47 protein-coding genes and 4 tRNA genes (2 of these 51 running past the window's edge) are annotated in these 57,671 nt (G+C 56.3%); 16 read left to right on the top strand and 35 right to left on the bottom strand.

Annotated elements, in window-relative coordinates; all coding sequences use genetic code 11:
• The 17 genes from fusA to AC13CN_RS07050 all read right to left on the bottom strand — a co-directional run.
• On the bottom strand, nucleotides 1–543 hold the start of the coding sequence (fusA, locus tag AC13CN_RS07130; RefSeq protein WP_062362755.1) for an elongation factor G. 1,581 nt of this gene lie to the left of the window's left edge; the window shows 543 of its 2,124 coding nt (coding positions 1–543); it begins with the start codon at nucleotides 541–543; its stop codon lies beyond the left edge, outside the window.
• Nucleotides 544–709: 166 nt separating this feature from the next.
• The gene (rpsG, locus tag AC13CN_RS07125) at nucleotides 710–1,180 is read right to left on the bottom strand and encodes a 30S ribosomal protein S7 (protein ID WP_016915771.1); all 471 of its coding nucleotides are present in this window, start codon (nucleotides 1,178–1,180) and stop codon (nucleotides 710–712) included.
• Nucleotides 1,181–1,321: 141 nt separating this feature from the next.
• Nucleotides 1,322–1,696 carry a 30S ribosomal protein S12 gene (gene rpsL / locus AC13CN_RS07120; RefSeq protein WP_009098973.1) on the bottom strand — a complete coding sequence of 125 codons (375 nt, stop codon included), beginning with the start codon at nucleotides 1,694–1,696 and terminating at the stop codon, nucleotides 1,322–1,324.
• A 197-nt stretch (nucleotides 1,697–1,893) separates the two neighbouring features.
• Nucleotides 1,894–6,108, bottom strand: coding sequence for a DNA-directed RNA polymerase subunit beta' (gene rpoC / locus AC13CN_RS07115; RefSeq protein ID WP_483053102.1), 4,215 nt, complete (start codon nucleotides 6,106–6,108; stop codon nucleotides 1,894–1,896).
• A gap of 10 nt (nucleotides 6,109–6,118) precedes the next feature.
• Nucleotides 6,119–10,195, bottom strand: a complete 4,077-nt coding sequence (gene rpoB / locus AC13CN_RS07110; RefSeq protein ID WP_253556838.1) for a DNA-directed RNA polymerase subunit beta — start codon at nucleotides 10,193–10,195, stop codon at nucleotides 6,119–6,121.
• Nucleotides 10,196–10,556: 361 nt separating this feature from the next.
• Complete coding sequence (rplL, locus tag AC13CN_RS07105) at nucleotides 10,557–10,928, bottom strand: 50S ribosomal protein L7/L12 (protein WP_054640897.1); 372 nt, start codon at nucleotides 10,926–10,928, stop codon at nucleotides 10,557–10,559.
• 112 nt (nucleotides 10,929–11,040) lie between these two features.
• Nucleotides 11,041–11,547 (bottom strand): 50S ribosomal protein L10, encoded by a 507-nt coding sequence (gene rplJ, locus AC13CN_RS07100; RefSeq protein ID WP_044628843.1) that lies wholly within the window; start codon nucleotides 11,545–11,547, stop codon nucleotides 11,041–11,043.
• 299 nt (nucleotides 11,548–11,846) lie between these two features.
• A complete protein-coding gene (rplA, locus tag AC13CN_RS07095) occupies nucleotides 11,847–12,539 on the bottom strand; it encodes a 50S ribosomal protein L1 (RefSeq protein ID WP_044628844.1) in 693 nt (230 codons plus the stop codon).
• 2 nt (nucleotides 12,540–12,541) lie between these two features.
• Nucleotides 12,542–12,973 carry a 50S ribosomal protein L11 gene (gene rplK / locus AC13CN_RS07090; protein WP_044628845.1) on the bottom strand — a complete coding sequence of 144 codons (432 nt, stop codon included), beginning with the start codon at nucleotides 12,971–12,973 and terminating at the stop codon, nucleotides 12,542–12,544.
• A 122-nt stretch (nucleotides 12,974–13,095) separates the two neighbouring features.
• Complete coding sequence (gene nusG / locus AC13CN_RS07085; protein ID WP_062362764.1) at nucleotides 13,096–13,629, bottom strand: transcription termination/antitermination protein NusG; 534 nt, start codon at nucleotides 13,627–13,629, stop codon at nucleotides 13,096–13,098.
• Between the two features lie 8 nt (nucleotides 13,630–13,637).
• Nucleotides 13,638–14,021: a preprotein translocase subunit SecE gene (secE, locus tag AC13CN_RS07080; RefSeq protein WP_044628847.1), complete on the bottom strand. Its 384-nt coding sequence runs from the start codon at nucleotides 14,019–14,021 to the stop codon at nucleotides 13,638–13,640.
• A gap of 72 nt (nucleotides 14,022–14,093) precedes the next feature.
• Nucleotides 14,094–14,169 (bottom strand) — tRNA-Trp (locus tag AC13CN_RS07075).
• Nucleotides 14,170–14,316: 147 nt separating this feature from the next.
• Nucleotides 14,317–14,391: transfer RNA gene (locus AC13CN_RS07070), tRNA-Thr, on the bottom strand.
• 14 nt (nucleotides 14,392–14,405) lie between these two features.
• Nucleotides 14,406–14,479 (bottom strand) — tRNA-Gly (locus tag AC13CN_RS07065).
• Between the two features lie 106 nt (nucleotides 14,480–14,585).
• Nucleotides 14,586–14,669: transfer RNA gene (locus tag AC13CN_RS07060), tRNA-Tyr, on the bottom strand.
• Nucleotides 14,670–14,796: 127 nt separating this feature from the next.
• Nucleotides 14,797–15,636 (bottom strand): type III pantothenate kinase, encoded by an 840-nt coding sequence (locus tag AC13CN_RS07055; protein ID WP_054644986.1) that lies wholly within the window; start codon nucleotides 15,634–15,636, stop codon nucleotides 14,797–14,799.
• A complete protein-coding gene (locus AC13CN_RS07050) occupies nucleotides 15,633–16,616 on the bottom strand; it encodes a biotin--[acetyl-CoA-carboxylase] ligase (RefSeq protein WP_044628849.1) in 984 nt (327 codons plus the stop codon). The genes AC13CN_RS07055 and AC13CN_RS07050 overlap by 4 nt, the downstream gene beginning before the upstream one ends.
• 163 nt (nucleotides 16,617–16,779) lie before the next feature.
• Between AC13CN_RS07050 and typA the strand changes: the two genes are divergently transcribed.
• Nucleotides 16,780–18,606, top strand: a complete 1,827-nt coding sequence (gene typA, locus AC13CN_RS07045; RefSeq protein ID WP_062362766.1) for a translational GTPase TypA — start codon at nucleotides 16,780–16,782, stop codon at nucleotides 18,604–18,606.
• Nucleotides 18,607–18,622: 16 nt separating this feature from the next.
• Here the strand turns inward: typA and AC13CN_RS07040 are convergent, their stop codons facing one another.
• Together AC13CN_RS07040 and AC13CN_RS07035 are read right to left on the bottom strand one after the other, a co-directional pair.
• On the bottom strand, nucleotides 18,623–18,883 hold the full coding sequence (locus tag AC13CN_RS07040) for a hypothetical protein (RefSeq protein WP_062373733.1): 261 nt from the start codon (nucleotides 18,881–18,883) through the stop codon (nucleotides 18,623–18,625).
• Between the two features lie 147 nt (nucleotides 18,884–19,030).
• Entirely contained in the window at nucleotides 19,031–19,279 is a 249-nt protein-coding gene (locus tag AC13CN_RS07035; protein WP_058579851.1) for a hypothetical protein, read from the bottom strand.
• 66 nt (nucleotides 19,280–19,345) lie between these two features.
• Between AC13CN_RS07035 and AC13CN_RS07030 the strand changes: the two genes are divergently transcribed.
• Together AC13CN_RS07030 and rapA are read left to right on the top strand one after the other, a co-directional pair.
• Nucleotides 19,346–20,149, top strand: coding sequence for a TlpA family protein disulfide reductase (locus tag AC13CN_RS07030; RefSeq protein WP_062363398.1), 804 nt, complete (start codon nucleotides 19,346–19,348; stop codon nucleotides 20,147–20,149).
• Nucleotides 20,150–20,262: 113 nt separating this feature from the next.
• Nucleotides 20,263–23,208, top strand: coding sequence for an RNA polymerase-associated protein RapA (rapA, locus tag AC13CN_RS07025; RefSeq protein WP_062363402.1), 2,946 nt, complete (start codon nucleotides 20,263–20,265; stop codon nucleotides 23,206–23,208).
• Between the two features lie 25 nt (nucleotides 23,209–23,233).
• Here rapA and AC13CN_RS07020 read toward each other — a convergent pair whose 3' ends face one another.
• Nucleotides 23,234–24,136, bottom strand: coding sequence for a TIGR01777 family oxidoreductase (locus tag AC13CN_RS07020; RefSeq protein WP_062363407.1), 903 nt, complete (start codon nucleotides 24,134–24,136; stop codon nucleotides 23,234–23,236).
• Nucleotides 24,137–24,826: 690 nt separating this feature from the next.
• Between AC13CN_RS07020 and AC13CN_RS07015 the strand changes: the two genes are divergently transcribed.
• Together AC13CN_RS07015 and phrB are read left to right on the top strand one after the other, a co-directional pair.
• Entirely contained in the window at nucleotides 24,827–25,747 is a 921-nt protein-coding gene (locus AC13CN_RS07015) for a MerR family transcriptional regulator (protein ID WP_201786213.1), read from the top strand.
• 33 nt (nucleotides 25,748–25,780) lie between these two features.
• Entirely contained in the window at nucleotides 25,781–27,193 is a 1,413-nt protein-coding gene (phrB, locus tag AC13CN_RS07010) for a deoxyribodipyrimidine photo-lyase (RefSeq protein ID WP_044630325.1), read from the top strand.
• Nucleotides 27,194–27,362: 169 nt separating this feature from the next.
• Here the strand turns inward: phrB and AC13CN_RS07005 are convergent, their stop codons facing one another.
• Nucleotides 27,363–29,201, bottom strand: a complete 1,839-nt coding sequence (locus AC13CN_RS07005) for a putative bifunctional diguanylate cyclase/phosphodiesterase (protein ID WP_213262451.1) — start codon at nucleotides 29,199–29,201, stop codon at nucleotides 27,363–27,365.
• 270 nt (nucleotides 29,202–29,471) lie between these two features.
• Between AC13CN_RS07005 and fabA the strand changes: the two genes are divergently transcribed.
• Both fabA and fabB read left to right on the top strand, forming a co-directional pair.
• Nucleotides 29,472–29,987, top strand: a complete 516-nt coding sequence (fabA, locus tag AC13CN_RS07000) for a 3-hydroxyacyl-[acyl-carrier-protein] dehydratase FabA (RefSeq protein WP_054640890.1) — start codon at nucleotides 29,472–29,474, stop codon at nucleotides 29,985–29,987.
• Between the two features lie 12 nt (nucleotides 29,988–29,999).
• Nucleotides 30,000–31,217 (top strand): beta-ketoacyl-ACP synthase I, encoded by a 1,218-nt coding sequence (gene fabB, locus AC13CN_RS06995; protein WP_172515213.1) that lies wholly within the window; start codon nucleotides 30,000–30,002, stop codon nucleotides 31,215–31,217.
• Between the two features lie 61 nt (nucleotides 31,218–31,278).
• On the opposite strand, the gene AC13CN_RS06990 is transcribed toward fabB, so the two are convergent.
• The 4 genes from AC13CN_RS06990 to AC13CN_RS06975 form a co-directional block, all read right to left on the bottom strand.
• Nucleotides 31,279–32,013: a lysophospholipid acyltransferase family protein gene (locus AC13CN_RS06990; protein ID WP_062360475.1), complete on the bottom strand. Its 735-nt coding sequence runs from the start codon at nucleotides 32,011–32,013 to the stop codon at nucleotides 31,279–31,281.
• A complete protein-coding gene (locus tag AC13CN_RS06985; RefSeq protein WP_062360473.1) occupies nucleotides 32,010–32,903 on the bottom strand; it encodes a sugar nucleotide-binding protein in 894 nt (297 codons plus the stop codon). Before AC13CN_RS06985 ends, AC13CN_RS06990 begins: the two co-directional genes overlap by 4 nt.
• A 75-nt stretch (nucleotides 32,904–32,978) precedes the next feature.
• Nucleotides 32,979–33,569 carry a single-stranded DNA-binding protein gene (ssb, locus tag AC13CN_RS06980; protein ID WP_062360470.1) on the bottom strand — a complete coding sequence of 197 codons (591 nt, stop codon included), beginning with the start codon at nucleotides 33,567–33,569 and terminating at the stop codon, nucleotides 32,979–32,981.
• Nucleotides 33,570–33,648: 79 nt separating this feature from the next.
• Nucleotides 33,649–35,028, bottom strand: coding sequence for an MFS transporter (locus AC13CN_RS06975; RefSeq protein WP_228219018.1), 1,380 nt, complete (start codon nucleotides 35,026–35,028; stop codon nucleotides 33,649–33,651).
• A gap of 171 nt (nucleotides 35,029–35,199) precedes the next feature.
• Between AC13CN_RS06975 and uvrA the strand changes: the two genes are divergently transcribed.
• The 6 genes from uvrA (at nucleotide 35,200) to AC13CN_RS06945 (ending at nucleotide 44,286) form a co-directional block, all read left to right on the top strand.
• Nucleotides 35,200–38,049 carry an excinuclease ABC subunit UvrA gene (uvrA, locus tag AC13CN_RS06970; protein ID WP_044630317.1) on the top strand — a complete coding sequence of 950 codons (2,850 nt, stop codon included), beginning with the start codon at nucleotides 35,200–35,202 and terminating at the stop codon, nucleotides 38,047–38,049.
• Nucleotides 38,050–38,291: 242 nt separating this feature from the next.
• The gene (locus tag AC13CN_RS06965; protein WP_044630316.1) at nucleotides 38,292–38,972 is read left to right on the top strand and encodes a heteromeric transposase endonuclease subunit TnsA; all 681 of its coding nucleotides are present in this window, start codon (nucleotides 38,292–38,294) and stop codon (nucleotides 38,970–38,972) included.
• Nucleotides 38,965–40,893: a Mu transposase C-terminal domain-containing protein gene (locus AC13CN_RS06960; RefSeq protein WP_062360467.1), complete on the top strand. Its 1,929-nt coding sequence runs from the start codon at nucleotides 38,965–38,967 to the stop codon at nucleotides 40,891–40,893. The genes AC13CN_RS06965 and AC13CN_RS06960 overlap by 8 nt, the downstream gene beginning before the upstream one ends.
• Nucleotides 40,890–41,774: a TniB family NTP-binding protein gene (locus tag AC13CN_RS06955; RefSeq protein WP_044630314.1), complete on the top strand. Its 885-nt coding sequence runs from the start codon at nucleotides 40,890–40,892 to the stop codon at nucleotides 41,772–41,774. Before AC13CN_RS06960 ends, AC13CN_RS06955 begins: the two co-directional genes overlap by 4 nt.
• Nucleotides 41,774–42,862, top strand: coding sequence for a TniQ family protein (locus tag AC13CN_RS06950; RefSeq protein ID WP_081139052.1), 1,089 nt, complete (start codon nucleotides 41,774–41,776; stop codon nucleotides 42,860–42,862). The genes AC13CN_RS06955 and AC13CN_RS06950 overlap by 1 nt, the downstream gene beginning before the upstream one ends.
• Before the next feature lie 806 nt (nucleotides 42,863–43,668).
• A complete protein-coding gene (locus tag AC13CN_RS06945; protein ID WP_232068200.1) occupies nucleotides 43,669–44,286 on the top strand; it encodes a hypothetical protein in 618 nt (205 codons plus the stop codon).
• 126 nt (nucleotides 44,287–44,412) lie between these two features.
• Here AC13CN_RS06945 and AC13CN_RS06940 read toward each other — a convergent pair whose 3' ends face one another.
• Genes AC13CN_RS06940 through AC13CN_RS06925 form a run of 4 tightly spaced genes read right to left on the bottom strand, consistent with a single transcriptional unit; the run spans nucleotide 44,413 to nucleotide 49,733 of the window.
• Nucleotides 44,413–45,456: a L,D-transpeptidase family protein gene (locus AC13CN_RS06940; RefSeq protein WP_016916424.1), complete on the bottom strand. Its 1,044-nt coding sequence runs from the start codon at nucleotides 45,454–45,456 to the stop codon at nucleotides 44,413–44,415.
• A 53-nt stretch (nucleotides 45,457–45,509) separates the two neighbouring features.
• Nucleotides 45,510–47,042 carry an apolipoprotein N-acyltransferase gene (gene lnt / locus AC13CN_RS06935; RefSeq protein ID WP_022521287.1) on the bottom strand — a complete coding sequence of 511 codons (1,533 nt, stop codon included), beginning with the start codon at nucleotides 47,040–47,042 and terminating at the stop codon, nucleotides 45,510–45,512.
• A gap of 4 nt (nucleotides 47,043–47,046) precedes the next feature.
• The gene (gene lspA, locus AC13CN_RS06930; protein ID WP_022521288.1) at nucleotides 47,047–47,550 is read right to left on the bottom strand and encodes a signal peptidase II; all 504 of its coding nucleotides are present in this window, start codon (nucleotides 47,548–47,550) and stop codon (nucleotides 47,047–47,049) included.
• Entirely contained in the window at nucleotides 47,547–49,733 is a 2,187-nt protein-coding gene (locus AC13CN_RS06925) for a heavy metal translocating P-type ATPase (protein WP_054644987.1), read from the bottom strand. The genes lspA and AC13CN_RS06925 overlap by 4 nt, the downstream gene beginning before the upstream one ends.
• A gap of 86 nt (nucleotides 49,734–49,819) precedes the next feature.
• Here AC13CN_RS06925 and AC13CN_RS06920 point away from each other — a divergent pair, with 86 nt between their 5' ends.
• Entirely contained in the window at nucleotides 49,820–50,278 is a 459-nt protein-coding gene (locus AC13CN_RS06920) for a MerR family transcriptional regulator (RefSeq protein WP_022521290.1), read from the top strand.
• Nucleotides 50,279–50,306: 28 nt separating this feature from the next.
• Here the strand turns inward: AC13CN_RS06920 and AC13CN_RS06915 are convergent, their stop codons facing one another.
• The 4 genes from AC13CN_RS06915 to AC13CN_RS06900 all read right to left on the bottom strand — a co-directional run bounded on the left by AC13CN_RS06915 (nucleotide 50,307) and on the right by AC13CN_RS06900 (nucleotide 53,896).
• The gene (locus AC13CN_RS06915) at nucleotides 50,307–51,089 is read right to left on the bottom strand and encodes a ZIP family metal transporter (RefSeq protein WP_016916429.1); all 783 of its coding nucleotides are present in this window, start codon (nucleotides 51,087–51,089) and stop codon (nucleotides 50,307–50,309) included.
• Between the two features lie 112 nt (nucleotides 51,090–51,201).
• Nucleotides 51,202–52,191, bottom strand: coding sequence for a M23 family metallopeptidase (locus AC13CN_RS06910; RefSeq protein WP_022521291.1), 990 nt, complete (start codon nucleotides 52,189–52,191; stop codon nucleotides 51,202–51,204).
• Nucleotides 52,191–52,868 (bottom strand): DsbA family protein, encoded by a 678-nt coding sequence (locus AC13CN_RS06905; protein WP_022521292.1) that lies wholly within the window; start codon nucleotides 52,866–52,868, stop codon nucleotides 52,191–52,193. Before AC13CN_RS06905 ends, AC13CN_RS06910 begins: the two co-directional genes overlap by 1 nt.
• A gap of 113 nt (nucleotides 52,869–52,981) precedes the next feature.
• Nucleotides 52,982–53,896, bottom strand: a complete 915-nt coding sequence (locus tag AC13CN_RS06900) for a cation diffusion facilitator family transporter (RefSeq protein WP_035556048.1) — start codon at nucleotides 53,894–53,896, stop codon at nucleotides 52,982–52,984.
• A gap of 204 nt (nucleotides 53,897–54,100) precedes the next feature.
• On the opposite strand from AC13CN_RS06900, the gene AC13CN_RS06895 reads away from it, so the two are divergent.
• Nucleotides 54,101–55,021 (top strand): bile acid:sodium symporter family protein, encoded by a 921-nt coding sequence (locus AC13CN_RS06895; RefSeq protein ID WP_027957952.1) that lies wholly within the window; start codon nucleotides 54,101–54,103, stop codon nucleotides 55,019–55,021.
• A gap of 110 nt (nucleotides 55,022–55,131) precedes the next feature.
• Here AC13CN_RS06895 and AC13CN_RS06890 read toward each other — a convergent pair whose 3' ends face one another.
• Nucleotides 55,132–56,901: a hypothetical protein gene (locus AC13CN_RS06890; protein WP_128082404.1), complete on the bottom strand. Its 1,770-nt coding sequence runs from the start codon at nucleotides 56,899–56,901 to the stop codon at nucleotides 55,132–55,134.
• A gap of 74 nt (nucleotides 56,902–56,975) precedes the next feature.
• On the opposite strand from AC13CN_RS06890, the gene AC13CN_RS06885 reads away from it, so the two are divergent.
• Nucleotides 56,976–57,143 carry a hypothetical protein gene (locus tag AC13CN_RS06885; protein ID WP_371858607.1) on the top strand — a complete coding sequence of 56 codons (168 nt, stop codon included), beginning with the start codon at nucleotides 56,976–56,978 and terminating at the stop codon, nucleotides 57,141–57,143.
• A 9-nt stretch (nucleotides 57,144–57,152) separates the two neighbouring features.
• Here the strand turns inward: AC13CN_RS06885 and AC13CN_RS06880 are convergent, their stop codons facing one another.
• A protein-coding gene (locus AC13CN_RS06880; RefSeq protein WP_044629547.1) for a hypothetical protein crosses the window boundary here: on the bottom strand, nucleotides 57,153–57,671 show its 3' portion. 237 nt of this gene lie beyond the right edge of the window; 519 of the gene's 756 nt are visible here — the last part of the coding sequence; its start codon lies beyond the right edge, outside the window; the stop codon is at nucleotides 57,153–57,155.

Here is a 57,671-nt window from a genome sequence, read left to right as displayed (position 1 = left end):
GCCTTTAAAGTCTTCCTCTGTACCCCAGTTAATCTGGATTGGCACAGCGTTAGCACCTAAGCGCTCCTTTAACTGGTCAACAACCATGAAGAAGTCTGCACCGGTACGGTCCATCTTATTGACGAAGACCATACGCGGAACTTCATATTTATTGGCCTGGCGCCATACGGTTTCGGTCTGCGGCTGAACGCCGGAAGAACCGCACAGTACAACCACAGCACCATCAAGAACACGCAAAGAACGCTCAACTTCGACAGTGAAGTCAACGTGCCCAGGGGTGTCGATGATATTAATGCGGTGCTCATCAAACTGGTGATTCATACCTTTCCAGAAGGTAGTAACAGCAGCCGAGGTGATAGTAATACCACGCTCCTGCTCTTGCTCCATCCAGTCAGTAGTCGAAGCACCTTCATGGGTTTCGCCCAGCTTGTGGTTTACGCCAGTGTAAAACAAAACGCGTTCTGTCGTGGTTGTCTTACCTGCATCAACGTGGGCAACAATACCCAAGTTGCGATAGCGATTAAGCGGTGTTTTGCGTGCCACGGTGAAGCTCCCGTTAGTTGGCAATGCTCGTTAATTCAGCAGTGTTCATTTTGCGTATCCCACCGCCGCCACCCCAAAGGTAGCGGCAGTGTGTTGCAGCATGGCGAAAAAACTCTTTAGCGCAGCACAACCAGCAAAATCAAACACAAACTCAGAAACGCCGAGTTTAGAAACGATAGTGAGAGAAGGCCTTGTTGGCTTCTGCCATACGGTGCACATCTTCACGCTTCTTAACAGCCGAGCCTTTGCCTTCAGCGGCATCCAGCATTTCACCTGCCAGACGCTGTACCATCGTTTTTTCACCGCGACGACGCGCAGCGTCTACCAGCCAGCGCATAGCCAGCGCTTGGCGACGTGACGGACGAACTTCAACCGGCACCTGATAAGTAGCACCACCCACGCGGCGCGACTTTACTTCGACCATCGGCTGGATGGTTTCCAGCGCCTTGTCGAAGATTTCCAGCGGCTCTTCTTTACTACGCTCGGCAACCTTGTCCAACGCACCATAGACGATGCGCTCAGCTACGGACTTCTTGCCGCTGACCATCAGGTGGTTCATGAACTTCGCCAGACGCTCACTTCCGAACTTAGGATCCGGCAGGATTTCGCGTTTAGCTACAACTCTTCTTCTAGGCATGATAAGCCCTCAATTAAGGATCCTTCAGGTAAACCCGGAACTCATTGCGCCAATAGCGCCGCCCGACCTTACTCTTATCAGACCGTCATATTCGTATTAAGGTAACAACGCCAGCGTCTTAAGACGCTGCAACAAGACGCCTTAGGACTTCGGACGCTTGGTACCGTACTTAGAACGACCCTGCTTACGGTTCTGTACGCCAGAGGTGTCAAGGGCGCCACGAACGGTGTGATAACGCACACCTGGCAAATCCTTTACACGACCGCCGCGAATCAGAACAACAGAGTGCTCTTGGAGGTTGTGACCTTCACCACCGATGTAAGAAGAGACTTCGAAACCGTTGGTAAGGCGCACACGGCAAACCTTACGCAGGGCCGAGTTCGGCTTCTTGGGGGTGGTGGTGTAAACGCGCGTACAAACGCCGCGCTTTTGCGGGCATGCCTGAAGCGCAGGCACGTCACTCTTGGTGACGGGGCGCTTGCGCGGCTTGCGCACTAGCTGATTAATCGTTGCCATGGTGTTTAGCTGACTCCAATGGTTGCCTTGGCCTATTAACAAATACAAGCAGCGGATGCGGGCGCACCCACCCCACTGTTAAAGGCTGCGCATTCTAAAGGCTGCCCCTGCCTGGCGTCAAGCCCTGGCGGTGGTTTACCGCCAGGTTCCTGCCATTCAGGGTCAGCCGCTCTTGGCTGCTCGTGGCCTGTCCTGGGTTACAGATCGTCGTCTGAATCCAGGGCGGTCAACTGAGCACCCAGCTCCTGCTCAACCTCGGTAGCCGAGGGGTTGAACAGACGCTCTACGTCTTCGCGCTTGCGACGACGCTCTGCGTGGTGAGTCAGACCGGTACCTGCCGGAATCAGACGCCCAACCACCACGTTTTCTTTCAGGCCGCGCAGGTAGTCGCGCTTGCCGGTTACCGCTGCTTCGGTCAGTACGCGGGTCGTTTCCTGGAACGACGCGGCGGAGATGAACGACTCAGTGGCCAAGCTGGCCTTGGTGATACCCAGCAGCAAGCGCTGATACTTGGCCGGGAACTTGCCTTCTTTCTCCAGGCGCTCGTTCTGCTCCAGTACGCGCACCAGTTCCGCCTGGTCGCCGGTAATGAAGTCAGAGTCGCCGGAATCGGTGATCTCCACCTTGCGCAGCATCTGACGCACGATGACTTCGATGTGCTTGTCGTTGATGCCTACGCCCTGTAGACGATAAACGTCCTGTACTTCGGCGGTGATGTACTTGGCCAGCTCCGCGACACCCAGCAGACGCAGGATATCGTGCGGGTTGCTTGGGCCATCGGAGATCACCTCACCCTTCTCGACCGTCTCGCCTTCGAACACGGCGATTTGACGCCATTTCGGGATCAGCGCCTCGAACGGATCGCCAGACTCAGGCGTAATCGTCAAACGACGCTTACCTTTGGTCTCTTTACCGAAGCTCACCACACCGCTGATTTCCGCCAAAATGGCAGGCTCTTTGGGTTTACGCGCTTCGAACAAGTCAGCCACGCGGGGCAGACCACCGGTGATGTCCTTGTTACCCGACGCCTCGACCGGTATACGCGCAACGACCTCACCTACACCGATGGTCGCACCGTCGTCCACCGAGATGATGGAGTTACCCGGCAGCAGGTACTGAACCGGCGTATTGGAACCGGACACGGATACATACTCACCAGCGGCATCTTTCAGCATCACCATCGGGCGCTTGTCACGACCCGCCATTGGGCGTGCGGCCGACTCGATCACTTCGATGGACGACAGACCGGTCATTTCATCGACGCTGCGGTGCATGGTGACACCCTCGTCGAGATCGATGAACTGCGCCTTACCTTCTACTTCCGCAATGATCGGGTGCGTGTGCGGATCCCACTTAGCCACTACCGCACCGGCATCAACCACGTCGCTGTCACGTACGGAGAGTTCAGCACCATAGGGCAGCTTGTAGTACTCACGCTCACGACCGTGATCGTCGGCAACCGCCAAGGCGCTCGAACGAGAGACCACGACCAGCTTGCCGTCGGCACGTTCAACGTGCTTGATGTTATGCAGGCGCACTTTACCGCCGTGCTTGACCTGAACGCTGTCGACCGCAGACGAACGCGATGCTGCACCACCGATGTGGAACGTACGCATGGTCAGCTGAGTACCCGGCTCACCGATCGACTGTGCGGCGATGACACCTACAGACTCACCGATGTTGACCTGGTGGCCACGGGCAAGGTCACGTCCGTAACAGGCGGAACACACGCCGTGAGCCGTATCACAGGTGATGGTGGAGCGTACGACGATTTCGTCCACGCCCATGGTGTCCAGCGAGGCACACCACTTCTCGTCGAGCAGCGTATTACGCGGAATCAGTACTTCTTCGGTACTCGGATCGACAACATCAATGGCCACAACACGACCCAGTACGCGCTGAGACAGCGGTACGATGATGTCGCCACCCTCGATGATCGGGTGCAGCGTCAGGCCGTTTTCGGTGCCACAGTCGGTCTCGGTAATCACCAAGTCCTGAGCAACGTCTACCAGACGACGAGTCAGGTAACCGGAGTTGGCCGTTTTCAGGGCCGTATCCGCCAGACCTTTACGTGCGCCGTGGGTCGAGATGAAGTACTGAAGTACGTTCAGACCTTCACGGAAGTTCGCCACGATCGGCGTTTCAATGATCGAGCCATCCGGCTTGGCCATCAGGCCACGCATACCCGCCAGCTGGCGAATCTGTGCCGCAGAACCACGGGCACCGGAGTCGGCCATGATGAAGACACTGTTGAAGGAGTCCTGCTCGACTTCATTGCCGTCACGATCAACAACCGTCTCTTTCGAGATGCCGACCATCATCGCCTTGGCGACTTTATCATTCGCCTTGGACCAGATATCGATGACCTTGTTGTACTTCTCGCCTGCGGTTACCAGGCCAGAGGAGAACTGGTCTTCGATCTCTTTGACTTCTGCTTCAGCGGCATCAACGATCTCGGTCTTGGCATCGGGGATAACGAAGTCGTTAACACCGATCGAGGCACCGGACCAGGTCGCCAGACGGAAGCCGGTGTACATCAGCTGGTCAGCGAAGATAACCGTGGGCTTGAGGCCCGCACGACGATACACCTCGTTGATCAGGCTGGAGATCGCCTTCTTCTTCATCGGCTGATCGATCAGCGCGAACGGCACGCCTTCCGGCAGGATGCGGAACAGCAGCGCACGTCCAACGGTGGTGTCGTACAGACGACGGTGGAAGCTGCGCTCACCGGTCTCTTCTTCGACATCCACTTCATCCAGACGCACTTTGATACGGGCGTGCAGCGAAACGGACTGGGTGCCGAAAGCACGCTCCACCTCGTTGAGGTCGGAGAACACCATGCCTTCACCCTTGGCGTTGATCTTTTCACGGGTCATGTAGTACAGACCCAGAACAACGTCCTGCGACGGTACGATGATCGGCTCGCCGTTGGCCGGCGACAGCACGTTGTTGGTCGCCATCATCAGCGCACGGGCTTCGAGCTGTGCTTCCAGGGTCAGCGGTACGTGGACCGCCATCTGGTCACCGTCAAAGTCGGCGTTGTAAGCCGCACACACCAGCGGGTGCAGCTGGATCGCCTTACCTTCGATCAGCAGTGGCTCAAACGCCTGGATGCCCAAACGGTGCAGCGTCGGCGCGCGGTTAAGCAGTACCGGGTGTTCGCGGATAACGTCGGCCAGGATGTCCCACACTTCCGGCAGCTCGCGCTCAACCATCTTTTTAGCGGCTTTAATCGTGGATGCATGGCCCAGCGACTGCAGCTTGGAGTAGATGAACGGCTTGAACAGCTCAAGCGCCATTTTCTTCGGCAGACCACACTGGTGCAGACGCAGGGTCGGGCCCACGGTAATGACCGAACGGCCTGAGTAGTCTACGCGCTTACCCAGCAGGTTCTGACGGAAACGACCCTGCTTACCTTTGATCATATCGGCAAGCGATTTCAGCGGGCGCTTGTTAGAGCCGGTAATCGCACGACCACGGCGGCCGTTATCCAGCAGCGCGTCGACCGCTTCCTGGAGCATCCGCTTCTCGTTACGCACGATAATATCCGGTGCGTTAAGATCCAGCAGTCGCTTCAGACGGTTGTTGCGGTTGATCACACGACGGTAAAGGTCGTTAAGATCGGAGGTCGCAAAGCGGCCGCCGTCCAGCGGTACCAACGGACGCAGATCCGGCGGCAGCACGGGCAGCACTTCCATGACCATCCACGCCGGCGCATTGCCGGAGTGGTAGAACGCTTCCAGCAGCTTCAAGCGCTTCGACAGTTTCTTGATCTTGGTTTCAGAGTTGGTCTGCGGAATCTCTTCACGCAGCGTATTGATCTCTTCTTCCAGATCGATATCTTTCAGCAGCTCCTGAACCGCTTCGGCACCCATACGGGCATCGAAATCATCGCCGAACTCTTCTAGCGCTTCGAAGTACTGCTCGTCGTTCAACAGCTGACCACGCTCCAGCGTGGTCATGCCGGGATCGATGACCACAAAGCTTTCGAAGTACAGCACGCGCTCGATATCACGCAGGGTCATATCGAGGAACATGCCGATACGTGACGGCAGGGATTTCAAAAACCAAATGTGAGCCACCGGCGATGCCAGCTCGATGTGACCCATGCGTTCACGGCGCACGGCCGCCTTGGTCACTTCGACACCACACTTCTCACAGATAATGCCGCGGTGCTTCATGCGCTTATATTTGCCGCACAAGCACTCGTAGTCTTTAACCGGGCCGAAAATCTTGGCACAGAACAGACCATCCCGTTCCGGTTTAAAGGTACGGTAGTTGATGGTCTCAGGCTTCTTCACCTCGCCGAAGGACCAGGAGCGAATCATGTCCGGCGACGCCAGGGTAATCTTGATCGCGTCAAACTCATCGGACTGAGATTGCGATTTGAGTACTTTCACCAAATCTTTCATGGGACGGCTCCTAGCTCTCTAACTCGATATCGATGCCCAGCGAGCGGATTTCCTTCACGAGTACGTTGAAGGATTCCGGCATGCCTGCCTGCATGGTGTGGTCGCCATCCACGATGTTCTTGTACATCTTGGTGCGGCCTTCGACGTCGTCCGACTTGACGGTGAGCATCTCTTGCAGCGTGTACGCGGCGCCATAGGCTTCCAGCGCCCACACTTCCATCTCACCAAAGCGCTGACCACCGAACTGCGCCTTACCACCCAGCGGCTGCTGCGTAACAAGCGAGTAAGAACCGGTAGAACGCGCGTGCATCTTATCGTCTACCAGGTGGTTGAGCTTCAGCATGTACATGTAGCCAACGGTCACCGGACGGTCAAACGCATCGCCGGTACGGCCATCGTACAGCGTCATTTGGCCCGACTCCGGAATGTCCGCCAGCTTCAGCAGGTGCTTGATTTCGTGCTCTTTGGCACCGTCGAACACCGGCGTGGCCATCGGCACACCGCCCTTTAGGTTCTTCGCCAGCGCGATGACTTCGTCATCGGTCAGCGAGTCGATATCCTCAACGCGGGTACCGGGCGTGTTATACACCTGACCCAGGAAGTCGCGAATTTCAGCAACCTGCTGACCGCGGGCGTCGCGCAGCATGGCGTCAATCTTGACCCCGAGACCACGTGCCGCCATACCCAGGTGAGTTTCCAGGATCTGACCGACGTTCATACGCGACGGTACGCCCAGCGGGTTCAGCACCACGTCCACCGGCTCGCCCTTCTCGTCGAACGGCATGTCTTCGATGGGCATGATCGCAGAGATAACACCTTTGTTACCGTGACGACCGGCCATCTTGTCACCGGGCTGAATGCGACGCTTGACCGCCATATAGACTTTGACGATTTTCAGCACGCCCGGTGCGAGGTCGTCGCCCTGGGTCAGCTTGCGCTTCTTATCTTCGAAACGCTCGTCCATCTCTTTACGGCGGTTCTCAAGCTGTTCGTCGGCCTGGGCCAGTAGCTCGTTGTAGGCTTCATCCTGCATGCGCAGTTTGAACCACTGCTGACGCGGCAGTTCGTCGAGGTAATCCTCGTCCAGCACGTCGCCTTTCTTCAGGTTCGGGCCACCGTTGACGGCCTGACCTTCCAGCGTACGCTTCAGACGCTCAAAGGTTGCGTCTTCGGCAATACGGTAGGTTTCCTGAAGATCCTTGCGCACTTCGTCCAGCTGCATCTGCTCGATGGAGAGCGCACGGGAGTCTTTCTCAACGCCGTCACGAGTAAACACCTGAACGTCGATAACCGTACCTTTCATGCCGGTCGGGGCACGCAGGGAAGTATCTTTAACGTCAGACGCTTTCTCACCGAAGATGGCACGCAGCAGCTTCTCTTCGGGCGTCAGCTGGGTTTCACCTTTCGGTGTTACCTTACCGACCAGAATGTCACCGGGGCCAACTTCAGCGCCGATGTACACAACGCCCGCCTCGTCCAGTTTACCCAGTGCGGATTCACCGACATTGGGAATATCAGAGGTAATCTCTTCCGGCCCTAACTTGGTGTCGCGAGACACGCAGGTCAGTTCCTGGATGTGGATGGTGGTGAAACGGTCTTCTTGAACCACACGCTCAGAGAGCAGGATGGAGTCCTCGAAGTTGTAGCCGTTCCAGGGCATGAACGCGATACGCATGTTCTGGCCAAGCGCTAGGTCGCCCATGTCGACAGACGGGCCATCGGCCAGAATATCGCCACGGGCAACGTTGTCACCAGGGCGCACGATGGGGCGCTGGTTCATGCAGGTGTTCTGGTTCGAACGGGTGTACTTGGTCAGGTTGTAGATATCCACCCCGGCTTCGCCGCCGATGATTTCATCTTCATTGACCCGTACCACCACACGACGTGCGTCCACCGAGTCGATTACGCCGCCACGACGCGCCACGGCACAGACGCCGGAGTCACGGGCAACGAAACGCTCCATGCCGGTACCGACCAGCGGCTTGTCGGCACGCAGGGTCGGAACGGCCTGACGCTGCATGTTCGCCCCCATCAAGGCGCGGTTGGCATCATCGTGCTCCAGGAACGGGATCAGGGCCGCTGCGACAGATACAACCTGACGCGGAGACACGTCCATCAGCGTCACCTGCTCAGGACGCATAAAGGTGGTCTCACCGCGGTGGCGTACCTGTACCAGGTCATCAATCAGCTTGCCGGACTCGTCAACCGCCGCAGACGCCTGGGCGATAACGAAGTCACCTTCCTCAATCGCTGACAAGTGCACGATATCGTCAGTGACCTGGCAGGCATTCACTTTGCGATACGGTGTTTCCAAGAAGCCGTAGCTATTGGTATGACTGTACGTTGCCAGCGAGTTGATCAGACCGATGTTCGGGCCTTCCGGCGTTTCGATTGGGCACAGGCGGCCGTAGTGCGTGGCGTGAACGTCACGTACTTCGAAGCCTGCACGCTCACGGGTCAGACCACCCGGGCCGAGTGCAGACACACGACGCTTGTGGGTCACCTCAGACAGCGGGTTGTTCTGGTCCATAAACTGAGACAGCTGGCTGGAGCCGAAGAACTCTTTCACCGCTGCCGCAACTGGCTTGGCGTTGATCAGGTCTTGCGGCATCAGGCCTTCGCTTTCCGCCATGGAAAGACGCTCTTTCACCGCACGCTCGACACGCACCAGACCGACGCGGAACTGGTTCTCGGCCATTTCGCCCACGCAGCGAATACGACGGTTACCCAGGTGATCGATATCGTCCACGTCGCCGAAGCCGTTACGGATATTGATCAGCTCACGCAGGACATCGAGGATGTCCTTGCGATCCAGCACGCCGGAGCCGGTGTCGCTTTCACGACGCAGGCGACGATTGAACTTCATCCGACCAACGCCCGACAGGTCGTAGCGGTCTTCGGTGAAGAACAGGTTATGGAACAGCGTCTCGGCAGCCTCTTTGGTGGGCGGCTCGCCGGGACGCATCATGCGGTAGATCTCGACAAGCGCTTCCAACTGAGAGCCGGTGGTATCCAGCTTCAGAGTGTCGGAAATGAACGAACCGCAGTCGAGGTCGTTGGTGTAGAGGGTTTCGATATGCGTGATACCGCCCTGCGCCATACGCTCGAGGACTTCCGGAGTGATTTCCGTGTTACACGGGCAGATCAGCTCACCGGTTTTGGTATCGATTTGGTCTTTGGCCAGCGTTTTGCCGAACAGATACTCCATCGGCACTTCCAGACGCTCAAGGCCGGCTTTTTCAAGCTGACGAATGTGCTTCTGAGTGATCCGGCGACCCTCTTCGACGATGACGCTGCCTTCGCCATCTTTGATGTCGAACGTGGCCGTTTCACCGCGCAGGCGTGATGGCACCAGCTCCACAAAGAAGCCGGTCTTCTCGATGTGGAATTTGCTGGTTTCGAAGAACTCAGCCAGGATCTCTTCGGTGCTCATACCCAGCGCACGCATCAGTACCGAGGCCGGCAGTTTGCGGCGGCGGTCGATACGCACGAAGACGTTGTCTTTCGGGTCGAACTCGAAGTCGAGCCAAGAGCCACGGTAAGGAATCACGCGAGCAGAGTAGAGCAACTTGCCTGAGGAGTGGCTCTTGCCTTTGTCGTGATCGAAGAACACACCGGGCGAACGGTGGAGCTGAGAAACGATAACCCGCTCAGTACCGTTGATGACGAAGGTACCGTTCTCGGTCATCAGGGGGATCTCCCCCATGTAGACTTCCTGCTCTTTGATGTCTTTGATGGCCTTGTTCGAAGAGTCGCGATCGTAGATGATCAAGCGAACCTTGACACGCAGCGGAGCGGAGTAGGTCACGCCACGCAGCTGACACTCTTTGACATCGAACGCTGGCGTACCGAAACGGTAGCTGACGTATTCCAGGGCCGCATTGCCGGAGAAGCTCTCGATCGGGAACACGGACTTGAACGCCGCGTGCAGGCCAACCTCGTGGCGCTCGTCGGGCGAACGATCCTGCTGGAGAAAGTCGTAGTAGGAATCAAGCTGGATGGCCAGCAAGTAAGGCACATCCATCACTTGGGGCAGTTTGCCGAAATCCTTGCGGATGCGTTTTTTCTCAGTATATGAGTAAGCCATCTGTATTCCCCAGCTTGTTCACCATGGGTGACCGATGCGTGGTCATCTGCCCCGCGGGCGTTTCAGACGCAGACAGCAAGCTCCTAAATCGGTAGCTCGCCGTCAAAAATCTTGATAGATAACAGTGTTACAGTAGTGCTGTTCGCGCTTTGCTGTCGCTTGCCAACATCACTCGCGCTTCACAACTGACGCGTTACAACAACGTACGCTTCACAACAACGGTCTTACTGTTTTGCTGCTTTTTACCGCAGCGCTTCTGCTGTTGCCTTGCAGCATATTACAACAGAAAAAGGCCGGCAGCGGGATAGCCCGCCGCCAGCCGTGGAAGCTTACGCAGCGCGTAAAGCCATCAGCACAAGGATTACTTGAGCTCGACGGTTGCGCCCGCTTCTTCCAGCTTCTTCTTAGCTGCTTCAGCGTCGTCTTTAGACATCGCTTCTTTGATGGTCGCCGGCGCGCCGTCAACGGCACCTTTGGCTTCTTTCAGGCCAAGACCGGTGATTTCACGAACAGCTTTGATGACGTTAACTTTCTTGTCACCAGCAGAAGCCAGTACCAGATCAAATTCAGTCTGCTCTTCAGCAGCTGCTTCGCCGCCGCCAGCCGGGCCAGCCATAACGGCTGCCGCTGCAGAAACGCCGAATTTCTCTTCCATTGCTTCGATCAGCTCAACAACTTCCATTACGGACATGTCGGCTACAGCATTGATGATATCGTCTTTGGACAGTGCCATTGTTTCATTCCTAACTTTGCGGGAGTCTCGGTCAGCCGAGGACTCGGGGTTCATTGCTTGGTTCAGGCAGCGTACCGATCACATCGTTCACGCCGCCTGCAAGAAACACTGCTTAGGCAGCTTCGGCTTCTTGCTTCTGGTCGCGCAGGGCGGCCAGAGTACGAACCAGCTTGCCAGCGGAGGCTTCTTTCATTACCGACATCAACTTGGCAATTGCCTCGTCGTAAGTCGGCAGGGTTGCCAGACGATCGATGTCAGCAGCCGGAATCAGCTCACCTTCGTAGGCCAACGCCTTAACTTCGAAGTTCTTCTCGTCTTTAGCGAACTCTTTGAACAGACGAGCAGCAGCGCCCGGGTGTTCAGTAGAGAAAGCCAACAGAGTAGGACCAACAAAGCTCTCGTTCAGACACTCCCACTGAGTGCCTTCGAGTGCGCGGCGAGCCAGCGTGTTACGAACAACACGAAGCTCTACACCGTTTTCGCGGGCCTGCTTACGCAGATCGGTCATTTTGCTGACCGTAACACCACGAGAATCGGCAACTACGACGGAGAGTGCGCCCTTGGCCGCTTCACTGACCTCGGCAACAATCGCTTTCTTGCCTTCAAGTGCTAGTGGCACAGTGATCACTCCTTCGTGCCGGAACCCATCAAGGCTCCGGTGGTTACCATCTCTTCCAAGGCATACTGCTGGCCTTGGAAGCCTTAGGGGATGGTGCTCACCAGAAAGCGGCTTGCGAAAAGCGTTAACCAACTGGCGGCCACACCATCTGCGCAGGCGCTCTAGGGCGATTAAGCCGCCCAATCTTCAAAAGACAAGGCGGCACCTGCGGTCTTTGACGGCGCCTCGCTCGACTAACTACCTAGCGAGGGACCGCAAAGTTCTTGCTCGGTACTTACTAAAACCTGCCGACGACTCGCTTATACCAGCGCAGAGTGGTCGATGGTCAAACCCGGGCCCATGGTAGTGGACAGGGTAATTTTCTTAAAGTAGACGCCTTTGGAGGAGCTCGGCTTGAGCTTCTTCAGGTCAGCTACCAGTGCTTCCAAGTTGCCCTGAACGGACACCGCGTCAAAACCCACTTTACCCAGGGTAGTGTGGATGATGCCGTTTTTGTCGGTACGGAAACGCACCTGACCCGCTTTGGCGTTCTTGACCGCAGTTGCCACGTCGGGCGTTACGGTGCCCACTTTCGGGTTCGGCATCAGGCCACGCGGACCAAGAATCTGACCCAGCTGACCCACAACGCGCATTGCATCCGGAGAAGCAATGACCACGTCGAAGTCCATCTGGCCTTTTTTGACTTGCTCAGCCAGATCGTCCATGCCCACGATGTCAGCACCGGCTTCTTTAGCAGCGTCGGCATTCGCACCCTGGGTGAAGACGGCTACGCGTACGTCTTTGCCGGTACCGTTAGGCATAACGGTGGCGCCACGCACAACCTGGTCAGATTTACGTGGATCAACACCCAGGTTGATCGCCACATCCAGAGACTCTTTGAATTTGACCGTGGACAGCTCGGAAAGCAGCGACACGGCTTCTTCCAGAGAGTACGCTTTGTTCGGGTCTACTTTCTCGCGAATCACTTTCGCGCGCTTAGACAATTTAGCCATGATCAGAGACCCTCCACGTTTAAGCCCATGCTACGAGCGCTGCCAGCGATGGTGCGCACCGCGGCGTCGAGATCAGCCGCCGTTATATCCGGCTCTTTGGTCTTGGCGATCTCTTCGAGCTGCTCGCGAGTCACGGTACCAACCTTCTTCTTGTTCGGCTCACCAGAACCAGACTTGATACCCGCTGCTTTTTTCAGCAGAACGGCAGCCGGCGGTGTCTTGGTGACGAACGTGAAGCTACGGTCAGAGTAGACAGTGATCACGACAGGCGTCGGCAGGCCCGGCTCAATCTCTTGAGTGGCAGCGTTAAACGCCTTACAGAATTCCATGATGTTCACACCGTGCTGACCCAGCGCGGGGCCTACGGGCGGACTCGGGTTGGCTTTACCTGCAGCAACCTGCAGTTTGATGTAAGCCTGTACTTTCTTGGCCATGGTAAATACTCCAGTTGGGTGATAGCGCCTGACGGCTCCCCGGTACGCGTAAAGCAGCGCTGGGCTGCTTTACATGAATCCAGACTGGCGCGCATAGGACACCAGCCTGCAACATTTTGAGATTACTCTTTTTCAACCTGCGAGAATTCGAGTTCCACAGGCGTTGCTCGCCCAAAGATCAGCACGCTGACCTGCAGGCGGCTCTTGTCATAGTTCACCTCTTCAACGACACCGTTGAAGTCAGCAAACGGACCATCGATGACACGGACGGACTGACCCGGCTCGAACATGGTCTTGGGACGCGGCTTGTCGGTACCATCTTTGACACGACGCAAGATCGCCTCTGCTTCGCGTGAGGTAATCGCAGCGGGCTTCTCTTTGGTGCCGCCAATGAACCCCATGACACGCGGCGTCTCATTCACCAGGTGCCAAGTTTCATCATCCATTTCCATCTCGACTAACACGTAGCCCGGATAGAACTTACGCTCACTCTTGCGACGCTTGCCGTCACGCATCTCAACCACTTCTTCCGTCGGCACCAGGATCTCGCCAAAGCGATCTTCCATGCCGTACATCTTCACACGCTCGATAAGCGAGCGCATGACATGCTTTTCGAAGCCGGAATAAGCGTGGACGACGTACCAACGTTTGGACATGAATGCTCCTAACCAATGACGCCGGACATCGCCCAGCCAAGAAGAGTATCGATCAACCACAGCATCAGACCCACCACCAGCACAGCTACCAGCACAATGGCGGTTGTCTGAATGGTTTCAGGACGGGTCGGCCATACAACGCGCTGAATCTCTTTCTTGGCGCTTATGGCAAGCTCAACTAAATCGCGACCTTTTGTGGTTGTTAAGGCGATCAAACCAGCAAGCGCACACAACACCACCACACCCAAGACGCGGTAGAGCAGACCAATATCGGCGAAATAGGTATTACCAACGACTGCAACGACAAGCAGCGCCACAACCGCCGCCCACTTGAGCCCGTCATGGCGCGTCCGTTGCACCTCTGCGCCATGTTTTACGGAACTAGGCTTCATAAAAACGAGACTCCTAAGGGTGCAGCGAGCGACAAAGGAATTCTAGAAAAGACATACCAACCTGGGGAAGGCTGGCAGGCCAGGAGGGAATCGAACCCCCAACCTGCGGTTTTGGAGACCGCTGCTCTGCCAATTGAGCTACTGGCCTGTATCGTCATGCGCGCAAGCAAACGCCTACGCAACAGCGGGCGCCATAATAGCGGAGAAACCTCCGCCTGACAACCCTTACTTTCACCCCCAAACCACCGGAGGGCAGAGACAAAAAAAGCGAGCATCGCTCGCCTTCTTCGCAATATGGAGCTCATGGACGGAATTGAACCGTCGACCTCACCCTTACCAAGGGTGTGCTCTACCCCTGAGCTACATGAGCCAAACACATCAAACTGGAGCGGGCGGCGGGAATCGAACCCGCACCATCAGCTTGGAAGGCTGAGGTTCTACCATTGAACTACGCCCGCCGAACTTGCCTATAGAATGACAATCCGCTGCACGAGTAACAGTAGCTAATGCCCGCTTACCGGCGTTTCATTCCCAGACGCTGACTAGCTCAACGCCTGCTCAATCTGGTGGAGAGGGAAGGATTCGAACCTTCGAAGCTTTCGCGGCAGATTTACAGTCTGCTCCCTTTGGCCACTCGGGAACCTCTCCAGCTGTGGCGGCACATTATGCCAGCCTCCAAAACGGTGTCAAGCCTGCAAACTCTTTATTTATCAAAGCCTGCTGGATGCAACGCCTTCTCAAGCGCAGCTTCCGCTCTGGAACGCGCTGCATTCTGTCAAAGCAGCATCGAGAATGCAAGGCCTGCGCGAATTTTTTCTAATGATACCGGCTCTGGAACCCGAGGAGCACCTGACATCTTGCCCGCCCGTTCGGCAAAGGTGAGCGGAAAACTGGCCTCAAGCCCGCCATATACCATATCGGGCCATACCGCATGGGGCACCTGCACACCGCGGGAAACGACTCTGGCATCACCACCGGTGAGCAGCACTGGTAGCGCCACCCCCTGCTGGTCACACACTTCGCTATAGATACGGTTAATCGCACTGACGGCCGCCATATAGATACCGTGATTCACCGCATCCACCGTGCGCCGCCCTGGCTCTAGCAATGCATCGGCTTCGCTTTCCGGGTCGATGGCGACGTTGCGCGTTCCTAGCTTCAGGCTCTCTTTCATGAGCCGCAGGCCGGGAATAATGAAACCACCCAGGTGCACACCGCCAGGTAGTACGAAGTCAATGGTAATGGCGCTACCGCAATCCACCGCGCAGCAACCACCCGCCAGCTGGTAGCCCGCCAGCGCCCCCATCCAGCGGTCAACGCCCAACCGGCCCGGCTCTTCATAACCATTGACCACGCCGAGCGCTTCTGGCGTTGAGCGCGCCACATAAACGTGACGCACCTGACGGCGTAGCAACGTCACAGTCTCATCCAGCACAGCGGCCCTGGCTACACTGGATATCCGCACGGCTTCGACGACATCCAGGTCGGGAATATCCGCCCCCGGGCGCCACTCCTCCCGTGTCCACACGGCACCTCGCGAGCGGATCTCACTGCTCTCGGCATCTTTAAGCCGCCATTTCGACAGCGTGTTGCCGATATCCAAATCCAAAATCATAGGCGCCTACGTACGCTGATCTCACCGCCCGATAGGCGTCGCGAGTGACCGTTTTCAGTAACCCACAGGTTACCACTCTCATCCACATCTCCCGCCACAGCATCGCTTGAGCGCTCACCTTGAATCACTCGGATGGGTAGGCCTGCATAAGCATGGCGCTGATTCCACGCATCAAGCCAAGGCGCAAAGCCACTGTTTTCAAAGCCCGCCAGCATACCCAACAGCCCCGACACCATATCGGCAGCCAACTGGTTGCGGGAAATACCTGCCTTGGCATCAAACAGCGCCGCCACCGGCTGGTCAATGGTGGCCCGCAGGCTATCCGGTAGCGACAGGTTCATGCCCATGCCAATCACTACTTCACAAGGGCCTGCCGCATCACCGGTCACTTCAATCAAAATACCGGCTAACTTACCAAGCTCGCTGCCCTGCTCGGCTAGTAGCACATCGTTCGGCCACTTTAGTTTGGGCGATACGCCATACTGCTCAAGCACCTGAGAGACCACCACACCCACCGCCAGGCTTAACCCCTCCAGAGCATTGATACCTGATTCGAAGCGCCAGCCCATTGACACCATGAGGCTCTGCCCCCAGGGCGTCGACCACACCCGGCCACGGCGGCCACGCCCAGCCGTTTGCAGCTCGACGAAGCAGACCTCGCCATGCCCTGCCCCTTGAGAGAAGCGCTCGCGCAGGTATTCGTTGCTTGAAGGAAGCTGATCTTCCACGAACAGTCGCGCCAGCAGGTGGCGGGCATCGGCGGGCAGCCGCTCGACGATTTTGGCGCCATCCAGCGGCTCTAACGGGTGAGCCAACCGGTAGCCACGCCCTTTCACAGCGACCAGCTCTACGCCCAGCGCCTCTAATTTTTTTAGCTGTTTCCACACGGCGGCTCGGGAAACGCCCAGCGCTTCGCCTAATTGTTCACCGGAATGAACCTCGCCATCGCTTAACAAACGCATCAGGTTACCGATGGTCATGTGCTTGCCCCAACTGGGAAAACGCCTATCTTAACGGAAGCGCCACAACAGCGAAAACTGCCGCGTTTAGGTTATTGACTTGCTGCTTTATTTAAGACAGCGCTGGTAGTGGACCACCCCCAGACCCTATAATGCCGCCCTATTTTTCCAGCAGGATCGCGTCGTGATCGAGAATCTTCGCAACATTGCCATCATCGCCCACGTTGACCACGGTAAAACTACCTTGGTAGACAAACTGTTAAGCCAGTCCGGCACGCTCGACCGTAAGGCCGAAGGCCAAGAGCGTATCATGGACTCTAATGACCAGGAGAAGGAGCGTGGTATTACCATCCTGGCCAAAAACACCGCTATTCAGTGGCAGGATGGTAATGGTACGGGCTACCACATCAACATCGTGGACACCCCTGGGCACGCCGACTTCGGTGGCGAAGTTGAGCGTGTTATGTCCATGGTGGACTCGGTTCTACTGCTGGTTGACGCCGTAGACGGCCCGATGCCGCAAACCCGCTTCGTGACACAAAAAGCCTTCTCCCAGGGCCTGAAGCCGATCGTGGTGGTTAACAAAATCGACCGCCCCGGTGCACGCCCTGATTGGGTTATCGACCAGATTTTTGATCTGTTCGACAACCTGGGTGCCACTGACGAACAGCTCGATTTCCCGATTATCTACTGCTCGGCGCTGAACGGTATTGCTGGTATGGATCCGGAAGCGCTGGCCGACAACATGGATCCGATGTTCCAAGCGATTGTGGACATCGTTGAGCCACCGAAAGTTGAAGTAGATGGCCCCTTCCAGATGCAGATTTCTGCCCTGGACTACAACAGCTACGTCGGCGTTATCGGTCTTGGCCGCATTAAGCGCGGTTCTGTGAAGCCTAACCAGCAGATTTCAGTCATCAGTGTTGATGGTACGACTCGGAAAGGCAAAATCGGTCAGGTCATGACCCACATGGGCCTTGAGCGAGTTCAAACCACCGAAGCCACCGCTGGCGATATCGTATGCATCACAGGCATCGAAGACCTGGCCATCTCGGACACTCTGTGTGACCCGAGCGCCGTTGAAGCGCTGCCGCCGCTGTCTGTTGATGAGCCGACCGTTTCTATGACCTTCCAGGTCAACGACTCGCCATTCGCGGGTAAAGATGGCAAGTTCGTCACCAGCCGTAACATCAAAGATCGTCTGGAGCAGGAACTGATTCACAACGTCGCCCTGCGCGTCGAGCAAGGCGAAACACCCGAGAAATTCAAAGTCTCTGGCCGTGGCGAACTGCACCTGTCGGTACTGATCGAAACCATGCGTCGTGAAGGCTTCGAGCTGGCCGTTGGCCGTCCGGAAGTTATCATCAAAGAGATCGACGGTGTTAAGCAAGAGCCCTACGAAGAAGTCATCATCGACTGTGAAGAACAGCACCAGGGCTCCATCATGGAAGAGCTTGGCTACCGTAAAGGTGAGATGACCAACATGAACCCGGATGGTAAAGGCCGAGTTCGTTTGGACTTCATTATCCCGGCGCGTGGCTTGATCGGTTTCCGTGGCCAGTTCCTGACGCTAACTTCCGGCACCGGCATCCTGACCAGCCGTTTTGACCACTACGGCCCGCTGAAGCCCGATGCGTCTATCGAGCGTCGTAACGGCGTGCTGGTGTCTATGGTAGGCGGTAAAGCGCTGGCTTACGCACTGTACGCCCTTCAGGAGCGCGGCAAGCTCATCATCGACCACGCGACCGAAGTGTACGAGGGCATGCTGATCGGTATTAACAACCGTGCCAACGACATGGTGGTGAACCCGACCAAGGGTAAAAAGCTCGATAACATGCGCTCTACCGGTAACGATGAGAACATCGTTCTAACGCCGCCGATCAAGTTTACCCTTGAGCAAGCCATCGAGTTCCTGGACTCCGATGAGCTGGTAGAAGTCACGCCCAGCCACATCCGCCTGCGCAAGAAGCACCTGACCGAAAACGAGCGTAAGCGCGCTAGCAAAAAGTAAGCTAACCCCGCCTCATTCACGAGGGCGCTGATTGAGCGGTCTGAAGGTACTGGCTGTTGGCATTGCTTATCAGGATTCGCATCTTCAGCGCGAGTGGCTGTTGAGTAATGCCAAAACGCTGGAATTTTCCCGCTTTCTTATAGCTCTTTGGAATCAATTGCGGCCGTCCAAGCAGCCGCGACAGCGTGGCTTGAGACGGCCGGTCCTGGACCAGGGGCGTCATGCCGCGTGCATCGCCGTTGCATGAGGGCGTCCAGATGGATAGGCTTTCACCCATAGCGGATGGCTCTCTTGGTTCAGGTTCTTGGCGGAACACACTGAATTTTCAAGAGAATACCATTCGCTATCTTCGTTATCAGGCCGGCCTCATGAATAAGCCGGGCTTAATCTGGAACCGTCGCGCCAAAAACACAAGCAACGGTTTCTAACGCTCGTGGTTTTCTGACGCCGACGCGTCGAGTCGCTCTGCCAAGCGCTTCTGGCGGCGCTTGTTGCGGTACATACGCACCAGCGCAATGACCAGTGCACACGCCACCATAGCGGCCAGCACACCGCCCTGCCAGGGGCGTGCGGCGTCGCCGAGGACGGTTTCGAGGGTAATGATGAGCGCCAGGCCAAGTGCCTGGGTACCTATGGCCAGGGCGCGCAGGGTGTCAAAAGAGGATTGCGGCATCGACATCTCCGTCATGTGAAGCGTGCATGGTATGGTTGCCCAGTGTACCTGCTTATCGGAACGACTATGAATGCCATTGCTCTCGGTCCACTGCTGATTTCCACTCCCCGCCTCTATGCGTTTGGCTGTGCACTGCTGCTTTTATTAAGCAGCCGCTTCCTGCTGGGGCTGTCTACCAAGCAGCATGGCCGCTGGTTTAATGGCTTGCTGGTGGTGTGGCTATTAGCAGCGCGCGTCACGTTTGTGGCCTTCAACTGGGAGAGCTACAGCGCCACCCCACTCGACGCCCTGAAGGTATGGCAACCGGGCTATCACGCGCTTGGTGGGCTACTTGCCGGTTTACTGTGGACCGCCTGGACGCTGCGTGCACGTCTGCTGGCGATGATCGGCGGACTCGCCATGACGGTGGGGGCCGTTAGCCTCTGGTTAGTGTTGGTCACGCTGGCCCCGCTAGGCCAGCAATTTGCCGTGGCATCGCTGCCCGACGTCACCCTGGAAGATCTCGATGGAAACGCGGTTAGTCTCTCCTCGCTGACGAATCAAGATGAGCTCATTATCGTGAATTTATGGGCCACCTGGTGTCCCCCCTGCCTGCGTGAAATGCCGCTGCTGGAAGAGGCCGACCAGCGCGAGGGCGTTACTGTCGTGGTGGCCAATCAGGGCGAGGACTTACTACCTATCGCACGCTACCTAGACGAGCAGTCGCTGAGCTTTCGCTACCCGTTGCGCGACCCACAGCAAACCCTAATGGCCCAGTTTCAAGCCCCAGGCCTCCCCACTACTGTGCTATTTGACCAGACAGGCAAGACGCTGGACGTTCATGTGGGAGAGCTCACTCGAGCGCAGTTAGAGCGCTGGTTAAGCGATTGACCACGATAGACCTTAATACCCCCGCTGCTTTGCGTTAGAATCCCCCGCCCTGTTTGCCACTGGTGACCTGCCCAGCGGCGCACGACCGATTTTGACGACTTCCTCGAGGCATCATGAGCGATTTTTCTCCCGGCCAGCGCTGGATTAGCGACGGCGAGGCTGAGCTTGGACTCGGCACCGTGCTTAACTGCGACGCCCGTAGCGTTACCATCTTGTTCAGTGCCAGCCAGGAAACCCGCACCTACAACACCCGTCAAGCACCGCTCACCCGCGTCATGTTCGGCAGCGGCGACCGCGTGCTCTCTGCCGACGGCTGGCAGATGATCGTTGATGACAGCAAAGAGACCCGCGGCCTGATCACCTACATTGGTGAAGATAGCGAAGGCAACCTGCGCGAACTGCCTGAGGCGAAGCTGGCCGACACCATGCAGTTTGACCAAGCCCGTGACCGCCTGCTGACCGGTCAGGTAGACCGTAACGACTGGTTTGATCTGCGCTTTCGTACGTTGCACCACTATCAGCGCATTGAGCAGCACAGCGCGCTGGGCTTTGCTGGGCCGCGTATTGATCTCATTCCCCACCAGCTCTATATCGCCGACGAAGTGGCCGGACGCCATGCGCCGCGGGTACTGCTGGCCGACGAGGTAGGCCTGGGCAAAACCATTGAGGCGGGCTTGATTCTCCACCGCCTGCTGCTGGCAGGCCGGGTAGAGCGCGCGCTGATTCTGGTGCCCGACAGCCTGACCCACCAGTGGCTGGTAGAGCTGCTGCGCCGTTTCTCACTAAACGTGACACTGCTGGACGAGCACCAGAGCCAAGCCCACGGCAGCACCAACCCGTTCGAGAGCGCCCAGCTCGTGCTGGCCAGCCAAGGCTGGCTGTTCGCCAACATTCATCGCCAGGACCAAGCCCTGGCCAGCCGCTTCGACCTGCTGATTGTCGATGAAGCGCATCACCTGGACTGGAGCCCAGAAAGCAGCGGCCCCGGCTACCAGTGCGTGGAACAGCTCGCCTCTGAGATCCCGGGCTTGCTGCTGCTCACCGCCACGCCAGAACAGATGGGGCTGGAGAGCCACTTCGCGCGCCTGCGCCTGCTGGATGCCGAGCGCTACCACGATATCGAGCGCTTCAAAGAGGAGGAGCAGCACTACGTGGCGGTGGCCGAGGCCATCGATGCTCTCGAGGAACTGCCCCAGACCGCGAGCGCCCGTGAACGCGTCGCCGCCGTAGCCGACGACCGAGATAGCCAAGCGCTGCTCGCCACGCTGTGCCACCCAGAGGCAAGCCCTGAGCAGCAGGACGCCGCCCGCGCCCAGCTGCGCGATGCACTGCTCGACCGCCACGGCACCGGCCGCGTGATGTTCCGCAACAGCCGCCGTCACGTAGGCGGCTTCCCCGAGCGACGCCTGCATTTAGCTCCGCTCGAACTGCCGTCGGCCTACCGCCGCGTGCTGCGCCGCCTGGAGCGCGACGACGACTATTTGGACGAGCTGCTGATCGAAACCGGCATGGACCACCCGGATGTACTGATCTACCCGGATGCCATGTACCGCGAGTTAAGCAACGATCCGCTGAACACCGAGTCCTGGTGGCATATCGACCCACGCGTCAACTGGCTGCTGGAAAAACTCAGCGACGACAGTGAATCCGGCTTTGCCAACGACAAAGTGCTGGTGATTGCCCACCATCGCGAAACCGCCGAAGGGCTCGCGGAGGGCCTGCGGGTCTTGGGCGGCTACCATGCGCCAGTCTTCCACGAAGGCCTGTCACTGATAGAGCGCGACCGGGCCGCCGCCGCGTTTGCCGATGAAGAGGATGGCTGCCAGGTGTTGGTGTGTTCCGAGATAGGCTCCGAGGGGCGCAACTTCCAGTTCTGCCGCCACTTGGTCATGTTCGACATGCCGCAGCACCCCGACCAGCTAGAGCAGCGTATTGGCCGCCTTGACCGGATCGGCCAGCGCCACGCCATCGAACTGCACGTGCCTACGTTTACCGGCAGTCCCGGCGAGCGCTTGCTGCGCTGGTACCACGAAGGCATGGACGCGTTCAGCGCGCCCCATGGGGTGGGCAGCGACCTGTTCGATGCCTTTGGAGATGCCCTGGCCGATGCGCTGCTCGACGATGAAGCGCTCGACGAGATTATCGAAGAGACGCGCGAGATGTTCACTGCCAAGCTCGCCGAGCGGGATGCGGGTCGCAACCGCCTGCTGGAGCTTAATGCTTGCCGCCCAGCACGAGCACAGCAGGTGATTGAGGCGGTACGCGAGCTGGACGAGGACCCGGCGCTGCCCCGCTACGTGGAGCGCGCGCTGGATATCTTCGGCGTCGATAGCCAGGAGATCGGCAATGGCCTGCTCTACCTTCAGCCCAGCCAGCACATGCTGGATGGCCTGCCGGGGCTGGTCAAAGGCGAAGAGGGCTTTTCCGCCACCTATAGCCGCGCTCAGGCGCTGGCGCGGGATGATGTTCAGCGGCTCTCCTGGGAGCACCCGCTGCTGCGCGAAATGATGGGCCGTATTCTCGACGGCACCATGGGCAACACGGCGCTGGCGCTGCTGCGCCACCCGGCGATCCCCAGCGGGCGCTTAATGGCGGAACTGGTGTTCCGCACCCACTGCCCGGCACCCAAATCGCTGCACCTGAACCGCTTTTTGCCACCCACCGCCGTGCGGGTACTGTTGGATGAATCAGGGGCTAACCTGACCAGCAAGATCTCCTTCACCGGGCTGGGCAAAAATCTGCAGAAGGTGAACAAGTCGCTGGCGCGGGACTTGATCAAAAGCCGCCATGACCAGTTACGCGAACTCCTCACCCAAGGGGAAGGCGAAGCCGAACGGGAGCTGCCGAGCATTGTTGAGGCCGCTGAAACCCGTATGCGTGCCCAACTGGATGCCGAGCTGGCCCGCCTGACGGCGCTGGCAGAGCACAATCCGGCAGTACGCAGCGAAGAGCTGGAAGCGCTGAAACAGGAGCGCCAAGCACTGAGCAACGCGATTGAGAATACCCGCCTGCGGCTTGACTCCGTACGGGTCATTATCACCATCGACCCGAACGCTTAAACCAGGCAAGTACCCGCTGGTGGCGCTATAAAATCGCCGCCAGCGCTTGCTTCAGCGTCGGGTACTGGAAATGGAAGCCTGCCTCGCTCAAGCGCGCCGGGCGCATATCCGCACCGGTAAGCAGCAGTTGTGACATCTCCCCAAAGCCCGCTTTCAGCACGAACGCGGGCACCGGAAACATGGCCGGACGATGCAATTGCTTGGCCAGCGTTTGGGTAAATTCAACGTTGGTCACTGGGTGGGGCGCGCTGCCGTTAAAGGTACCTGACAAGGTCGGTTCGTTGATCAGAAACATAATCGCCGCCACCAAGTCATCCCGGTGAATCCAGGGCATGAACTGCTGACCATCACCAAACCGCCCGCCTAGGCCGAGTTTGAACGGCGGCAGCATTTTCTGCAGTGTACCGCCCCCCGCTTCGAGCACCAGCCCAATACGCAGAATCGCCAGCCGGATGCCCATCGTCTCCACGGGCTTGGCCGCCGCTTCCCACTGAGCGCACAACCGATGCGCGAACTCGTCATGGGGCGTGGTGGATTCATCCACCACTTTGCTGCCCTGATCACCGTAATAGCCCATGGCCGAACCGCTCACCATCACTTTCGGTAAGGGCTGACCATTGGCCGCCAGCTGCTCACAGAGCGCAATCAGCTGCTGAGTACTTTCCACCCGTGAACGAATCAGCCGCTCTTTCTGCTCGGCGCTCCAGCGCTTTGCCGCGATGGACTCCCCCGCTAGGTTTACCAACGCATCCGGCGGTGTATCCACAAAGGCTTGGGCACTATCACGGATATCGCATGCCTTGGGTAGTTTTCCCCGCACGTCGTGGGGCGTGCGAGATACCACCTGTACATCGTGCCCCTGGGCAATGAGCTGTTGGCAGAGCCGTTGGCCTACAAAGCCGCTTCCCCCGGTAATTAATACCCGCATGGTGTCACTCCTTTGGCGTTGGACGTCACTTGCGCCAGCGTAGTCGCCACTACTGATCCATCAGATGGTTGATATCAAAAAGTGGTCACCGCACCGTCGCGCACGTTGCATAGCGCTTAATTGTACAATATTTATACATAACTGCTACAATAAATTTAGTTGAGCACTACCTTACTCGCGAGGATTTATGGCTGAACCGGCAAGTGTAACCTTCACTCCCTCCACCGCGCCCACCTTTGCGAGCAAAGTTGCCGACTGAACAGTATGGCCACTTCGATCATGTGGTGATCAGCGCGCCGCCTCCCCAGGCAAAAGCGCTGCGGGCAGTCAGTCATTCTTATACAGCGAGCGCGGTTTATGGCTATACGGCGGCAGCTTTCGTGGCAGCCGCGTGGAGGATGCATGGCTCTCCGATGACGAGTTGGGAGAGGCATTATTAGGCCGGTCGGTCTAATGGAAGCTAACGCGAGGCTACACCCAAAGGGACACAGCAAAGGTTGTACCTAGTAGCCACAAGTTGTACAAAGGTGCCTATAATAGCGTGACCCTATCTAACCGATTAGGTGCTATTCAGCAAACCGCTACACGACTAAGTGGCCTAGCGCCGAACTGGCGCGACAACACGGCCACCGCAATTATTGACAGACCCCTGCAGCGCTTGTTGCAGGCAACCAAGAGGCAATGGCGCCCATGAGCAACAAGGCGACCCACCCACCCGATACCCCGCTCTATCCGATTCGGGAAGTTTCCCGCTTAACGGGTGTGAACTCGGTCACCCTGCGCGCCTGGGAGCGACGCTACGGATTAATTCGCCCACAGCGGACCCCTAAGGGTCACCGGCTCTATGCCCAGGACGATATCAGCCGTATTGAACGCATTCTCCAGTGGCTCAACCGAGGCGTGCCGGTCAGCCAGGTCGCCGACCTGCTTGACCAGCCCGAAACGGTAGAGGCCCCCGCCCCAGATGCCGGGGACTGGTCTAGCCAGCGCCAGCAGCTTCTGGCGGTCATTGAAGCCGTCGACCTTCCCAAGCTGGAAGCGCTCTACCATCAAAGCCTAGCGCTCTATCCGCTAAGCGTGGCGATTAACGAGCTGTGGCAGCCCGTCATTCTGACCCTAGAAGCTAAATGGGCGGCGCAGCCAGATGATTTGGTGCGCCGCACCTTTGAGGCCTTTTTGCGTAGTCAGGTGGGTACTCGCCTGCACTACGCCAACCAGGCAACCCGCGGCCCGCTGATTCTGCTCAGCGCCATGCCCGACGATCCTGGCCCGCTGTGGGTACTGATGAGTGCACTGATGGCCAGCGAGCAGGGCTACCGAGTCCAGCTGTTTGATCATTCGCTGGCACTCGAAGACCTTGCACAAGCGGTGTCTCGCCTGCACTCCTCAATGGTTCTGCTCTCTAGCGGCCAGCGGGAATGCGACAACTATATTCGCGTAGCGCTACCCAAAGCCGCTGAAGCGCTGGGCGTGCCTATCGGCGTATGCGGTGAAGTCGCGCGCCTGCGTGAGAACGATCTGCGCGATGGTCCTGTTCATATGCTGGGCGACGATCTACCCCAGGCGATCGCCCGGCTACGCCCTCTTCTGCGTGAATCAGGCATTCTTTAAGCGTACGAAAAGTCGCCACCCTAAGGACTTTGCATGAACCTGCAGCTTGTTTGGTTTCGCAGCGATCTACGTATTCATGACAATTCCGCACTCGCCGCCGCTGCCGCCAAAGGGCCGGTAGTGGCGGTTTTTTTGCGTAGCATTGAGCAGTGGCGTGACCACGGCCACGGCGCAAATAAGCTCGATTTCTGGGCGCGTGGTGTTAGCGCGCTTAAGGCCTCGCTCAATGGCTTGAATATTCCGCTGTTGCATCGCGATATTGGGCGTTTCGACGACGCCCCCAAGGCGCTTTTAGAGGTTGCCCGCGAACATGGCATCAAGCAGCTCCACTTCAATTATGAGTATCCGCTGAACGAGCAGCGCCGCGACCAGTCGGTACTGGAGGCTTTTCAGCAGGTCGGTATTACCGCCCAAGGCCATCACGACGCGGTGGCGTTTGCCCCCGGTACCTTGCTGACAGGCAAAGGCGACTACTACGGCGTCTTCACCCCGTTTTCAAAAGCGTGGCACAAGCAAGTTACCGCCGAGCAGTTAGCCCTGCGCGACACGCCCAGCGCGCAGTCACCGCTAGCCATTGACAGTGATCCATTACCAGCACTGCCAACGCTAGAGGATGAGCCGCTGGATGGGCGTCTCTGGCCTGCGGGTGAAAATGCTGCCAGCGATAACCTTGAGCGCTTTTTACGCTTTCGGGGGCGTCACTATAAAGATCAGCGTGACTTTCCTAAGGTGCGCGGCACGAGCGAGCTTTCGCCCTACTTAGCGCTGGGCGTTATTTCCCACCGCCAGTGCCTGCAAGCGGTCATGAGCGAAAATGGCGGGCACCTTGCCGATGGCGATGCAGGCCTTACCACCTGGGTAAACGAACTCATCTGGCGCGAGTTTTATCAGCATGTCGCGGTCGGCTTTCCTCAGGTATGCCGCTACCAGCCGTTTCAAGCGCACACCAAGCAGTTGCAATGGCGGGATGACGACGAAGGGTTTGCCGCCTGGTGCGAAGGCCGCACCGGTTATCCGATTGTGGATGCCGCCATGCGCCAGCTAGTGACGACCGGCTGGATGCACAATCGTCTGCGAATGATTACGGCCATGTTTCTCAGCAAGCATCTGCTGATTGACTGGCGGCGGGGCGAAGCCTTTTTTATGCGCCACTTGGTCGATGGCGAGTTTTGCGCCAATAACGGCGGCTGGCAGTGGGCAGCCTCAACGGGTACCGATGCGGCACCTTACTTCCGCATTTTCAACCCCACGACCCAATCCACGCGCTTCGACCCAGGCGGCGAATTTATTGCTCAGTGGCTACCCGAGCTCAAGACGTTGCCTGCCAAAGCGCGCCATGCGCCGCCTCAGGACATGCTCAACCCGATTGACTACCCAGCGCCCATCGTTGACCACAAAGCGGCTCGCCAGCGGGCGCTGGATGCCTTCAAAGCGCTCTCCAAATAACGTTAACCTCAGCACCTCTCCATAGCGGCGTCCCGCCGCTATTTTAGGCGGTGCAGCGCTAGCAAACGTTAGCTTGGCACCGTGGCTACTTCCAGCACAGGCCGTCATCTGGGCAGCGCTCTGCTGGGGCATCAGCCGTTACATTCAGCGTTTAGCCGCTAGCGATTAATTAATATGCGCCTTCTGCCTGCGTTAGCGGTGCCCAGCGCTGCTCAAGCTCGGCGGCGGGCATCGGTTTAGCAAAGTAAAATCCTTGTACCAGGGTGCAGCCTGCTTCTACCAGGAACTGACACTGGGCCTGGGTTTCGACTCCTTCGGCGATCACTTCCAGCCCCATGCCTTTTGCCATGGCCAGTACCGCTGTAACAATCGCGGCATCTGCTTGGTCGTTGGGCAACTCGCTAATAAAAGCGCGATCTAATTTAATTTTATCTACTGGTAGCCGCTTCAAATATCCCAGCGACGAGTAGCCGGTGCCAAAGTCGTCAATAGCGATTGAGTAGCCAAGCTCTCTTAGTGCCTGCAGACGTGGCCCCATGTCCCCTGCTCGTTCGTCTAGTAACACCGATTCGGTCAGCTCCAAACCAAGTTGTGACGGCTCTAGCTGGTAACGCTCAAGACAGGTGGCTAGCTGGGTTTCTAGATCGCCCTGAAAGAGCTGAAGGGCAGAGATATTGACCCAAACAGTGGTCTTCGGCATGCCGCTATTTTGCCAATGCGCTTGCTGAGCACAGGCCTTTTCGATCACCCAACTGCCTAACTCTGCCATCAAGCCGTGACGCTCGGCCAGGGGAATAAACTCTCCCGGCGATATCATGCCACCTTTGGGGTGACGCCAGCGCAGCAGTGCTTCCATACCTACCAACTCACCGCTACCGGGATGGTGTTGGGTTTGGTAGTGAAGCTCTAACTGGTCACCGGAGATCAGCGCGGCACGCAGGTCGCTGACTAATGCTAATTGGGGATTATCCTGTTTATCCAGCGCGGGGCAAAACCGCAGGCTGTGGTTGCGACCCAGCCGCTTGGCGCTGTAAAGCGCTGACTCTAAACGCTGAAACAGCACGCTGGAATCTTGACCATCTTCCGGCGCACGGCAGCTACCAATGGTGAGGCCTAATCGTAGCGACTGTTCATTAATCTCGAAGGGGCGGCACATATGGTCGCGCAGATTCCCTAGCCACTTGTCGTGGTCATCAAAGGTGGTGGTGCGAATCACCATAAACTCATCACCACCCAGCCGCCCCACTACGCTTCCCGCCATATAGCTGGTGAGCCGCTGGGCAAATCGAGCCAGCAGCCGGTCGCCCTGCTCAACGCCTAAGCTATCGTTAACCGACTTAAGTCCGTCAATATCAATCAACGCCATATCCAAGCTTTCACCTGCACGCAGGTGGCGCAGCCTGGACGCCATTAAGTCATGCAAGCGACGCCGGTTAGGTAGGCCTGTTAGCGGATCTTCATAGCCGATACGCCTTAAATCGTTCTCACGAGCTTTTTGTGCCGAAATATCGGAGAACCAGCTGATAAAGTGGGTGATTTTGCCTCGCTTGTCGGTGACGGCACGCACTTTGAGCCATTCAGGGTACTCATCGCCATGTTTGCGACGGTTCCACATTTCGCCTTCCCACCGCCCAGTGGCTTTTAGGGTGCTCCAAAAGTTTTCATAAAACGCTTTGTCATGGCGCTGAGCCGCCAGGGTGTCTAGTTTTCGGCCTATCATCTCTTGGCTTTCATAACCGGTAATTTCGGTAAACGCCGGATTCACCGCTAGCACACGGTTTTGGACATCACTAATGACCACCGCATCACCAGACAACCCCAACGCATCCTGTGAAAGGCGCAGGCGCAGACGCTGCTGACGCACTTGGTTCCAAGCATCCCACAAGCCTAAAGTAACGAAGCTAGCCGCGACCATACGCAGCGCCGCACCGGGGATCCACACGCAGGCAGGTAGCGCCATCAGCGCCACCCATACCAACGGGCGATTAAGAGAGACAGGCAGCCACATGGCGATTCTTGTTGTCCTGATCAGTCACTAACAAAAACAAACGATGACGACATCATGCCGTCTCACTAAAATCTTGGATAGAGCATATTACGTCAATACACCGTTTATTGGGCGAATTCACTAATCCGAACAACACAATAAGGCAACCTGGATTATCGGCAACCCATTAAAAAGTGTTAGAACGTTACGATAAGCCGCTCGCGACGTGCATTCAGCGGTTTCGGGAAGTAGACTAGGCGCAACAATCATCTTCATACTCGGAACGACTCAGTGACCAAGCAACATTCCTTTGATCGCGAAGAACTGCTGGCCTGCTCGCGCGGCGAACTATTTGGCCCCGGCAATGCACAGTTGCCAGCTCCTAACATGCTGATGCTTGATCGCATTAAGCACATTCACGAAGAGGGCGGTGAGCATGGCAAGGGCGAACTGATCGCCGAGCTGGATATCACACCTGATCTGTGGTTTTTTGATTGCCACTTCCCAGGAGATCCAGTGATGCCCGGCTGCTTAGGGCTTGATGCGATGTGGCAGCTGGTGGGCTTCTATCTGGGATGGCTTGGCCATCCTGGCCGTGGCCGTGCGCTAGGCTGTGGCGAAGTGAAGTTCAGCGGCCAAATTTTGCCCGATGCACAAAAAGTGACGTATCGCATTAATATGAAGCGCGTCATCACTCGTCGGCTTATCCTAGGCATTGCTAACGGCACCGTGTCCGTTGACGGACGCGACATCTACCAGGCTAATGACCTGCGCGTTGGCCTATTCACCTCCACTGCGAATTTCTAACAGGAGGCTCCCATGCGACGAGTGGTAGTCACCGGCCTTGGCATCGTGTCGTGCTTAGGTAACGACCAGCAACAGGTCCTAGACGCGCTCAAAAACGGGCGCAGCGGTATTCGTTTTAAGGAAGAGTACGCTGAGCGTGGCTTCCGTAGCCATGTAGCAGGCAGCGTTGATATCGACTTGGACGCGTTAATCGACCGCAAACTGCGCCGCTTTATGGGCGACGCAGCAGCCTATGCGTATGTCTCCATGGCTCAAGCAGTCGAAGACGCCGGGCTAACTGAAGCCCAGGTTTCTGACGTGCGTACGGGGCTGATTGCAGGCTCGGGGGGGGCATCAAGCGCCAACCAAGTTGAAGCTGCCGACGCCATGCGCGAGAAAGGCCTGCGCCGCGTAGGCCCCTACCGTGTTACCCGCACCATGGGCAGCACAGTGTCTGCGTGCTTGGCAACGCCGTTTAAAATCAAAGGTGTGAATTACTCAATCTCTTCCGCCTGCGCAACCTCAGCTCACTGTATCGGCAATGCCATGGAGCAGATCCAGCTAGGCAAGCAGGACGTCGTCTTTGCTGGCGGTGGCGAAGAGGAGCACTGGACGCTGTCGTGTCTGTTCGACGCCATGGGTGCTCTCTCTACGCACTATAACGACACGCCTGACAAGGCTTCTCGCCCCTACGACCAGGCGCGCGACGGCTTTGTGATCGCTGGCGGCGGCGGCATGCTGGTGCTTGAAGAGCTGGAGCATGCCAAAGCTCGTGGCGCGAAGATTTACGGCGAGCTGGTGGGCTATGGCGCAACGTCTGATGGCTACGACATGGTGGCTCCCTCTGGCGAAGGTGCTACACGCTGTATGCAGCAAGCGATGGCGACCGTGCAGGGCGATATCGACTATATCAATACCCACGGCACCTCTACGCCGGTTGGTGATATGGCTGAGTTGAAGGCCATCCGCAATGTGTTTGGCAACTCAACGCCTGCTATGAGCTCGACCAAGTCGCTAACGGGCCACTCCCTAGGAGCAACAGGCGTACAAGAAGCCATCTACTCACTGTTGATGATGCAGCACAAGTTTGTAGCTGCCTCGGCAAACGTTGATCAGCTGGATGAGCAGGCCGATGGCTTCGATATTGTGACCCAGCGTCGCGATAACGTCACCATCGACCGCGTGCTGTCTAATAGCTTTGGCTTTGGCGGTACGAACGCTTGCTTAGTCTTCCAGCGCTATAACGGTTGATCAGCACTTAAGCAGCATAAAAACGGCGCCTTTCGAGGCGCCGTTTTGCGTTATAAAACGATTAGCGAGACGCTGGCCGTGGCACCTCTGAAATTTCCTGTAGCTGACCCTCTATCCAAGCCTCTACATCTTCCAAGACTTCATCGGGCGTACGCCCGGAGGTCTCAATGGGCTCTCCAATGCGCACCCGCAGTACACCCGGGCGCTTGACCCAGTGACGACCAGGCCAGCGCTCACCGGCATTGTGAGCGACGGGAAGCACCGGCACACCGGCTCGGCAAGCAACGACACTACCGCTTTTGTTATAGCGCTTGCGCACGCCAGGATCTACCCGCGTGCCCTCTGGGAAAATCAGGACAGACAGGCCAGTGCCCAGGCGTTCGACGCCCTGCGTCAGCACCTGTTTCATGGCTCGCGCGGGCTTGGAGCGATCCAAACTGATCGGGCGTAGCAAGCGCAGCCCCCACCCAAAAACGGGAATGCGCAGCAGCTCGCGCTTGAGCACGGTGCACACCGGCGGCTTCATCACCTGCAGAAAGAGCGTCTCCCACTCACACTGGTGATTGGCTTGAATGACGCAGGGCCCTGACGGGATATTTTCCCGCCCCTGAATCTCATAGCGCACACCGCAGGCAATGCGGAACCACACCATCAAGAAGTAGTTGTAGAGATTCAACAGCCGATAGCGAGCCGCCAGTGGCAGAAACGGTGCGATGGGTAAAAAAAGCACCCCAATGAGCAGCATGGCAGTGAAATAACCTAAATAAAACAGCAGGCTGCGACCCACATTGATCAAACTGACTCTCCTGTCCCAACGTCATCACGCTGCTGGTCACGGGTTAAGCACCACGCATCTAGCATGCGTCCCACTTCCAGCCGCCAAGGTTTTTGATGCACACCAAAAACATCCAACACTCGACGGCAGTTTAATACCCGACGCAGCTTGGCGTCGTGATGATGATTAAGGGCCTGTATCTCCCCTAAATCAATATGTTCGCCACGCCCTTCTAGGTGAGTGGCCAGCTGAGTACGCACCATTGATGTAAAAGTGAACGCACTGACCGGCTCAGTGCCCGCCAAATGATAGGCTCCCCAGGCGTCAGCGCCGCAGGCCTGCTGCTGTAGCATGCCAATCAACGCCATGGCGACCGCGTCGGCAGAGGTGGGGCAAAACACTACGTCCTCTGCTGCGCGCACCGTCTGCCCCGTGATAAAGCTGTCGATAATTTCACTTAGCCAGGCGTGGCTACCTTCCAACGCAAACAGCGGCCCTAAGCGCACAATCAGATGGCGATGGTATTCGGCACGGATACGATCGCCTGTTTGCACCAATCGACGCAAACACTCATCACGTGGGGCAGGCACGACATGCTCATCAATCGGGATATCAAATCCCTCTTCATAGAGCTGATCCGAGACACACCACACCAGCGCCACGTCTTGGGCTTGGCAGGCATCCACACAGCGATCAACGGCATCCGCATGGGCTTTCACCTCGGCGGGCGTCATGCTCAGCGGGTGCGCCAGCGGGGGAATGAGCACCGCATCGGGCGCTATCGCCTGTAGCTGACTCGGCGAAACAGCAAGGCCTTGCTCAATGACTAGCTCGGTATCCGCGCGCCGGCTCGCTTCACGGGCTAGCGCTAAACTTAAGCAGTGCCCGGCATCTAGTATCAGCAGCTTCAAGACAGCCTCTCCCCCTCAACCCAAAACCGTGGCGGCAACTGCGCCACGCATCGACGAACGTGTGTAAGGTACTTTCTAGAACGGAATTTCGTCGTCGAAATCATCAAAATTACCCGGATCGGGGGCGCCATAGCTGTTGTTTTGGTTATTCGGTGCCGGCTGCTGCTGCGGCGCTGGCTGTCCACCTCGCTGAGGGGCCCCACCCTGAGGCGGGTAGCCGCCCTGCTGGGGCAGGTTTTGGCCATAGTTCTGTTGAGGAGGCGCTTGCTGAGCCGGGGCCTGCTGAGCGTAGCCACCCTGCGGGGCACCACCGCCCTGGAAGTCGCCGCCACGGCTATCCAGCATTTGCATATCGTTAGCCACGATCTCCGTGCTGTAACGATCTTGACCGTTCTGGTCCTGCCATTTGCGCGTTTGCAGGCGGCCCTCAATATACACTTTTGAGCCTTTTTTAAGGTACTGCTGGGCGATTTCAGCGGTTTTGTTGAATAGCACCACGCGATGCCACTCGGTGCGCTCCTGGCGCTGGCCACTTTGGCGATCCATCCAGGTATCGGAAGTGGCTAGGTTTAAGTTTGCTACCGCTGTGCCAGAAGGGGTGAATCGCACTTCAGGATCTTGGCCCAGGTTGCCAATCAAAATAACTTTGTTAATACCGCGCGCCATGAGGTCGCTCCTTTACGTAATCGGACAAATAACTGAGTAGGTCGCTACCTGCTGTTTTTAGCAGGTGAGCGCTCATTCTTTAGGGTCGCGGCGGTGGAATCAGTTTTGCCAGCGCCGCTTGATCGAGTTCTTTGCGGTTTACCTTCAAATACATGAGGCGCTCCTCCGGCACGACCATCACATCTTCCACACCAACCACGTCGGCAAGATGCTCCATCAATAAGTTGATCGCATCAGGCTGCGTATCGTGTAACGCCACCACCTTGCTGGAGAGCGGCGGAGGAGAAGGCATCCGCCACATGGCTACCCACCACGCCAGCGCTAGCACCGCGCAACCAATAAATACCGCGTTAAGCCCCCAGGTATTCGCCAGCAAGCCGCCCAACGTGCCACCTAAAAAAGCGCCGAGAAACTGGCTGGTGGAATACACCCCCATTGCGGTGCCCTTAGCACCCGCTGGGGCCAACTTGCTAAGCATGGAAGGCAGCGTTGCCTCCAGCAAATTAAAGCCGGTAAAGAAAACAAATAGCCAAACAAACAGCCAATGCCCCTGGGAAAGCGACAACCCTAGGCTGGCTAGGCTGGCAGCGATGGCTCCAATCGCCAATAGGCACATCAGCCTCATACGCTGGCGCTTTTCCGCTATGATCACCAGCGGCACCATCGCCACAAAAGAGAGTGCCATAATGCCTAGGTAGGCTAATCCATGGTACTCCACTGCTACCCCCGCATTGAGTAAGCGGAAGGGGATAGCCACAAAGATTGCCATGAGGACAAGATGCAGCGCAAAAATCGATAGATCAAGCCGCCACAAATCCGGCCGGGTAATCACACTTTTAAACTGCTTCCGGTCCAGCCCTACGTCACGGTGGCGTAACCGGCGCGGCGCAGGCGGCACCCAGCGCCAAAGGACTAACAGTCCCACCAATGTTAGGAGTGCGGTAAACCAAAACACCCCAGAGAGCCCCGCCCAGGAGGCTAACCAAGGGCCAAGCACCATGGCAATGGCAAACGATACGCCGATCGAAAGGCCAATGGTGGCCATGGCCGCCGTGCGTACCTGCTCGCGGGTTTGATCTGCCAATAGAGCCATTATGGCGGCCGCCACGGCACCGCCCCCCTGAAGGGCGCGACCTAAAATTACCCCGCCAATGCTATCTGCCATGGCCGCTACCACGCTGCCAAAAGCAAAAATCAGCAGCCCCATCGCAATGACACGCTTACGACCAATGCGGTCAGAGAGCAAACCAAACGGGATTTGCAGCGTCGCCTGGGTTAAGCCATAAATGCCTAACGCCACGCCAACCAGTAGCGGCGTAGCGCCTGTCAACGTGTCGGCATAAAGCGCGAGCACCGGCAGAACCATGAACAGTCCCAGCATACGAGACGCATAAAGGCCGGCCAAGCCGCTGATTGCACGGCGTTCAGCGGCCAGCAGCAGTGCGGAAACCTTGCGCATAGTGCCCTTGTGTATGGTGGATGGGCCAGAACGGCCTGAGGTAACCCCCCATTCTAGCGCTTTGTCATCACGCTGGAAACGCCAAGCGCGGTGACGCAGGCAGAGACAGTTTTGCCGGGAAGGGGACAGCAATCGTATAATTACGCTTTTGCCACGCGATTCGAGGTGTTGATGGACAGCATTCTGGTCAGGGGTGCCCGCACCCACAACCTCAAGCAGATCGATGTGGAGCTGCCTCGCGACAAGCTTATCGTCATTACCGGGCTTTCCGGTTCCGGTAAGTCATCGCTGGCGTTTGACACGCTCTATGCCGAGGGGCAGCGTCGCTACGTGGAGTCGCTCTCTACCTATGCACGCCAATTCCTCTCGATGATGGAGAAGCCCGATGTGGACCACATCGAAGGTCTCTCTCCTGCGATCTCTATTGAGCAGAAATCCACCTCCCACAACCCGCGCTCAACCGTGGGCACTATCACCGAAATCTACGACTACCTGCGTCTGCTGTTTGCCCGCGCAGGCACGCCCCGTTGCCCAGAGCACGGTGAAGACTTAGAAGCCCAGACCATTTCGCAGATGGTCGATCAAGTGATGAACCTCGCCGAGGGCACCAAGCTAATGCTGCTGGCCCCTATGGTGAAGGGCCGCAAAGGCGAGCATTTACAATTGCTCAGCGAGCTGCGTGCCCAGGGGTTCGTGCGGGTGCAGATCGACGGTCAAGTGCTCGAACTCGACGACATCGCACCATTGGATAAGCGTAAAAAACACGATATCAGCGTGGTAGTGGACCGCTTTAAAGTGCGCGACGATATCGCCCAGCGCTTAGCGGAATCGTTTGAGACCGCGCTAAACCTGGCCGACGGCACGGCGATGATTCACTTTATGGATGGCGAGCAGGAAGACCTCGCCTTCTCCTCGCGCTTTGCCTGCCCGGTATGTGGCTACTCGCTCTCAGAGCTTGAGCCGCGCATGTTCTCTTTTAACAACCCTGCGGGCGCCTGCCCTACCTGTGATGGCCTCGGCGTTCAGCAGTACTTTGACCCAGATAAGCTGATTAGCCATCCAGAGCTTTCCCTCGCAGAAGGCGTCATTAAAGGCTGGGATCGGCGCAACATTTACTATTTCACCCAGTTGCAGGCACTCGCCAAGCACTACCGCTTCGAGCTGGAAACCCCCTGGCAGGAGCTGGCTCGCCACGAGCGTGAGATCATCCTCAACGGTAGCGGCAATGAGCAAATTCCGTTCGTGTACGTGGGGGATCGCGGCCGCAAAGTCACCCGGGAGCATGCCTTTGAAGGCGTGCTGCCCAACATGCAGCGCCGCTATCGGGAAACCGAATCCAACATGGTGCGTGATGATCTCGCCAAGTATATCGCCGTGCAGCCGTGTACCACCTGCGGCGGCTCGCGGCTGCGCAAAGAGTCGCGCCATGTGTACGTGGATGACCACAACATTGCGGATATCGTTCACCTGCCGATTGGCGACGCGTGGCGCTACTTTGCCGAGCTGGCCCTGCCGGGGCGTAAAGGCGAAATTGCCGACAAGATCGTCAACGAGATTCACGCGCGCCTAGAGTTCCTGGTCAACGTGGGCCTGGACTACCTGAACCTAGAGCGCAGCGCCGACACCCTCTCCGGCGGCGAAGCCCAGCGTATCCGTCTGGCTAGCCAAATCGGCGCGGGGCTGGTGGGCGTCATGTACATTCTGGACGAGCCCTCTATCGGCCTGCATCAGCGGGACAATGACCGCCTGTTGAAAACCCTGGAGCGACTGCGCGACCTGGGCAATACCGTGATTGTGGTCGAACACGACGAAGACGCCATTCGCGCGGCAGACCATGTGCTGGATATCGGCCCCGGTGCTGGTGTGCATGGCGGTGAAATCGTCGCCCAAGGCACGCCCCAGCAAGTGATGGATAACCCCAACTCGCTCACCGGTCAGTATCTTTCCGGCACTCGTGAAATCGCCGTGCCGCCCTACCGTATTCCCAGCAATCCGGAAAAGCAGTTGGTCGTGCGCGGCGCGACAGGCAATAACCTGCAAAACGTCACGCTGAGCCTGCCTTTGGGGCTGTTTATTGCCGTGACGGGGGTTTCTGGCTCGGGTAAATCAACGCTGATTAACGGCACGCTGATGCCCATTGCCGCCCGTGAGCTTAACCGCGCCACCACCTTGACCCCAGCGCCCTATGAGAAGGTTGAAGGGCTTGATCAGCTCGATAAAGTGATCGATATCGACCAGAGCCCCATTGGCCGTACGCCGCGCTCTAACCCTGCGACGTACACCGGTATTTTCACGCCCATTCGCGAGCTATTTGCGGGTACCCAAGAGGCGCGCTCACGGGGCTATAAGCCGGGCCGCTTCAGCTTTAACGTTAAGGGCGGGCGCTGTGAAGCGTGTCAGGGCGAGGGCATGATCAAGGTAGAGATGCACTTCCTGCCGGATATCTACGTACCCTGCGATGTATGTAAAGGTAAGCGTTACAACCGCGAAACGCTGGATATTCACTATAAAGGCAAGACCATCCACGAAGTGCTGGAAATGACCGTGGAAGACGCGCTGGCATTCTTCAGCCCGGTGCCCGCCATTGCCCGCCGCCTGCAAACGCTAATGGACGTAGGGCTCTCGTATATTCGCTTAGGGCAAAGCGCCACCACGTTATCCGGCGGTGAAGCACAGCGTGTCAAACTGGCCCGAGAGCTAGCTAAGCGCGACACCGGCAAAACGCTCTACATTTTGGATGAACCTACCACAGGCCTACATTTTGAAGATATTCGCCAGCTGCTGACCGTACTCCACCGACTGCGCGATCACGGCAATACGATTGTCGTGATTGAGCACAACTTGGATGTGATCAAAACCGCCGACTGGCTCATTGATCTTGGACCGGAAGGTGGCTCTGGCGGCGGGCAAATTATTGCTGAGGGCACGCCCGAGCAGATTGCCAAGCAGAGCGTTTCGCATACCGGGCGCTTCCTGGCGCCACTACTGGAGCGGGCCAAACGCGCATCATCCACTTCCTAGCGCTTAGCTACCCGGTGCCCGAAGCCAATCACGATATTAGTGGCCAATTCCGCCTGCCGCTCTCCCAGGAGCAGCTGGCGGACATTCTAGGCTTAAGTCCAGTTGTCATTTTCAGCAATTAGTGCGACCCTCAGGGCGTAATATCGGGCTATTATGGTAGTCTATGCAGGATTGAATGCGACAGAATTAATAGCAATTGCTGCGACAGGCCACGTTTTATTCAACATTTGGTGCGACTGCTCATGCCACTGCCTACATCTGTTCGTAAAATCGGCCCTACCCGACGAAGTGTGTCTGGCTACTATGCCTTTCGCGGGGAGGAGTCTATTGCGTTCGAGTCGACGCTCGAACGTGATTTCCTCATAAAGGCTGACTTTGATGTGAGCGTCCTTGGTGTGATATCCCAGCCGTGCGAGATCTCGTTTCATCATCCAGTGACCGGTAGGCGTTACACCTACACGCCGGATTATTTAGTTTATTACCGTCTCGGTAACCGTCATTACAAGGACTACCCGAAACCTCTCCTGGTGGAAGTCAAACCACGGGAAAAGTGGCAAGCACATTGGCGTGAATGGTCGCCTAAATGGAAGGCGGCGATACGGCATGCCAACAATGAGGGCTGGGCGTTTCGCATTCATGATGAAAGCCGCATTCGTGATAAGACCTTGGACAACATTACCTTCCTAGCGCGCTACAAGCGGATGGTGTTTCCCTCTGTCGAAAGCCAGGCAGTCCTCAACACGGTGAGGGAAATGGGGGTGGCGACCTTGGATTACCTGCTTTCTCGGCACTTTATGGGCGATATTTACCGGGCAGAGGGGATTGCGCATTTATGGCATCTACTGGCGACTCGGCAGTTAGATTGCGATATGGCCCAATCCTTCAGTCCTCTATCGGAGGTATGGGTACCCGATTATGAATAACCATCGTGGCAGCGCAACTGAACCCAATAACGGCGTCGCCCAAACACGCCAACACTTGCAGATTATGGTGGGTGAGCAGGTTCAGAAAGATGGCACCGTTTACCGAATTTCCCAGGTGCTCGATTTTGAGACAGTCATTGGCATTGCCGTTGAGTCCGGGCGTAGTTGCCCGCTTCGCATCAAAGAACTAGCGCCTCTCAATAGCGGGTCCGTATCCCCTGAGCAGGATATGTCCGAGATTGGGGATACCGATTGGCGGGAGGCCGAGCATCGCTTTTCCATCATTAAGCCCTTGGTGGATCGCCATACGGTGGGGCGGGATGCAGCGGAGGAGCGTGCGAAACAAACGGGGGTTGATACGGCTACGATCTACCGTTGGTTGAAGCGGTATAAAGCGACGGGCTCGGTGCTCGCATTGATTCCTCAAAAGCCAGGGTGGAAGAAGGGAAAGTCGCGTATTCCCGCGCATGCCGAGGCAGTGATTCAGGAAGTCATCAAAGAGGTGTATTTGACGCTGCAGCGTCCGTCCGCACAAAAAGCGGTACAGGAAGTCATGCGGCGCTGCCATGAACGGCGCATCGACCCGCCGAGCCCTGGTACCGTTCGTGCTCGTCTGCGTGATATCCCAGAGCGTGACCGGTTGCGTGGCCATGGTTTTAGAGACAAAGCCATTAACAAGTTCCAGCCGGCTGCCGGAAAATTTCCCAATGCGGACTATCCGTTAGCCGTTATGCAGATTGACCACACGCCTGCCGATATTATTTTGGTCGATGACGTGTATCGCAAGCCGATTGGTCGCCCATGGATTACGTTGGCCATGGACGTGTTTACTCGCATGGTCACGGGGTATTACTTGTCGTTTGACCCGCCCTCTGAAACATCTGTCGGCATGTGTGTGGCGCACTCCATGCTTCCTAAAGATGAGTGGTTGCTACTGCATAATGTGGAGGCTGAGTGGCCGGTATGGGGCACACCCGCCACGATTCATGTCGATAACGGCCCAGATTTTCGCTCTGAGACGTTTCGGCGCTCATGCCTAGCCTATGGGGTCAACCTTGAGTTTCGGCCTGTTAAGCAGCCTCGTTATGGTGGCCACATTGAGCGGGTACTGGGCTCTCTTCTAAAGGAAATCCATAACCTGCCTGGGACGACCTTCTCCTCCATTAAAGAGAAAGAGGGATACGATCCAGAGAAGCACGCGGCCATGACGAAAAGCGAGTTTGAAGAGTGGCTGGTGACGTTGATTTGCAAGGTTTACCACCAGCGCCTTCATTCTGGGATTGGTATGTCGCCGATGAAAAAGTGGGAAATTGGTGTGTTTGGCAATGCGGATGTGCAGGGAGTGGGATTAGCGCCGAGGCCTGCTGACAGGCTCTCTGTATTGCTCGATTTTTTGCCCAGCTTTCAGCGTACGATCCAGACCTTTGGTGTGACCATCGATGGCATAAACTATTACGATGAAGCGCTAAGACCTTGGATCAATGCCAAAGATCCAGACATGCCAGACAAGAAACGCACCTTTGTTTTCCGGCGCGACCCTCGCGACATTAGTGTCATTTGGTTCAAAGACCCGGAGCTCGGGCACTATTTTCGCGTGCCCTTTGCCAATCTTGCCCTCCCCTCGATGAGTGTTTGGGAGTATGCCCAAGCTAAAGCGCGCCTTCGGCAGGAAGGAAGAAACTCGGTCAATGAGACTGAAATTCTACGCGCTATTAGTGAGCTGCGAACCCATGTGGAGGAGTCGCAAGCACGTACTAAGCGAAGTCGCCGTCAGGCACAACGACGTAAAGAGCATGAGAAGAAGGTGACGCCTGCAGATCCCCTTTTACATGCGCCCTCAACTGCGGCCCCTAAAGAGACACCCGCTCAAGGGGACGGTCTTTTAACGGGTGATATCGATGTGAACTGGGACATAGCATGAGCACACACCTTCATCCTGATCTTCGTCACGTCTTGGGGCTGTCCGCTAAAGAGCGAATGGAGTTTATGGATCAACCGCGCTGGTTGGGCTATCCATTGGCCAATCGTGTCATTGAGGTCATGCGTGGGTTGATGGAGAAGCCCAGTCGTCCTCGTATGCCTAACCTCTTGCTCGTGGGTGACTCCAACAACGGAAAGACAACCATCGTTCAACGGTTTCGTAAGCAGTACGGTGAAGGCTACGTGAATGAAGACGTAGAGCCCGTGAAGCCTGTTGTTGTCACTCAGGCTCCCCCGAGTGCCGATGAGAAAAGTCTGTATATCGCAGTGCTAGAGAGTTTCTGGGCTCCCTACCAGCCTACAGATCCTGTTCCCAAGCTGCGCTACCAGGTGATTCATCAACTGCGTGCTTGCCATACGCGCTTACTGATCATCGATGAGTTTCACTCTCTGTTAACCGGTGGTGCTGTTAAGCAGCGCGAAACGATGAATGCCATTAAGCTTTTATGCAATGAGCTAATGATTCCCATCGTTGGTGTGGGGACGCAAGATGCTGTGCGTGTGCTGCATTCAGACCCACAGCATGCGAGTCGCTTTGATGTGGTCGCGTTACCAAAGTGGGAGCTCAATCAGGAGTTTCAGAAGCTGCTCGCTGGCTTTGAGAAGATATTACCTCTCAAACATCCTTCCCAACTGCATGAGCCCCAATTGGCGACCCAGCTCCACGCGATTTCTGGCGGTAATTTGGGTGACCTGCACCGGCTGCTGATTGAGTGTGCAAATGCCGCTATTTTGTCTGGAGCTGAGTGCATCGATGAGAAAATTATTCAGAGTAAATCATGGGTGCGGCCCACCCGTGGCATTAGAGAAGTGATGCTGTAATGACCTGGGCGCTGAGTGTGCCCCTGCTGCCTGAGGAGTCCCTTTCATCATGGCTCGTTCGGGCGGCGTTGCGACAGGGGTGTGATCCTTTGTCGCTCACCGGGGCTATTTGGCCAACATGGCGTATATGGACGAGGGACATTGATAGGGAAATACCCCTCGCAAGAATGCGCCCATTAGTGAATGCCTCGGGGATATCTTCCGCTAAGTTTCAGAAAGCGGGGATGCGGGACGATTGTGAGAAAGTGGTCGGTTACTCGTTACCGGAAACCCGGACTTGGCCCTGGTTGTTGGCACTCGGCAGCCGAAATCGAACCCGCCATGGAGGACAACAGGTATGCACGTTGTGCTTGGCAGAGGACTCAACCCCCTACTTGCGCCGGCACTGGCGATTCGCTTGGCACACTGGGTGCCGCTTTCATGGGGTGCAGCTGGTAGATGAGTGCCCAGCATGCAAGGCCCCTATAGAGCCCCATCGCCTGACAGCGGAAGATCAACATTTAGCTCAATGCAGCCGGTGTCATAACGATTTTAGAAAGGCGGTATGCACGTCGCCTTTACCTGAAGCGTTCAGTGTTCAAGTGATGGCTGATCGTGTGTTAGAACAGGATAAGGTGACGTTTAGGCAGGCCTCTATCGCACCCGCCGATTGGTTTTCTATGGTGGCCTTTTTTATTGGCGTTATACGGCGTGCAAGTCGGCGGCCTGTGTCACCCCTGGCCGATGCGCTTCTTTCATTGGGCATTTCGGTTACGGATTGCCGAATGCCTGTGTCTGGCCTGGCGTTTGAGCTGCTGGCTGTCAGCGAGCGTAGTGCCTTATTGGTAGCGTTGGAACGCTTGCTCAGTATGGGCCTTGAAGAAACGTTCAGCGTTCTGGTCGCGTGCAATGTCAAAACGAGCGCGCTTCATGATCCCCGAAGGTCGCCCCCCGTTGTGTTGTTGCCGCTGCTATCACGGTTATCTCACCACCCTCATGGGCCGCATCGCCGCCGTGTTCCCCCGGCTTGTCGCCCCATGTCGGAACGCGCTGTTAGAGCCTCATGGGCGCGTTTAAAACGCAGAATGAAAGCGGAGCCAACCTCTTGAATCAACACCAAACGGTCGACTGCGATGAGTGTGGCCGAGAAGTCTCCAAATTGTGGCGACGCCATAAAGGGCACGGCTACTGTTCAACTTGCTATGCTCGTGTGTTTAAGCGGCGGATGTGCCCACGATGTGGTGAGTTAGCCCGTCTGCCTAAGAATGACCCAGACGCCGTCTGTCGTCAGTGCAACGTTGACAAACCGTGTGCACGATGTGGAAAAGCCAGTTCAGACTACAACATCGGCAAGGTCACTCCCTACGGCCCTGTCTGTATCGCCTGCGCTCCCTATTTCAAAGAACCAGAGCCCTGCGAGGCGTGTGGGAAAGCATCTCAACGTCTTACCCGAGTGGCGCGTATGGGGCATGATCATCGCTTATGTCCACGCTGTTCGACAGCAGACCACGGTACCTGTTCTGCATGTCGTCGACATCGTTTATTGGTGGTGGCACCCAACGGGGATGCGTTGTGCAAAGCCTGTAATGAGCAAGGGGAAATTGCCTGCCCATCGTGTGGTAATCCCATGCCAGCGGGTCGAGGTGATGCCTGTGAGCCCTGCTATTGGACGCGAACATGCCGTAAACGCATCACCATTGGCCAAGCCGGTATCACTACCAAAGCGTTAAGTGAGGCCTTTGGGGAATTTGGTGAATGGCTGATTCGTATCACTGGGCCGCATAAGGCTGCCCTCAAGATCAATCATTTCTTCTCGTTCTTCCTTGAGCTCGACCAGGCATGGTCACGGATACCGAGCTATTCGGAGCTACTTCATCACTTCGGGGCGGAGGGCTTGCGGCGTGTGAGGCTTCCCATGCGATGGTTGCATGAAGAGCAAGGGGTAGAGCCGGATCACCAAGCAAAGCGGATCGACTCAGAGAAAAGACGTATTCAAGCGTGTCTCAGTTCTATGCCGTTCGCTTCGCTATCAGACCAAGTGCTGCAAGCCTATTGGCTGCAATTGGAAACCCGTATAGAGGCGGGCAAAACGTCCCACACCTCCGCACGACTTGCACTAAGAGCGGCAGCCGCATTGCTACTCGCTACTGACCGGGAGGGGCAGCGACTGCCTCAACAGGGCGATGTGGACAACTATTTGCATGCGGTGCCCGGACAAGCAGCCTCGGTCACGGGGTTTACTAATTTCTTAAATCGCCAACATGCCACCACGTTGGCTCCTCGGGTGGATGTAAAACGGGCAAGAAAGCGGCGAAAAGAAACACTAGCCCGCACCCTGATGACGATGGCCCGGTGTGCTGATCAAGGAGAGGCCTGGAGGGAGGCATGGATCGTTGCTGCCATGGAGTATTTCCATGACACAAAATTAACGCAGAAAATGCTTCGACAACAGACCGTAGAGCGGACGACAGACGGGATACAGGTGGTAGTGGGTGGCGTTACCTACTGGCTGCCTCTGGATATTGAGTGCTAAGACACTGATAGCGCGCAGTCACTTGGAGGGCCCCGCGACTCTGTAGGCGAATGTCGCCCCGCCGTTTGGACGGGGCTATGGCTCTCTACCTATATGCCAGGGCTCAACGGGGTGCCAAAAGGCGTGTCATGACCGTTGAGATGACGTCAAAACCAGGTCTTCATAAATGCCCTTGATAGCCTTCTCTTCTGGGCTGTGGCGCTGTGGCTCCTGTTCCTGCTTTGGATGTAGTGGGGTTATAAGCCCGTTAGAGAGTGACAGGACATCGCTGAGCTGCTCGTAATCGAGGTTTACGTTATCGACATTGTATTGGTTAAGGCGTGTCATGGTCTCTGTGAGTGCGGTCATACTGTGCTCTTCTTCTCCAAGCGGCGGAAAGGCTTGAATCAGCGGCTGACCGCCTTCCCAACCTATCTTGATCGGCTGATTGATGATGTTGACTTGGGTGCCGGGTGGAATGCGGTCAAATATAGATTCGATGTCTTTGGGTAACATGCGGATACAACCTCGGCTTGCGCGCATGCCAATGCCATCGGGCTGGTTGGTGCCGTGAATCAAATAGCCATCGAAGCCTAGGATGATGGCATGGTCTCCTAGCGGGTTATCGGGGCCGGGCGGTACAACGCTTGGTGCGGTTTCGCCGCGTGCTTCCGCTTCACGTTTTACCGACTCAGGCGGGTACCATGCGGGGTTTTTAATGTTCATGGTGGTCTCGGTCACACCAAGGGGTGTATCAAACCCTTCGCGACCGATGCCGATAGGATAGGTCTCAACGCGCGGTGTCTCACCGGTTTTGACATCTGGGTAGTAGTAAAGCCGCAGCTCGGCGATATTGATGACGACCCCAGTACGCTCGACATTCGGCAGGATGAAGCGTCCTGGAATGGTTACTTCAGTACCCACTCCGGGCACCCAAATACTGACCTCTGGGTTAGCACGTACAATCTCCTGGTAGCCAAGGTTGTGACGTCTGGCAATATCAATCAGAGTATCCTCGTAATTCTTCACGATGAAGGTGTCAGCCTCTCCGATAATATTGCCTTCCTCAGGTAGCGGGTAATGCCCCTTGGGCCATTCCGTCTCCTGGGCAGTGGAAGGTTGTGCCGCCATGGCGACAGGGAGCCATGCCAGAAACGAAACCATCACACTCACGATGAAGCCGATCTGCATTGGCCATGGGAGGAATCTCTTAAGTATTGCTGCGTTCTTTGCCAAGAGCATCGCTAGGTTCCTTTTTCATCTAATGCGTCGTTTTTTGATCGAGATAAGTTCAGTTGTAACCCGAGCAGTGTCAGCACCGCAGCGAGTATCCAAGCGGGGCCACTACCGGTGCGTGTGAAAGGAGTTAGGCCCTGCATCGGGGTCACCTCGCCCGTTAAACTGGCCTGTTCAAACTGTGGGGCACGGGCTGTGACGTGACCTTGTGAATCGATGATGGCCGTCACGCCATTACTGGTAGCTCGAAGTAGGTGACGACCATTTTCTAAGGCACGTAGACGCGCCATTTGAAGATGTTGGTGTGGGCCAATGGAACGCCCAAACCACGTATCGTTGGAAACCGTTAATAGCAGCTCGGCATTACGCGCCTGCTGGGCGACATGGTCGGCAAAAATGATTTCGTAACAAATGGCATTGCCAATGGTGGCTCCAGCCACGTGTAACGGAGCCTGTTCGCCTGACCCTGGGGTCAGGCGAGGTACTGGCAAGTCGAAAAAAGCAAGGGTGCCAGCGAGGAGACTTTGGAATGGCAAATACTCGCCAAAGGGCACCAAGTGCGCCTTCTGGTATTCGCCCTGCACATCATTTAGCCCTATGACGCTGTTATAAGAGCGCCCTTCACTGTCGCGTTGCAAAATGCCGGTCAACAAGGCGGTGTCAGGCCCCAGGTCGGACGCTACTTGCTCAAGTATTTGCTGTGCTTCCTGCTCAAGCATGGGAAGGGCTGCCTCGGGCCAAACGATGAGATCGATATCCCTTGCTTGCTCCCGTGTCATCGCCGTGTAGATACTGATCGCCTCGCGCTGCCCTTGGGCAGTCCACTTAATGCGCTGGTCAAGATTCCCTTGCAGCAATGCCACCCGGATGGGCTTGCCAGCCGGGGTTGTCCATTGGGCGGGCAATAGGAATGGAACGATCCACAAGGCGGCCATTGGGACAAGGAAACTCCAGCGGCGACGCAGTACCTCTACCCCTAACGTACCTGTCAGCGCGGTCATGAGTGACAGCAAGTACACACCACCAACGGGCGCCCATGGGGCTAGTGGAGAATCAATCTGAGAGGTGCCCAGCAATAACCAGGGAAAGCCGGTGAGCATCCAAGTGCGTAGCCATTCGCTCACCACCCACATACCGGCAAAGCTAAGAAAGGCGAACCGTGGCCCCGTGATGCGTCGATAGAGCCCAAAGGGGACTGCAAAGAAGAGCGCCAGGACGCTGACAAAAAGAGTGGTGAGGAACATCGCCACCAAGGCCCCGGTGCCACTGAAATCGTGAATAGCAACGAAGACCCACGACGTGCCTGAACCGAACAGGCCTACCCCATAGCACCACCCACGCAGGGTGGCCATGGCGGGCGTTAGCAACTGTATCTTCCAATAGACCAGTGCCACGGCCACTGGGCCAAGCCACCATAGGGAAAAGGGGGCGGCACTCAAGGTGGTCAGCACCCCAGCGGCGAGCGCTACAACGCAATCGACTATTGGTGAGGAGCGCCCAGCAAAAAGCGTATATTCTTTATCTTTATCGACCACATCCATAGCGTTACTCAGAGCGCTTAAAAGCAGGACTTTCACGCCATAACGCCACCGCGAACATCAATACACCGGCAAATAGCGCGATATCGGCCATGTTAAAGGCGGGCCAATGCCATTCGCCCCAGTAAATGTCCAGATAGTCGACGACGTACCCTCGCGCTAAGCGATCAACAGTATTACCGAGCGCGCCGCCAAGAATCAGGCTGTACGCACAGGCCTCCAAGCGCGACAGGGGTTTGCATAGCTGCACAACCAATACGACGACCACCACCAACGCTAAACCAAGAAAGAGGTAGCGCTGCCAACCCCCTGCTTCTGCGAGAAAGCTGAAAGCGGCTCCTGTGTTCCCGGTATAAACCCAGTTAAAAAACGGCGTTAGCGGAATGACTTGGCCAAACGACATCTGAGCATGCACAATTTCCTTGACCAGTTGATCGGCTAGAGCCATCACGCAAGCTAATGTGAACCATGGCCAGCGACGTGAAGGGCTATCGTGTTGCACTGTTCTCATGAGGTTACTTTTCCTTGTGACAGGCCTGTCATTGCGGTACTGGGCGAAAAGCGGTAACCCAGCAGTCGCATGGCGTTCAACGTCACCAGGACGGTAGCACCGGTATCGGCCATCACCGCAATCCACATGCCGGTAATACCCAGCGCCGTTGTAACTAGGAAAATGGCTTTTAAGCCAAGGGCGAGAACAACGTTGGTTTTCACATTGCGCAGCGTGGCACGAGAGAGGTCTATCAGCTCAGCGATGCCGGTAACGCGGTTCTTGAGCAAGGCTGCATCGGCGGTTTCCAACGCCACATCCGTGCCGCCCCCCATCGCGATACCCACATCGGCTGCCGCGAGTGCCGGTGCATCGTTGATGCCATCGCCTACTTTACCGATGGGGCCACGGCCAGCCGCTTGCCAGTCTCGAACATACGCTGCCTTGTCTTCAGGCATTAGTTCGCCGTACGCTTCAATGCCTAAGCGACCCCCCGTGGCAGCGACGGTGCGGGCATTATCACCGCTGAGCATGACCGCCTGTACGCCTAAACGGGATAGCGCCGCTAGGCCTTCAATGGCATCTTCGCGTGGCTCATCGCGAACCGCGATCAAGCCCAGTAAACGCTCGCCTTCGACGAGGAGAGCGAGGCTCTTACCGGCTTCTTCTAACGCGACAATCCGAGCACTGAGACTTTCCTCAAGGATGACTTTCTCGTGAAGGTGACGAGGCGTCATTAAGCTCAGCTCGCGACCCTCCACCTGGCCGGAAACACCGCGCCCCGCCAGAGCGCGGCCGCCGGTGACGGTGGGGAGGTTGATGCCCGACTGTCGGGCATGCTCAACGATAGCCGTGGCGATAGGGTGACTGGAATCCCGCTCTATTGCGGCGGCGAGCCGCAATACGCTGTTATCGTCTTCCTCAGCAATCCAAGACTCCACATCTGTGACTCTTGGGGTACCCGCAGTGAGGGTGCCCGTTTTATCTAATGCCACCAAGCGAAGCTTACCTAACTGTTCAAGAACGGCTCCCCCTTTGATCAGTAGTCCGCGCCGAGCTCCCGCCGAGAGACCGGCGGCGATGGCGGCTGGGGTGGAAATGACTAACGCGCAGGGGCATGCGATTAACAGCAATGCTAACGCACGGTAAATCGACTCCGACCATGCCATGGTCGATACCAGCGGTGGCACTATCGCCATCAGTAGGGCGAGTAAGACGACGGCGGGCATATAGTAATACGCAAAACGATCAATAAAGCGTGCTATCGGTGCCTTGGCGGCCTGTGCTTCTTCAACCAGACGAATAACGCGTGCGATCGTATTGTCATCAGCGCCTCGTGTTACCTCCACCTCCAGGGCGGCATCAAGATTCACTGTGCCAGCAAAAATGTCATCACCAGGCGCTCGCGAACGAGGTATGGACTCGCCGTTTACCGGCGACTCGTCAATGTCGGAGGTGCCCACCAGGATGCGTCCATCGCAGGGTACGCGATCACCGGGCCGCACCAGCACACGCTGACCGGGTTTAAGTGACTCCGCCGAGACATCACGCAGATGGCCGTTGTCCATCAGCCTCGCCGTTGAGGGTGTTAAGTTTGCCAAGGCTGAGATACTGCGGCGCGCCCGTGACGCAGCTACCCCTTCGAGTAGCTCACCTACGGCGAACAAGAACACGACCATCGCAGCTTCAGCAGCAGCATTGATGGCCAATGCGCCAAGCGCAGCGATGCACATCAGCATCTCTATGGTAAAGGGATTGCGCATTTTGAGGGCGCCCCAGGCACTCTGCGCAATGGGTATTAAGCCGACTAGCGTGGCCAAAATGAAAGGCATATTACCCAGCGCAGGCCATGCTAAACGAAGCGCGAAGGCCACTATCAGCAGATTTCCTGTGATAATGACCAAGCGCCCTTTAGCGGTTTGCCACCAAGAGGATGAAGCACCAGATGCGCGTGTTTGGCCATCATGGGAAGCCACTTGATAGCCTAGTTCGTTCAGGATGCCCTCAATGGTCTTTCGCGAGGGGGCCCCGTGATCGTGGTGGTGAATCTTCACTGATCCCGTGACCGAGCTTGCCGTGACTTCCTCAATGCCTTCCAGTCGCTCTAGCGCCGACACAACCTTGCGCTCACAACCGCCGCAGTCCATGCCTTCAACACGCAGCGTCAAGGTGGTAGGCGCTGTTGTCGGCGTTGATGTTTTCATGGTGCCTCTCCTGCCAATGGGCTATGGTTTTTAAGTGTAAACCTTGTGGCAACTACAGCTTCAAGCCCTGCGTAAGGAGTTTTACCATGTCGATGATCGGCCAAAGTATCAGCATTGGTGAGTTAGCACGACGAGCCGATTGCAAACCTGAAACGGTTCGCTATTACGAGCGTATTGGGCTGTTGCGCGATGCGACACGAACCGGTGGGGGGCAGCGCCGCTATGGAGACGACGCTGTGCGGCGCTTGACCTTTATTCGTCATGCCCGTGACTTTGGCTTTTCGGTGGAGTCAGTGCGAGAGCTTTTGGCCATGTCAGATCAACCTGATATGCCTTGCCAAGAAGTCGATGCCATCGCCACGCATCACCTAAAGAAAGTGGAGTCCCGCCTTCAACGACTGTCCATACTGCGTGAGGAGCTTCAACGGATGGTCACACAGTGTGCCGGTGGTAAAGTGGAAAGCTGCCGAATCATTGAGGTCATCAGTGATCATCAGCTCTGTATCACTGAAAAATCGCACGGAGGGGCTCACGACTTGGGTTAGCACTAACGCTACGCCCCACGCCCAATGGTTAGCCCAGCGAAACATCCAAAAACAGCATGAGTACCAATCCGATGGAGAGGCCCAGCGTGGCCTTTTTTTGGTGCCCGCTTCGATGAGTTTCGGGAATAATCTCATGACTGATCACATACAACATCGCCCCCGCTGCAAAGGCCAACCCCCAGGGCAGTAGCGCTTGTGACATGCTGATGACTCCAGCGCCTAATAAGCCACCTAACGGCTCAACAAGCCCCGTAAGGGCGGCAATCGTCCATGACCGCCAACGTGAATAGCCCACGCCTAGCAGTGATACTGCTACGGCCAGTCCTTCTGGGGCATTCTGAAGTCCAATGCCAATCGCTAGTGGAATGCCTCCTTCGCTTCCCCCTGCGCCGAAGGCCACGCCAACGGCCAGCCCCTCTGGCAGGTTGTGTATCGTAATGGCAATAATAAACAACCAGATACGACGTAGTGAGGCAGCCTCTGGCCCTTCTCGCCCCTGTTCGAAGTGCTCATGAGGTAAGAGTTCGTTCAGTAGTGCGACCATTCCAATCCCTAGCAAGATGGCCGCACAGGCAATGGCAGCAGGTACCACGCTACCTCCGTAACGCAGCTCCGAGGCTTCTAAGGAGGGTATGATCAGTGAGAAGAAAGAGGCCGCTAGCATGACGCCAGCGGCGAACCCCAACGCTAAATCGCGAACACCACGATTCGGTCTTTTGGTAAACAAGATAGGAAGCGCCCCGACAGCCGTCATCAAGCCCGCGGCAAGGCTTCCCAATACCCCCATTGTGACGAGAGAAACCTCTTCCATACCGATTACCTGTCTTGTGGTAGATGAGTGATCACAGCGCTAGGGTTCCATAACGAGGCAAGCACACGTTCACGTTACTAACAATCCATGCAACGTTGCTAAGCACGGGTGGTTACGGCTCGTTAAACGAGATCAAGTCATAAATGGACGCCGTGCCGATAGCTTGTTCCAAGCGATCTCTTGCCTCGTAAAGTGACGCTTGATATTCACCTTGAGTCGGCTGCTCACCCAACATGATGCGTTGACCTTGACCAAGGGGATCAACAGGCTGGTTATTGACTCTCACTTCGTAATGCAGGTTGGGGCCCGTGGCGACCCCGGAGGAACCTACCTCTCCGAGCGACTCTCCCGCATTGACTAAATCCCCAACCACTAGCTGTGGGGAGAATCGGCTAAGGTGTGTGTAGCGACTAATGGCCCCTGTGTCGTGCTCCACCTCGATCACCTGCCCATATCCCCCTTGGCGACCCATAAAGAATACGCGCCCAGGTGCGGTGGCAATGACCGGCGTTCCTGTCGGCGCAGCCAAGTCAATTCCATTATGAGGACGCATCCCTCCATACACAGGATGTCGCCGATTCCCAAAGCGAGACGTTAAGCGGGCACTAAGCACGGGCAACCGCAACGTGCCTAGCAGGGTGTCGCTTTTGAAAAGAGCTACGTCCCCCTTTTGGGTGACCGGCCATATGACCTCCAAGGGCTCTGCCTGATCAGGCAGAGCGGCATAACTGAGGCGTGGTGGCCCAACACGGGCGCCGTCCTGGCGTCGATCTTCCTCCCACACTAATTGAATACGTTCACTGCCAGAAAACTCCAGCGGCGCTGCGATAAACTCGCTGAGCAGTGTTTCCAGTTTAGTGGCGAAACGCGTTGGGACACCTTCTGCTGCCAAGGCCTCGTAGAGGGTGGTATCAATGACGACATCACGCCCAAAGGTTAGGGTATCAACGCTATCGAGCGGTAATGTGCCTTCTTGCTCGCTAGCCGCCTGTAACTTGACAGGGCTAAGTTCAGACGGAGGCAATGACAGATGCGTTTGCCAATTGGCTTCGGCTAGCAAGGGGTAAAAGCCCACCAAGCCTAGTAACCACCAGCGCTGCATCACTGGCCATCCTCTTCCCCAGAGATCTCCGCTACTTCACTCTCGACGGCATCAATCAGCTCTTGCATACCAAAGGGGTCTAAAGGCTCGCCATTGACAAAAAAGGTAGGTGTTTGGCGAATCTGATTGGCTCTGACATCCGCCATGTCTTGGTCAATCACCGCCTGCACCTCAGCAGAAGTCAGTTGCTCTTCGGCAGCCGCTAAATCAAGGCCTCCTTGGCTCGCGATATCGAGGATAGCGGATTCATCAAAACTGCCATGTGAAGCCCATTGATCCTGGCGAGCCAGCAGCCTCTCCAGTACCGGTTCAAAGACGCCCTGACGACGAGCAACTTCTAATACCCGAATGGCCTTGTCCGATACGTCGCCGTGGAAAGGAGTGTAGCGCACGATGAGCCGCACTTTTTCTGGGTAGGTTTCCAGAATACTTTTTGTCAGGGGATAGAAAGCACGGCAGGCTTCGCAAGCCGGATCGAAGAATTCCACAATCGTCACCGGCGCGTCTTCTCGTCCCAAGATGGGGGAGTGTGAACGCACCAAGGAGTCCTCGGCCTGGACACCGCTCTCTTTTGCTGCCTGAGCTTGCATGTCTAAGAGGGCAGGCTTCGATACGGCGACGATCGCAGCGGTCAGCATTAACGTACCGGCCAATATAAAAGACGCTTTTTTGAACATGTTTCTCTCTCTGTCTCAACGATGGGGTGGAAAAGTAGGGTTGAAAAATAAGCCAATCGCTATGGGAGTAAGCTGCTCGCTATCTACCTGAGCTGGGAGCCGGCCTCGGTCTGTCACTCATGCCCATATAGATTGGCATTTTGATGCGCGTGGTCACTATGCTCAAACTCTAGGCTGGAATGAGCAATACTGAAGCGCATTTTAAGCTGCTCCTTGATCTCTGCTTTGACGGATTCAAGCTGCTGCCAGCCGGTTTCTGTCAGAACCACGTGGCAGTCAAGGGCTGCCATGTTTTCCTGCATCTGCCATAGATGCACATGGTGAATATCCTGGACTCCCTCGATATCTCGTACGGTCTCAACGACTGCCTGCCCGTCAATGTCCGGGGGAGATCCCAGCATTAGCGTACGGATAGGGCCGCCAATTTCAGAGAAGGCTAGGTAAAGAATATATAGCGCAATCCCTATCGTGATCGCGGGGTCTACCCAGCGCATGTCGTACAGTAAAATAAGCGAACCACCGATAATCACGGCGATGGAGGCAAACGCATCCGATAAGTTATGCAGAAAAAGGGCGCGGATATTGACACTCTCTTTTTGCATTGACCACGTGAGCATGGCGGTAAGGGCATCGACGACGAGCGCGACGCCACCAATAATCACGATCGTCCATCCCTCTATCTCAGGGGGATCGACCATCCGCATAGCGCCTTCGTAAATCAGGTAGACACCGACAATAATGAGGGTGGTGTAATTGATGAGTGCTGCCACTATCTCGATGCGGCCATAGCCAAAGGTCATATGCACATCGGCAGGCCGTCTGGCGATTTTACGAGCAGCAAAGGCAATGACTAATGCTGCCAAGTCAGAAAAGTTATGTAACGCATCAGCGATCAGCGATAGGCTCCCCGCCATAATGCCACCGACGATTTGAGCGATGGTTAAGAGCCCATTGGCCCAAATGGAGATGCTGACGCGCCGGTCGCCAGAGGCAGGATCAATGTGGGGATGATCATGATGATGTCCCATCTGTTACCCTCTCTCGAATTATCTGTTCTTGGTACTATAAAACCTCTAGCAACTAAAGCTTCAACCCTTGAGCATTATCTATTTGCATCGCTGGATTGGGAAGCACGTCCCTAGCTACCAAGGAGCCTTTGTGTGCTGGGCCGAAGGTGATCATGTTTTAGGTGCGGGGCTCAATCCACTTCAACCGGTAACGTCCAATCCACCATGGGTAGATTCATTTATTTTGTCGAGGCGCACCTTGTCTGGTTTGTAATCGTCGTCGCGGGGGGAGGCTTACTCTTTCCGGCCACCGGAATAATGCTTAAGTTCGCGATTGGGCCATTACTGGCATTACTGATGTTGATTATCAGCCTCACATTCGATGCGCATGCAGTGCGCATCGTGTTCCGAAAGCCGTCACGGCAGTTGTTGGCATTGGGGCTGGTCTATGGGCCTATGTCGATTGCCGGGTGGCTAACGGGCCGTCTATTTTTTGGAAGCGGCCCGCTGGCTGCTGGCCAAACCTTGCTCGGCACGCTGCCGACAGATGTGTCTTCTCCTCTTTTGGTACTGATGGCGAAAGGCAATGTGGCGCTTGCCGCTGTTTTCAACGCAGTCAACACCGCGTTATGTCCGTTTATTGTTCCCTTCCTGTTTTTATGGCTCACCGGCCTTCAGTTAGACGTGCCGCTTGGATCAATTATTCTTGAATTAACACTAATCGTGCTTCTTCCTACCGTGATTGGGGTCAGCTTGCGTACAAGGTTCTCGGCTTTCTTTGCACGGCATGATTCAGCGTATGCAGGGATAGGGTCGATTCTGTATCTGCTGATCCTACTCGCCGTGGTCGGGCCGAATGCCACCACGATCATTGGCTATGGCTGGTATGCGTTTGTGATTGCGGGCGCGGCCCTGTGCCTCAATTTGATTGGGTACCTGGTAGGTATGTCCTCACGGTTACTCACCTCTGATCGCAAAGAGGTGATTACCTATCTTTTCACGGTCAGTAAAAAGGAATTCAGCATCGCTGCAGCGTTTGTCGCTGCTTCTGGCTTGCCATCAGAGATCGCAATTCCAGCCGCTTTTTTTGCCGTGATTCAAATGATCACTTCGCCCATCGCAGCGAAGATCCTCGCCCGCCACTGAAGGGATGGCCGTATCGGCTCTTCGTCAGAAGAGCAACCTGCACACGGGGTGTACAGGTTGCTCTTAGCGACAAAACAGACACCGCTACTCATAAAGGTGGCAAATAGTACCTATGCTAAGTCACTGCGACCAATACTGACCTTGCTAAAAGCATTTAACACAGAGGCTTCGCAGGGTATCTGTTCCTTTTTGGATTTAGGGTGCTTGAACGTATCGGCGAATCCTGGGCAGTGACCAACTAGTTTTTGGACAACACCTTCTACGTGCCGCACGTTAGACAGCACTTGGCGTAACCACTGCTCGAAGCTGCCTTGGTGGCTCAGCGTGAAGACTAAACCTTTATAGGAAGGAGGCTTGGATGCCTCCTCGCTACCGCCAGCTCTGGGTTTTGGAGGGCGTCGTTGGATCTCCATGAGATAGAGCGTTTGATCTAACACATGCACCCGAACGACGAGCACCCCGCGAGGTACCTTGGTCTGAGTATCAATGTAAACCCAATTAGCGACTGACGTTTCCACCTCCTCGTCTATTTCGAAAGGTTCGAGGCTGATCAACCGAGGGTCGGGGGAAGTGCTAAAGCCGTCTTCAAAGGTAAACCAGCTAACGCCACGAATCGTTTCGGGATAGGCCGATTGCAAATAGAGAAGCGCATTCCACATATCACGTAGAAAGCCCTGTGATTCCAGTGTAATAGGAGCATGAATAGAGGCCTGTCCGACCCCTTTTCCTGATCCATGCGGCTCCCCAGTGGAGAAAATAGTTTCGTCACCCGGAACGGGGACGCCTCGTGTATCGGGCACATTTTTTCGAGTATATCGTTTATCCAAGACGGCGCGAGGCTTACCTAAAATAACGAATTCGTCCTCAGGAAGGTCTAGCCAAGAAGAGCCATGGTCGGGCTCTTCATCATCCGTCAGGTCAATGACATCGGGGATGTCTTGAAGCTGATGATAGGGAAATTGAGTGGGAGCATCATCGCCATCGGTGGCTGGTACTGTCGTTGACTTCTCTCTTTCGCGGTGGATCGTGGCACCATCGGGCTGCGTACAGCCTAATATCTGCAAGCCTAGGAATGTGTTGCCACCATCAATTGGAACGCCAGAAACAGAGATTTCCCCGCTGCCTTGAAACCATGGGGTGGCTTTTAAAAGCATCTCATCTGGCGTGGAGCTGGTTTCAAATTGTGAATATATATATTTTGCAGCGCGCTTGGCATACGGATCGTACAACATATGCGCGAGCAAAATGGCATCGTGTTTATGAACATGATAGGTAAATTTGACAGGCCACGTACCTGGGGATGCAGGCGCATCAAGCGGTCGATAAAGACGTTTTTTGACTTCTTCCCAAGGGTAAGTGGCGAGCACTCGCTTGATTTCAGAAGATCGGCCGTAAACGCGAATAAAAAATTCTGTGCAAGGGATGAGCAAGTGTTTGCCATCTGGAAGGTCAAATTCAATCAGGTATGTTTTGTGCTGATTTTTCTGGGGTAAGTAGTTCGAGTCATGAAAAGCGGTATAGAGGCTTCGTCCTGATTGTCGTAAATCATCTAAGGTGACAATTCGCCAGCCGCCTGGAGAAAAAGAAACGGAGAATTTTCTTTCCTCGTAGGCAATACGCGAGCTACTCACGCCCTTTTCCCATACTGACCCTATTCTCAATAGCCCAAGATGCGTTAAGACAGTCTCACGTCTCATCACGCCTCCTAAGTTATTTTCATGGTCGATGGTTCTTAAGAAGATATGGATTTTAGGGACGCTTCGTAAGCGATTGTTCTTAAATATAGGCCCGTACCACCAAACGACCAAGCGCTCTGCCTCGTTTTTTAGGGTGCCATCATGGAAGCTAAAGGTTCTGGATTGTTTAAGAGAAACGGTCACAAAGGCGCACTCTATGTAAACTCAACATAGAGATTGTCGCAGCAATTATTGTTTAGTCGCAACAATTGTTGGAAATGACACCAGTACACGTGATCCGTACTTTTAGTGCGCTCAGCGAAGATGGGCTGGTGTTTCGCGACCGCCATCATGTCTCAATCCCCAACCTTGAAGCGCTGGCCACGGAAGGGGAATTTGATGACTGCTACCTTACCGATAATGTCAGGCCGTTATTTGACGAGTGATGCCAGCGGCTAGCCGCACTTTGACCAGCCGCACCCGGCATAACAGGTTGGGCAGCCATCCATCATGATCAAATCACCCCGACACTCAGGGCACGTGCCTACCGTAGCGGGGCCACCGCTTGCTTCACCAGAAGACGATGCGCCGGCAGAGTCTTCAGCCGCCGGGGGCTCCTCCGGCTGCCAGGCATGTCCATGCTGCATGCGGTGCGCATAGCGTGCAACCAGCGTCTCCACCGGCACTTGGTGGCCGTCCTGATCCAGAAAGCCACGCCGATAGAGAATCTGCTGAATCGACCAAGCAATCGCCGCCACTTCCGAGTCGTGAAACATAGGCTTGTTCCAGCGATTCATGCCACAGCGTACCAAGCCTTTGTCCCAGGCGACTTTGCGCAGGTCTGCCACGGCTTGAGTGACATAGCCCCCACGCGCTGCAAGCGACAGGCTGCGCATGGTCGCAGTAATCCACTGGTGCTCGCTGGAGAGCTGGCCCGAGGGAAAGAAGAACTCCACCGGACGCTCAATCACCAC

This window comes from Vreelandella sp. L-25, assembly GCF_056857535.1.
This window is presented reverse-complemented; position numbering and strand designations above follow the sequence as displayed.

Bases quoted from the DNA above. Each gene is read 5' to 3' on its own strand.
- rpsG (WP_016915771.1), bottom strand. From the start codon at position 1,180: ATGCCTAGAAGAAGAGTTGTAGCTAAACGCGAAATCCTGCCGGATCCT.
- rpsL (WP_009098973.1), bottom strand. From the start codon at position 1,696: ATGGCAACGATTAATCAGCTAGTGCGCAAGCCGCGCAAGCGCCCCGTC.
- rpoC (WP_483053102.1), bottom strand. From the start codon at position 6,108: ATGAAAGATTTGGTGAAAGTACTCAAATCGCAATCTCAGTCCGATGAG.
- rpoB (WP_253556838.1), bottom strand. From the start codon at position 10,195: ATGGCTTACTCATATACTGAGAAAAAACGCATCCGCAAGGATTTCGGC.
- rplL (WP_054640897.1), bottom strand. From the start codon at position 10,928: ATGGCACTGTCCAAAGACGATATCATCAATGCTGTAGCCGACATGTCC.
- rplA (WP_044628844.1), bottom strand. From the start codon at position 12,539: ATGGCTAAATTGTCTAAGCGCGCGAAAGTGATTCGCGAGAAAGTAGAC.
- rplK (WP_044628845.1), bottom strand. From the start codon at position 12,973: ATGGCCAAGAAAGTACAGGCTTACATCAAACTGCAGGTTGCTGCAGGT.
- nusG (WP_062362764.1), bottom strand. From the start codon at position 13,629: ATGTCCAAACGTTGGTACGTCGTCCACGCTTATTCCGGCTTCGAAAAG.
- secE (WP_044628847.1), bottom strand. From the start codon at position 14,021: ATGAAGCCTAGTTCCGTAAAACATGGCGCAGAGGTGCAACGGACGCGC.
- AC13CN_RS07055 (WP_054644986.1), bottom strand. From the start codon at position 15,636: ATGATTTTGGATTTGGATATCGGCAACACGCTGTCGAAATGGCGGCTT.
- AC13CN_RS07050 (WP_044628849.1), bottom strand. From the start codon at position 16,616: ATGACCATCGGTAACCTGATGCGTTTGTTAAGCGATGGCGAGGTTCAT.
- AC13CN_RS07040 (WP_062373733.1), bottom strand. From the start codon at position 18,883: ATGGGTGAAAGCCTATCCATCTGGACGCCCTCATGCAACGGCGATGCA.
- AC13CN_RS07035 (WP_058579851.1), bottom strand. From the start codon at position 19,279: ATGCCGCAATCCTCTTTTGACACCCTGCGCGCCCTGGCCATAGGTACC.
- AC13CN_RS07030 (WP_062363398.1), top strand. From the start codon at position 19,346: ATGAATGCCATTGCTCTCGGTCCACTGCTGATTTCCACTCCCCGCCTC.
- rapA (WP_062363402.1), top strand. From the start codon at position 20,263: ATGAGCGATTTTTCTCCCGGCCAGCGCTGGATTAGCGACGGCGAGGCT.
- AC13CN_RS07020 (WP_062363407.1), bottom strand. From the start codon at position 24,136: ATGCGGGTATTAATTACCGGGGGAAGCGGCTTTGTAGGCCAACGGCTC.
- AC13CN_RS07015 (WP_201786213.1), top strand. From the start codon at position 24,827: ATGAGCAACAAGGCGACCCACCCACCCGATACCCCGCTCTATCCGATT.
- phrB (WP_044630325.1), top strand. From the start codon at position 25,781: ATGAACCTGCAGCTTGTTTGGTTTCGCAGCGATCTACGTATTCATGAC.
- AC13CN_RS07005 (WP_213262451.1), bottom strand. From the start codon at position 29,201: ATGTGGCTGCCTGTCTCTCTTAATCGCCCGTTGGTATGGGTGGCGCTG.
- fabB (WP_172515213.1), top strand. From the start codon at position 30,000: ATGCGACGAGTGGTAGTCACCGGCCTTGGCATCGTGTCGTGCTTAGGT.
- ssb (WP_062360470.1), bottom strand. From the start codon at position 33,569: ATGGCGCGCGGTATTAACAAAGTTATTTTGATTGGCAACCTGGGCCAA.
- AC13CN_RS06975 (WP_228219018.1), bottom strand. From the start codon at position 35,028: ATGCGCAAGGTTTCCGCACTGCTGCTGGCCGCTGAACGCCGTGCAATC.
- uvrA (WP_044630317.1), top strand. From the start codon at position 35,200: ATGGACAGCATTCTGGTCAGGGGTGCCCGCACCCACAACCTCAAGCAG.
- AC13CN_RS06965 (WP_044630316.1), top strand. From the start codon at position 38,292: ATGCCACTGCCTACATCTGTTCGTAAAATCGGCCCTACCCGACGAAGT.
- AC13CN_RS06960 (WP_062360467.1), top strand. From the start codon at position 38,965: ATGAATAACCATCGTGGCAGCGCAACTGAACCCAATAACGGCGTCGCC.
- AC13CN_RS06955 (WP_044630314.1), top strand. From the start codon at position 40,890: ATGAGCACACACCTTCATCCTGATCTTCGTCACGTCTTGGGGCTGTCC.
- AC13CN_RS06950 (WP_081139052.1), top strand. From the start codon at position 41,774: ATGACCTGGGCGCTGAGTGTGCCCCTGCTGCCTGAGGAGTCCCTTTCA.
- AC13CN_RS06945 (WP_232068200.1), top strand. From the start codon at position 43,669: ATGCGATGGTTGCATGAAGAGCAAGGGGTAGAGCCGGATCACCAAGCA.
- AC13CN_RS06940 (WP_016916424.1), bottom strand. From the start codon at position 45,456: ATGCAGATCGGCTTCATCGTGAGTGTGATGGTTTCGTTTCTGGCATGG.
- lnt (WP_022521287.1), bottom strand. From the start codon at position 47,042: ATGGATGTGGTCGATAAAGATAAAGAATATACGCTTTTTGCTGGGCGC.
- lspA (WP_022521288.1), bottom strand. From the start codon at position 47,550: ATGAGAACAGTGCAACACGATAGCCCTTCACGTCGCTGGCCATGGTTC.
- AC13CN_RS06925 (WP_054644987.1), bottom strand. From the start codon at position 49,733: ATGAAAACATCAACGCCGACAACAGCGCCTACCACCTTGACGCTGCGT.
- AC13CN_RS06920 (WP_022521290.1), top strand. From the start codon at position 49,820: ATGTCGATGATCGGCCAAAGTATCAGCATTGGTGAGTTAGCACGACGA.
- AC13CN_RS06915 (WP_016916429.1), bottom strand. From the start codon at position 51,089: ATGGAAGAGGTTTCTCTCGTCACAATGGGGGTATTGGGAAGCCTTGCC.
- AC13CN_RS06910 (WP_022521291.1), bottom strand. From the start codon at position 52,191: ATGCAGCGCTGGTGGTTACTAGGCTTGGTGGGCTTTTACCCCTTGCTA.
- AC13CN_RS06905 (WP_022521292.1), bottom strand. From the start codon at position 52,868: ATGTTCAAAAAAGCGTCTTTTATATTGGCCGGTACGTTAATGCTGACC.
- AC13CN_RS06900 (WP_035556048.1), bottom strand. From the start codon at position 53,896: ATGGGACATCATCATGATCATCCCCACATTGATCCTGCCTCTGGCGAC.
- AC13CN_RS06895 (WP_027957952.1), top strand. From the start codon at position 54,101: ATGGGTAGATTCATTTATTTTGTCGAGGCGCACCTTGTCTGGTTTGTA.
- AC13CN_RS06885 (WP_371858607.1), top strand. From the start codon at position 56,976: ATGACACCAGTACACGTGATCCGTACTTTTAGTGCGCTCAGCGAAGAT.